Annotated in this window: 49 protein-coding genes, 1 pseudogene and 1 riboswitch (1 of these 51 running past the window's edge); of the genes and pseudogenes, 37 read left to right on the top strand and 13 right to left on the bottom strand. The window is 64.8% G+C overall.

Going from position 1 to position 57,671, the window contains the following annotated elements:
* On the top strand, positions 1-128 hold the final stretch of the coding sequence (locus JGU72_RS25715; RefSeq protein WP_199686957.1) for an alkaline phosphatase D family protein. The gene continues 1,456 nt to the left of window position 1, outside the view; only the last 128 of its 1,584 coding nucleotides appear in the window; its start codon lies beyond the left edge, outside the window; the stop codon is at positions 126-128.
* Here the strand turns inward: JGU72_RS25715 and JGU72_RS25710 are convergent.
* The gene (locus JGU72_RS25710; RefSeq protein ID WP_374101157.1) at positions 121-1,695 is read right to left on the bottom strand and encodes a carboxylesterase/lipase family protein; all 1,575 of its coding nucleotides are present in this window, start codon (positions 1,693-1,695) and stop codon (positions 121-123) included. The genes JGU72_RS25715 and JGU72_RS25710 overlap by 8 nt on opposite strands.
* Before the next feature lie 36 nt (positions 1,696-1,731).
* Positions 1,732-1,826, top strand: a riboswitch (TPP riboswitch).
* Here JGU72_RS25710 and JGU72_RS25705 point away from each other — a divergent pair.
* From JGU72_RS25705 to JGU72_RS25690, 4 genes are all read left to right on the top strand, one after another.
* The gene (locus tag JGU72_RS25705) at positions 1,814-2,494 is read left to right on the top strand and encodes a TenA family protein (RefSeq protein WP_199686956.1); all 681 of its coding nucleotides are present in this window, start codon (positions 1,814-1,816) and stop codon (positions 2,492-2,494) included. It overlaps the preceding riboswitch by 13 nt.
* An 11-nt stretch (positions 2,495-2,505) precedes the next feature.
* A complete protein-coding gene (locus JGU72_RS25700) occupies positions 2,506-3,558 on the top strand; it encodes an ABC transporter substrate-binding protein (RefSeq protein ID WP_199686955.1) in 1,053 nt (350 codons plus the stop codon).
* Positions 3,536-4,366 (top strand): ABC transporter permease, encoded by an 831-nt coding sequence (locus JGU72_RS25695; protein WP_199686954.1) that lies wholly within the window; start codon positions 3,536-3,538, stop codon positions 4,364-4,366. The genes JGU72_RS25700 and JGU72_RS25695 overlap by 23 nt, the downstream gene beginning before the upstream one ends.
* Positions 4,336-5,124: an ABC transporter ATP-binding protein gene (locus JGU72_RS25690; protein ID WP_374101156.1), complete on the top strand. Its 789-nt coding sequence runs from the start codon at positions 4,336-4,338 to the stop codon at positions 5,122-5,124. The genes JGU72_RS25695 and JGU72_RS25690 overlap by 31 nt, the downstream gene beginning before the upstream one ends.
* On the opposite strand, the gene JGU72_RS25685 is transcribed toward JGU72_RS25690, so the two are convergent.
* Genes JGU72_RS25685 through JGU72_RS25675 form a run of 3 tightly spaced genes read right to left on the bottom strand, consistent with a single transcriptional unit; the run spans position 5,108 to position 7,053 of the window.
* Positions 5,108-5,410 carry an Rdx family protein gene (locus JGU72_RS25685; RefSeq protein WP_199686953.1) on the bottom strand — a complete coding sequence of 101 codons (303 nt, stop codon included), beginning with the start codon at positions 5,408-5,410 and terminating at the stop codon, positions 5,108-5,110. The two genes, JGU72_RS25690 and JGU72_RS25685, sit on opposite strands and share 17 nt — an antisense overlap.
* Positions 5,407-6,657: an RNA polymerase sigma factor gene (locus tag JGU72_RS25680; protein ID WP_199686952.1), complete on the bottom strand. Its 1,251-nt coding sequence runs from the start codon at positions 6,655-6,657 to the stop codon at positions 5,407-5,409. Before JGU72_RS25680 ends, JGU72_RS25685 begins: the two co-directional genes overlap by 4 nt.
* A gap of 18 nt (positions 6,658-6,675) precedes the next feature.
* Entirely contained in the window at positions 6,676-7,053 is a 378-nt protein-coding gene (locus tag JGU72_RS25675) for a VOC family protein (protein WP_307828607.1), read from the bottom strand.
* A 164-nt stretch (positions 7,054-7,217) separates the two neighbouring features.
* Between JGU72_RS25675 and JGU72_RS25670 the strand changes: the two genes are divergently transcribed.
* The 3 genes from JGU72_RS25670 (at position 7,218) to JGU72_RS25660 (ending at position 9,133) form a co-directional block, all read left to right on the top strand.
* Positions 7,218-7,568 (top strand): YciI family protein, encoded by a 351-nt coding sequence (locus JGU72_RS25670; RefSeq protein WP_233533052.1) that lies wholly within the window; start codon positions 7,218-7,220, stop codon positions 7,566-7,568.
* A 21-nt stretch (positions 7,569-7,589) separates the two neighbouring features.
* The gene (locus JGU72_RS25665; RefSeq protein ID WP_199686949.1) at positions 7,590-8,732 is read left to right on the top strand and encodes an alkaline phosphatase family protein; all 1,143 of its coding nucleotides are present in this window, start codon (positions 7,590-7,592) and stop codon (positions 8,730-8,732) included.
* A gap of 197 nt (positions 8,733-8,929) precedes the next feature.
* Entirely contained in the window at positions 8,930-9,133 is a 204-nt protein-coding gene (locus JGU72_RS25660; protein ID WP_199686948.1) for a cold-shock protein, read from the top strand.
* Positions 9,134-9,515: 382 nt separating this feature from the next.
* On the opposite strand, the gene JGU72_RS25655 is transcribed toward JGU72_RS25660, so the two are convergent.
* Positions 9,516-9,848: a DUF1330 domain-containing protein gene (locus JGU72_RS25655; RefSeq protein WP_199686947.1), complete on the bottom strand. Its 333-nt coding sequence runs from the start codon at positions 9,846-9,848 to the stop codon at positions 9,516-9,518.
* A 134-nt stretch (positions 9,849-9,982) separates the two neighbouring features.
* Here JGU72_RS25655 and JGU72_RS25650 point away from each other — a divergent pair, with 134 nt between their 5' ends.
* From JGU72_RS25650 to JGU72_RS25595, 12 genes are all read left to right on the top strand, one after another.
* Positions 9,983-11,359 (top strand): hypothetical protein, encoded by a 1,377-nt coding sequence (locus tag JGU72_RS25650; protein WP_199686946.1) that lies wholly within the window; start codon positions 9,983-9,985, stop codon positions 11,357-11,359.
* A 232-nt stretch (positions 11,360-11,591) separates the two neighbouring features.
* Positions 11,592-12,374, top strand: a complete 783-nt coding sequence (locus tag JGU72_RS25645; protein WP_199686945.1) for a GntR family transcriptional regulator — start codon at positions 11,592-11,594, stop codon at positions 12,372-12,374.
* Positions 12,374-12,601, top strand: a complete 228-nt coding sequence (locus JGU72_RS25640) for a 4Fe-4S dicluster domain-containing protein (protein WP_067574315.1) — start codon at positions 12,374-12,376, stop codon at positions 12,599-12,601. Before JGU72_RS25645 ends, JGU72_RS25640 begins: the two co-directional genes overlap by 1 nt.
* A gap of 6 nt (positions 12,602-12,607) precedes the next feature.
* Complete coding sequence (locus tag JGU72_RS25635) at positions 12,608-13,444, top strand: ABC transporter permease (protein ID WP_199686944.1); 837 nt, start codon at positions 12,608-12,610, stop codon at positions 13,442-13,444.
* Positions 13,441-14,229, top strand: a complete 789-nt coding sequence (locus tag JGU72_RS25630; RefSeq protein WP_199686943.1) for an ABC transporter ATP-binding protein — start codon at positions 13,441-13,443, stop codon at positions 14,227-14,229. The genes JGU72_RS25635 and JGU72_RS25630 overlap by 4 nt, the downstream gene beginning before the upstream one ends.
* On the top strand, positions 14,226-15,197 hold the full coding sequence (locus JGU72_RS25625; protein ID WP_199686942.1) for an ABC transporter substrate-binding protein: 972 nt from the start codon (positions 14,226-14,228) through the stop codon (positions 15,195-15,197). Before JGU72_RS25630 ends, JGU72_RS25625 begins: the two co-directional genes overlap by 4 nt.
* On the top strand, positions 15,194-16,147 hold the full coding sequence (locus JGU72_RS25620) for an asparaginase (RefSeq protein WP_199686941.1): 954 nt from the start codon (positions 15,194-15,196) through the stop codon (positions 16,145-16,147). The genes JGU72_RS25625 and JGU72_RS25620 overlap by 4 nt, the downstream gene beginning before the upstream one ends.
* Entirely contained in the window at positions 16,144-17,391 is a 1,248-nt protein-coding gene (locus JGU72_RS25615; RefSeq protein ID WP_199686940.1) for a M20 family metallopeptidase, read from the top strand. Before JGU72_RS25620 ends, JGU72_RS25615 begins: the two co-directional genes overlap by 4 nt.
* Entirely contained in the window at positions 17,388-18,821 is a 1,434-nt protein-coding gene (locus tag JGU72_RS25610) for an ABC transporter substrate-binding protein (RefSeq protein WP_199686939.1), read from the top strand. The genes JGU72_RS25615 and JGU72_RS25610 overlap by 4 nt, the downstream gene beginning before the upstream one ends.
* Positions 18,818-19,717: an ABC transporter permease gene (locus JGU72_RS25605; protein ID WP_199686938.1), complete on the top strand. Its 900-nt coding sequence runs from the start codon at positions 18,818-18,820 to the stop codon at positions 19,715-19,717. Before JGU72_RS25610 ends, JGU72_RS25605 begins: the two co-directional genes overlap by 4 nt.
* A complete protein-coding gene (locus JGU72_RS25600; RefSeq protein WP_199686937.1) occupies positions 19,714-20,478 on the top strand; it encodes an ABC transporter ATP-binding protein in 765 nt (254 codons plus the stop codon). The genes JGU72_RS25605 and JGU72_RS25600 overlap by 4 nt, the downstream gene beginning before the upstream one ends.
* Entirely contained in the window at positions 20,478-23,141 is a 2,664-nt protein-coding gene (locus JGU72_RS25595) for a fumarate reductase/succinate dehydrogenase flavoprotein subunit (RefSeq protein WP_199686936.1), read from the top strand. Before JGU72_RS25600 ends, JGU72_RS25595 begins: the two co-directional genes overlap by 1 nt.
* Before the next feature lie 4 nt (positions 23,142-23,145).
* Here JGU72_RS25595 and JGU72_RS25590 read toward each other — a convergent pair whose 3' ends face one another.
* A complete protein-coding gene (locus tag JGU72_RS25590; RefSeq protein WP_307828612.1) occupies positions 23,146-23,541 on the bottom strand; it encodes a YchJ family protein in 396 nt (131 codons plus the stop codon).
* 119 nt (positions 23,542-23,660) lie between these two features.
* Between JGU72_RS25590 and JGU72_RS25585 the strand changes: the two are divergent.
* Positions 23,661-24,845: pseudogene (locus tag JGU72_RS25585) on the top strand (sulfite reductase subunit alpha); the annotation flags it as partial.
* On the opposite strand, the gene JGU72_RS25580 reads toward JGU72_RS25585, so the two are convergent.
* Positions 24,842-25,126: a putative quinol monooxygenase gene (locus JGU72_RS25580; protein ID WP_199686934.1), complete on the bottom strand. Its 285-nt coding sequence runs from the start codon at positions 25,124-25,126 to the stop codon at positions 24,842-24,844. The pseudogene JGU72_RS25585 and the gene JGU72_RS25580 sit on opposite strands and share 4 nt — an antisense overlap.
* Positions 25,127-25,176: 50 nt before the next feature.
* Here JGU72_RS25580 and JGU72_RS25575 point away from each other — a divergent pair, with 50 nt between their 5' ends.
* Entirely contained in the window at positions 25,177-26,520 is a 1,344-nt protein-coding gene (locus JGU72_RS25575) for a T3SS (YopN, CesT) and YbjN peptide-binding chaperone 1 (protein WP_199686933.1), read from the top strand.
* 74 nt (positions 26,521-26,594) lie between these two features.
* Here the strand turns inward: JGU72_RS25575 and JGU72_RS25570 are convergent, their stop codons facing one another.
* Entirely contained in the window at positions 26,595-27,713 is a 1,119-nt protein-coding gene (locus JGU72_RS25570; RefSeq protein ID WP_199686932.1) for a protein kinase domain-containing protein, read from the bottom strand.
* A 211-nt stretch (positions 27,714-27,924) separates the two neighbouring features.
* Between JGU72_RS25570 and JGU72_RS25565 the strand changes: the two genes are divergently transcribed.
* From JGU72_RS25565 to JGU72_RS25555, 3 genes are all read left to right on the top strand, one after another.
* The gene (locus tag JGU72_RS25565; RefSeq protein WP_199686931.1) at positions 27,925-28,083 is read left to right on the top strand and encodes a hypothetical protein; all 159 of its coding nucleotides are present in this window, start codon (positions 27,925-27,927) and stop codon (positions 28,081-28,083) included.
* Positions 28,084-28,164: 81 nt separating this feature from the next.
* Positions 28,165-29,133 carry an extracellular solute-binding protein gene (locus tag JGU72_RS25560; RefSeq protein ID WP_199686930.1) on the top strand — a complete coding sequence of 323 codons (969 nt, stop codon included), beginning with the start codon at positions 28,165-28,167 and terminating at the stop codon, positions 29,131-29,133.
* 124 nt (positions 29,134-29,257) lie between these two features.
* Positions 29,258-30,271, top strand: a complete 1,014-nt coding sequence (locus JGU72_RS25555) for a hypothetical protein (protein WP_199686929.1) — start codon at positions 29,258-29,260, stop codon at positions 30,269-30,271.
* A gap of 5 nt (positions 30,272-30,276) precedes the next feature.
* Here JGU72_RS25555 and JGU72_RS25550 read toward each other — a convergent pair whose 3' ends face one another.
* Positions 30,277-30,876 (bottom strand): dihydrofolate reductase family protein, encoded by a 600-nt coding sequence (locus JGU72_RS25550; RefSeq protein ID WP_199686928.1) that lies wholly within the window; start codon positions 30,874-30,876, stop codon positions 30,277-30,279.
* A gap of 70 nt (positions 30,877-30,946) precedes the next feature.
* Positions 30,947-31,483: a YceI family protein gene (locus JGU72_RS25545; protein ID WP_199686927.1), complete on the bottom strand. Its 537-nt coding sequence runs from the start codon at positions 31,481-31,483 to the stop codon at positions 30,947-30,949.
* 100 nt (positions 31,484-31,583) lie between these two features.
* Here JGU72_RS25545 and JGU72_RS31335 point away from each other — a divergent pair, with 100 nt between their 5' ends.
* The 4 genes from JGU72_RS31335 (at position 31,584) to JGU72_RS25525 (ending at position 34,726) form a co-directional block, all read left to right on the top strand.
* Complete coding sequence (locus tag JGU72_RS31335) at positions 31,584-32,411, top strand: helix-turn-helix transcriptional regulator (RefSeq protein WP_199686926.1); 828 nt, start codon at positions 31,584-31,586, stop codon at positions 32,409-32,411.
* A gap of 159 nt (positions 32,412-32,570) precedes the next feature.
* Positions 32,571-33,095: a hypothetical protein gene (locus JGU72_RS25535; protein ID WP_233533032.1), complete on the top strand. Its 525-nt coding sequence runs from the start codon at positions 32,571-32,573 to the stop codon at positions 33,093-33,095.
* Positions 33,096-33,120: 25 nt separating this feature from the next.
* Positions 33,121-34,149, top strand: coding sequence for an extracellular solute-binding protein (locus tag JGU72_RS25530; RefSeq protein ID WP_233533031.1), 1,029 nt, complete (start codon positions 33,121-33,123; stop codon positions 34,147-34,149).
* 70 nt (positions 34,150-34,219) lie between these two features.
* Complete coding sequence (locus tag JGU72_RS25525) at positions 34,220-34,726, top strand: acetyltransferase (RefSeq protein WP_307828605.1); 507 nt, start codon at positions 34,220-34,222, stop codon at positions 34,724-34,726.
* Here JGU72_RS25525 and JGU72_RS25520 read toward each other — a convergent pair.
* From JGU72_RS25520 to JGU72_RS25510, 3 genes are read right to left on the bottom strand one after another with little or no spacing between them, the layout of a single operon-like run.
* A complete protein-coding gene (locus JGU72_RS25520; protein ID WP_199686925.1) occupies positions 34,723-35,517 on the bottom strand; it encodes an SDR family NAD(P)-dependent oxidoreductase in 795 nt (264 codons plus the stop codon). The two genes, JGU72_RS25525 and JGU72_RS25520, sit on opposite strands and share 4 nt — an antisense overlap.
* Positions 35,518-35,542: 25 nt before the next feature.
* Positions 35,543-38,764 carry a UvrD-helicase domain-containing protein gene (locus tag JGU72_RS25515; protein ID WP_199686924.1) on the bottom strand — a complete coding sequence of 1,074 codons (3,222 nt, stop codon included), beginning with the start codon at positions 38,762-38,764 and terminating at the stop codon, positions 35,543-35,545.
* Positions 38,761-41,592, bottom strand: a complete 2,832-nt coding sequence (locus JGU72_RS25510) for a PD-(D/E)XK nuclease family protein (RefSeq protein ID WP_307828604.1) — start codon at positions 41,590-41,592, stop codon at positions 38,761-38,763. The genes JGU72_RS25515 and JGU72_RS25510 overlap by 4 nt, the downstream gene beginning before the upstream one ends.
* Before the next feature lie 193 nt (positions 41,593-41,785).
* Between JGU72_RS25510 and JGU72_RS25505 the strand changes: the two genes are divergently transcribed.
* The 8 genes from JGU72_RS25505 to JGU72_RS25470 form a co-directional block, all read left to right on the top strand.
* A complete protein-coding gene (locus JGU72_RS25505) occupies positions 41,786-42,427 on the top strand; it encodes a vWA domain-containing protein (protein ID WP_199686923.1) in 642 nt (213 codons plus the stop codon).
* Between the two features lie 102 nt (positions 42,428-42,529).
* Complete coding sequence (locus tag JGU72_RS25500; RefSeq protein WP_199686922.1) at positions 42,530-45,790, top strand: DEAD/DEAH box helicase; 3,261 nt, start codon at positions 42,530-42,532, stop codon at positions 45,788-45,790.
* A complete protein-coding gene (locus tag JGU72_RS25495) occupies positions 45,787-47,076 on the top strand; it encodes an SWIM zinc finger family protein (RefSeq protein ID WP_233533030.1) in 1,290 nt (429 codons plus the stop codon). The genes JGU72_RS25500 and JGU72_RS25495 overlap by 4 nt, the downstream gene beginning before the upstream one ends.
* Complete coding sequence (locus JGU72_RS25490; RefSeq protein ID WP_199686921.1) at positions 47,073-48,536, top strand: DUF5691 domain-containing protein; 1,464 nt, start codon at positions 47,073-47,075, stop codon at positions 48,534-48,536. Before JGU72_RS25495 ends, JGU72_RS25490 begins: the two co-directional genes overlap by 4 nt.
* Positions 48,533-49,630, top strand: coding sequence for an ATP-binding protein (locus JGU72_RS25485; RefSeq protein ID WP_199686920.1), 1,098 nt, complete (start codon positions 48,533-48,535; stop codon positions 49,628-49,630). Before JGU72_RS25490 ends, JGU72_RS25485 begins: the two co-directional genes overlap by 4 nt.
* Complete coding sequence (locus tag JGU72_RS25480; RefSeq protein WP_199686919.1) at positions 49,609-51,801, top strand: DUF5682 family protein; 2,193 nt, start codon at positions 49,609-49,611, stop codon at positions 51,799-51,801. The genes JGU72_RS25485 and JGU72_RS25480 overlap by 22 nt, the downstream gene beginning before the upstream one ends.
* Positions 51,798-52,976 (top strand): VWA domain-containing protein, encoded by a 1,179-nt coding sequence (locus JGU72_RS25475; RefSeq protein ID WP_199686918.1) that lies wholly within the window; start codon positions 51,798-51,800, stop codon positions 52,974-52,976. The genes JGU72_RS25480 and JGU72_RS25475 overlap by 4 nt, the downstream gene beginning before the upstream one ends.
* Before the next feature lie 441 nt (positions 52,977-53,417).
* Positions 53,418-57,671 (top strand): acetyl/propionyl/methylcrotonyl-CoA carboxylase subunit alpha (locus JGU72_RS25470; protein ID WP_199686917.1); only part of this gene is annotated, 4,254 nt, incomplete at its 3' end.

Genomic DNA, 57,671 nt, shown 5'->3' with positions numbered 1-57,671 from the left:
TCGAACAGGATCTGTGGCGCACGGACTTTCGCGTAGTCCCGTACGTAACGCGCCCCGGCGCACCGATATCGACAAGGGCGAGTTACGTTCTCGAAGATCGCTCCACCGACGGCGTCACGCTCAGCTGAATCCGAGCACCTCGTCGCCCCACGTCTCGCGCAACGATCGATCGGGGTCGGCAACGACGGCGTCAGCGGTGTCGATGAGCAGCGTAAGGCGTTTGGCTTCGTCATAGGGCGGCCAGTGCTTGGACCCGTCTATTGCTGCCGGAACCCCATGCGCCGCAAAGGCGAGCCAACGGCGCTGGATCCGGCCGGAGATCTCGAGGGCGGTTTTCCGGCCGCCGAGCCAGAACGTGGGGTCGACGTTGAGCGTCCCGAAATTACCGAAGACGTAGGGCAATTCGGTTCCATGGCTTGCGCCGACCCGCGCAGCCTTCAGCATCGGCGTCGCGTGATCGAAGCGGTAGAACCAGGTCGGCGAATGCCGGCTGTGCCCCTCGGCAACCCACAGGCTCGGCATGCGGAACCCCGCATCGGTGGAAATTGCCATTGCCCCTTTAGCTTTCGCGACGTCGGGATACGCGGAGATGATCTCGGCGAGCCGTTCGGGGGAAAGGTCCGGGTGGTCCTCGGCGATTCCACGCAGCATGGCGTTGACAGCATCGGGAGTGACCGGCAGCAGCGGCGACTTGATGAAGCGGAACAGCGCCGCCTCTTCTTCGTTGGTTCCGATGATGAACGGAATGCGATGGGACAAACCCTTTTTGAACGCAGCTACCGGATAGCCCGGAACGATGTCGCCGTCGACGACCGGCGCCGCCGCGAGCGTGCCGGGCGCGTTCGCCGACGTCTCGTCCGACAGCGCATCGCTGGCCGCGATCACCTCCATGACAGGCATCTCGTAGAGCCGACCGACGTCCGCGGGCTCGACGCCCGCGATTTCGAGATACCGACGCGCGACGCTTGCCCCGCGTTCGGCGCCGTACACCGAGGTCGCAGGCGAGCTTTGCGCGATCGCACCGTGGAAGAGTCCCGCGGCGCGCGGCGAGGTCATCAACGTCGTCACCGACCCGGCGCCCGACGATTCGCCGAAGACGGTTACGGCGCCCGGATCGCCACCGAATGCCGCGATGTTGTCGCGTACCCATTCGAGCGCAGCGATCTGATCGCGCAGGCCGAGGTTCGTCTCGAAGATGTGGTCGGGTGTGGAGAAGGACGACAGATCGATGAAGCCGAGCGCGCCGAGGCGATAGTTCATCGACACGACAACGACATCACCCAGTTCGCTCAGTAACCGGCCGTCGTAGATCTTCTGCGCGGACGTCCCCAAGCAATAAGCGCCGCCGTGAATCCAGACCATGACCGGCCGGGGCTCGCCGTCCGTCGCCGGGGACCACACGTTGAGCCACAGACAATCCTCGCCCGGTGTCAGGTTCGGATCGATGGGCACTTTCCCGATGGTTTGCGGTGCAATCTGGCCGTACTCGGTGCAATCGCGCGGGTCGTCCCAGGATTCCGGTGCCTGGGGGCTTCGGAAACGCAGGCTGCCGACCGGCGCCGCCGCGTACGGGATGCTCCGCCACATCGATGTCTTGCCCGCGCGGAACCCTCGAACAGGCCCATAGGCGGTCGCAACGATCGGTGAGTCCGGTTCGGCTTCGGCCGCAACTGCCACGCTGGGTTCGAGGTCCACGCGATCCAGCGTAAGCGAACCGCCTGCTACCCTCTCTGGATTGACACGGGGTGCTCCGGACCTGGAGCTGAGATGAGACCCGCGAACCTGATGCAGGTAATGCTGACGAAGGGATGTCATGGGCACCTTTACCGACCGCCTATGGGACGAGACCAAGCAGATTCGTGCTGCGATCGACGAGCTGGACTTTCTCCAGCAGCTCGGTGCCGGCACGCTGCCGCTCGACGTCTTCCGGACGTACATCGAACAAGACGCCCTCTACCTGGAGGGTTACACGCGAGCGTTAGCGCTGCTCGCCGCTCGCTCGCCTGACCCCGGCACGGCCGGGTTTTGGGCGACCGCCTCGGCAACCGCGGCCACTGTCGAGCTTTCGCTGCACAACGAGCTGCTGACCGGCGGTTCGCTACCCCCGGCCACGGGTACGCCGACGCACTCGACTGCATGCCTCGCATACGTGTCGTACCTGATCGCGACGGCGGCCACGGAGTCCTATCCCGTCGCCGTTGCCGCCGCACTCCCCTGCTTCTGGATTTACGCAGAGGTTGGGCGTCGCCTCGCGGCCGAAGCCAAGACCGTCCTGGACGCAGATCCCGCCCACCCGTATGCGAAGTGGGTCACGACCTACGACAGCCAGGAGTTCCAGGACGAGGTGCTCCGTGCGCGTGAGCTGACCGACACGGCTGCGGAAAAGGCCACCGACGCCGAACGCGAGGCGATGGTGGTCGCGTTCGGTATCGCCGCCCGATACGAGCTCATGTTCTGGGACACCGCGCTGTACCCCCAGCCGTGGCCGGCGTGAGAGGGACCGAAATGAAATCGAAGTATTTTCGTCGGCTGGCCGGTTCTGTTGTCGCCACGGTTGCGGTGTTTTCCAGCGCGACCGGCTGCTCGAGCACCGACGACGCAACGAGCAATTGCACGGTTGCCGCGGACGCGCCAACGGTCCGTTTCGCCCTCGACTGGACGCCGAACACGAACCACACCGGATTGTTCGTCGCGCAGCAGAAGTGCTTCTTCGCCGACGCCGGACTGAACGTCGAAATCCTCCCCTACAACGACACCTCACCCGACACGCTGATCGACTCCGGCAACGCTGAGTTCGGTATCAGTTTCCAGAGTTCGGCGACCTTCGCGAAAGCGTCCGGCGCCGATACGGTTTCGGTGCTAGCACCGCTGCAACACTGGGCGACCGCGATCGGTGTCAAGGCAGATCGAACCGATCTGACGAGTCCCAAATCGCTCGACGGCTTGACCTACGCCGGCTTCGGTGACGCGGGTGAGGTGCAAACGCTGCAGCAGGTGATCCGTAACGACGGTGGCACAGGCGATTTCAAGGACGTCACCCTTGTAACCGCGGCGTACGAGGCCGTGTACGCGGGTCAGGCCGACTTCACCGTTCCCTACATCGAGTGGGAAGGTATCGAGGCAGAAGAGCGCGGTACGCCCTTCCGCTACTTCCATTACACCGATTACGGCTTCCCCGACGCCTACGCAATCATCGTCAACGGCAGCCAATCGTGGCTGTCGAGTCACCCCGACGAGGCCCGCAAGTTCGTCGGAGCGCTGCAGAAGGGCTATCAGCTCAGCGCCGACGACCCCGCACAGGCAGCGCAGTTGTTCCTGGACGCGAACCCCGACATGAAGGACGACTCGGAGCGGATCACGCTGAGCCAGCGCAACCTTGCCGAGAAGTACATGCTGGATTCGAGCGGGCAGGTCGGCACGCAGACGCTCGAGCAGTGGACCGGATTCTCGCGCTTCCTTTTCCAGAACGGCGTCTTGGTCGACGAAGCGGGAAACACGCTGACCTCCGAGCCGGATTGGTCGACGTACTTCACCAATGAGTACCTCGGCACTGCGTAGATTGGCGCCGCGTAGATTGGCGCCGCGGGGTTCGGCGCCGCGCACCGTGGCGCTGCGGCGGTTCCTCCCCGCCCTGGTCGCCTTCGCCGTGTTGCTCACGGCGTGGCAGCTCTACGTCGTTGTCAACGACGTTCGCCCGCAATTGCTTCCGTCGCCCGGACGGGTGGCGACGGCGGGCTGGGACCACAGGGATGCGTTGACGACGAACGCGATTGCCACGCTGAAAGTCACACTCGCGGGGTTCGCGGTATCACTCTGCGTCGCGTGGCTGCTCGCAGTCGCCATCGACTTCTCGACGTGGTTGCGCCGCGCGCTCGTCCCGGTCTTCGTCACCTCGCAGACGATTCCGATCATCGTGCTCGCACCGTTGATGATCACCTGGTTCGGGTTCGGCCTCTTCCCGAAGGTTCTGCTCGTTGCGCTCGCGACGTTCTTTCCGCTTGCGATCGGCTTGATCGAGGGCTTTGCGTCCACCGATCGTGATGCAGGAGCGCTGTTACGCAGCATGGGGGCGTCGCGGTGGAAGGAGTTTCGCTACGTGCGGCTGCCGAACGCGCTGCCACGGTTCTTCACGGCGCTACGGATCGGGATCACCTACGCGGTTGTCGGCGCAATCTTCGCCGAATACGCCGGTGCCCAATACGGTTTGGGCGTCTACATGGCACGCCAGAAACAGGTGTTCCGGACCGACCTCGTCTTGGCCGCGATCGCTGTCACCGCGGTGATCAGCATCGCCCTGTTCCTCGCGACCTACGCGGTCGAGCGTGTCGTTGCCCCATGGACACGTCTCGAAAAGCGGTCGAAATGACAGTCCAGGTCGGCGGTCTCGTGAAAGCGTTCGACGCTCGCGCGGTGCTCGACGGGGTGTCGTTCACCGTCGAAGAAGGCGAGTTCGTCGCCGTCATCGGACCGAGCGGTTGTGGCAAGAGCACGATCTTCAACATGCTGGCCGGTCTCGAAACACCGGATTCGGGCAGCATCCTAGTCGGTGGCGATACGCCGACGGCCCGATCGCACTGTGCCTACATGCCGCAGAAGGACCTCCTCTTTCCCTGGCGCACCGTCCTCGATAACACGACGCTGGGCCTAGAGGTCCAGGGTGTGCCGAAGAAGCACGCGCGTGCCCAGGCGCGGAAGTTGTTCGGTACCTTCGGCCTCACGGGCTTCGAGGAGGCTCGGCCATTCCAGCTGTCGGGCGGAATGCGCCAGCGGGCGGCAATGCTGCGCACTGTTGTACAAGGTCGCGACGTACTGCTGCTCGACGAACCGTTCGGTGCGCTCGACGCCCTGACTCGAACGGAAATGCAGACATGGCTGCAACAGGTCTGGCAGGACTATCGCTGGCTGGTGCTCATGATCACCCACGACGTGCGCGAGGCAATCTTCTTGGCCGACCGCGTGATCGTGCTGTCGGCCAGACCCGCGCGGGTCAGACGCGAACTCGTCGTGAATCTACCCAGACCTCGGACACTTTCGACGATGACCGCGCCGGAGTTCGTCGCCATCGAACGCGAGTTGATCGCGATCCTGCACGAGGAGATGCAGCAGGTCAGCGATCCGGCGTGACACGATCGGCATGTCCCAGATCGCGGTCCGGATCGACCCGGTCGCGGACGAGTTGCTTGAGAACGGTGATCTCGGGAAAGCCACCCTGCTCCTTCCGATCCCAGATCAGCTCGTCGCCGACCGTGACGCGGAAGATCCCACCGGTGCCGGGAATCAGCGCGACCTCGCCGAGTTCCTGAGCGAACGTCTGCAACAACTCCTGCGCCATCCACCCCGCACGAAGCAACCACTGACACTGCGTGCAGTACGTGATCGCCACTCGCGTGGCCGGTTGCGTGGAAGTCATGACCGCACGCTACCCAACCGCTCCGCGCGACTCTGGAGATACCGCTGCTCGGGCGTGCTGGTCGTCCGCCTGGCCGCGTCGTTGTAATACTCACGCGCAGTTGCCTCGTCGCCGAGCATTTCGAACAGGTGCGCCCGCACCGCGCTCAGCCGGTGGTGTTCGGCGAGGCGGCTGTCGGAATCGAGTGCGGCCAGCATGTCGAGTCCCGTCTGCGGTCCGTCGACCATCGCAACGGCGACGGCACGGTTGAGCGTGACCATCGGGCCGGGCGAAATCTGTTCCAGCACACCGTAGAGTTGCGCGATCTGCGCCCAGTCGGTCTCCTCCGACGACGGCGCTTCGTCGTGTACCGCGGCGATCGCGGCCTGAATTTGATACGGCCCAACCGGTTTGTCGGCGAGCGCTGCAGTCACGATCGCGATGCCTTCGTCTATCGAAGCGCCGTCCCAGACCGAACGGTCCTGTTCGGCGAGCGGTACGAGCGAACCGTCGGAGGTCGTACGCGCAGGCCGTCGCGCATCGGTCAGCAGCATGAGCGCGAGCAGGCCCGCACTTTCGCCGTCGTCGGGCAGCAGCGCAAACACGATGCGCGCCAACCTGATCGCTTCTCCGGTGAGATCCGGTCGCTGCAGATCGTCTCCGGCCGTCGCCGTGTAACCCTCGTTGAAGATCAGATACAGGACATGCTGGACGACCTCGAGCCGCTGTTGCCACTCGTCCTGTGTCGGCATCCGAAACTGCGCGCCCGCCTTCTTGACGCTCGACTTCGCGCGGCTGATGCGTTGTGCCATAGTCGTTTCCGGAACGAGGAAGGCCTTCGCGATCTGGTCGGTCGTCAGTCCGCCGACCGCCCGCAGGGTCAAGGCCACCTGTGACAAGCCCGTCAACGCCGGGTGGCAGCAGAGAAACAGCAACTTGAGCGTGTCGTCCTCGCCCAGCGGAGGCTCGTCTGCAGGCGGTGCGTACAGATCCTCGGGGCGCTCCAGCGCGATGATGTTGTTTTCCCTGCCCCGTCGAGCTTCGTCGCTACGGAACTGATCGGTAAGCCGCCGCGAGGCCACGGTGATGAGCCACGCTCGCGGGTTCGCCGGCAGACCGTCCTTCGGCCACTGGGTCGACGCTGCGAGGAGTGCCTCCTGCACCGCGTCCTCTGCGGCGTCGAAATGTCCGTACCGCCGGACGAGCGCGCCGAGCACGTGCGGCGCCAGCTCGCGAAGTCGATCCTGGAACTCGCGGCCGGCGCTCACGCACCCATTCTGCCTCGCTTACCCGTGCAGGATGGACAGGACGTTCCCGGCTGGATCGGTGAACCAGGCGATGTCGGGTCCCTGTCCGGTTTGTGTGCCGCGTGCGATGCCCTTGGCGTCCTGTCCCATTCCTTCGTACTTCGCGAACGTCACGCCACGCTCGGCTAGGAGGTCCGCCGCCTTGTCGATGTCGTCGACCTCGAAGTTCAGGATCGTGAACGTTGCCGGAACGTGGTCGGGTTTGGGATACACGATGACCTTCGAACCCCCACCGACGCGCAGCGCGATTATGCCCATACCTTCGTCGGTCACCTGCAGTTCGAGCGTTTCGCCGTAGAACTTGCGTGCGACCTCGACGTCGTCGACCGAGAAGCCACTGAATGCGTTGTCGAACACTGTCGTCTCCTTCGTCTGTTCTTGCCATTGGAGTGTTGTTGCCTTGCAGCTGGGACGTCGGACCCGGCGCTGGATCCTCGACATCGGTCGTGATGTCGAGGATGCTCGGTCTGCGCCGACGTTCCCTGCGACACCGACGACAAGGGGTGATGGACGTGAAGTACATGCTGCTGATCTACAGCAACTCGGAAAGCTGGAACTCGCTGACACACGACGAGCGAATAGCGCTCGGCGGCTCGCACGCGGACCTGAACAAGAGGCTGCAGGCTTCGGGTAAGCATGTCGTGAGCGCCGGCCTGTCCGACAAGGTCAACACCAAGACGGTCCGTGTGCGCGACGGCGTTGTGCAGACGACCGACGGCCCGTATGTGGAATCGAAAGAGCACCTGGCGGGGTTCTACGTCGTCGATTGCGCAGATATGGACGAGGCTGTGGCGATCTGCGCACAGATCCCCGATGCCTCCTACAACTTCTGCGAGGTGCGCCCAGTCGAGGATCCGCCGGTTCTGACGTAGTCGGTCGCTACCCTTGGCCGCATGCTGGTTACGCCGCGCTACGGCCGCTCCTCGCTGGCGGATCTGATTCCGTCCGTGCTCGCGACGCTGGGAGTTGCAGGCGAGGTCGATCGGCTCGAACTGGGCCTGCACGGCGTCAACCGCGTCTGCGTGCTGCTGGTCGACGGACTCGGCGCGAACCTACTCGCAACACGCGCGGACGCAGCACCGTTTCTCACGAGCGCGCGGCCCGCGACTCTGACGGTCGGGTTCCCCAGTACGACGGCGACAAGCCTGAGTTCGCTCGGTTCCGGTCGGCCGCCCGGTGAGCACGGCGTCGTCGGATATCTCCTGTCGGTACCCGGTCACGAACGCCTGATGAACCCGCTCAAATGGCGATTGCACGGTCCGGGTGACAAGATCGACCTCCTCAAAGAGCTTGTACCCGAAGAATTTCAGCCGCAGGAAACGGCATTCGAACGGGCCGCTGCCGCAGGAATTTCGGTCGGGCGGGTCGGCCCGATGTACCAAGCCGCATCGGGGCTGTCGCGAGCGTCTTTGCGCGGTGGCGACTTTCGGCCCAACTTCTCGATGGGCGACCTCGCAGACGGTGCGATTATCGCGCTACAGGCCGGAACGCGATCCCTCGTGTACGCCTACCACGGGGAACTCGACCTCACCGGCCACGTCCGCGGACCACATTCGGACGCCTGGGCCCTCGAACTACAGCAGGTGGACCTGCTCGCGAAGTCGATCGCCGACCGGTTGCCACCGGACGCGGCGCTACTCGTCACGGGCGATCACGGCATGGTCCACGTCGAAGCGCCGGTCGACTTCGACACCACCCCCGCCCTGCAGGCCGGGGTTCGCCAACTCGGTGGCGAACCGCGCGCCCGCCACGTCTACACCCGGCCCGGGGCGGCGACCGATGTCGCGATGTCGTGGAAATCGTGCCTGGGACCCGAATACCTCGTCGTGCAACGCGCTGAAGCGATATCGAACGGCTGGTTCGGCCCGGTGGTGACCCACTCCGCGGCACGGCGGATAGGCGACGTCATCACGGTCGCGGTCGGGTCCGGCGCGGTGATCCGGTCGGCGATCGAACCGCTGCAATCGATGCTCGTCGGACACCACGGCTCGTTGACCGAAGCCGAAATGCTCGTCCCCCTGTTGATCTTTCGTTAGGTTTGCTAGGCTTACAGCGGTCGTTGTTTCGGTGTTCGTTGTAGTGACGTGCTCAGGATCATGTTGCGGTCGACTGGCAGTCCCAACGGAACGCCTCGAATTCATTCGAGAAATTCCTCGGTTCCCAGTCAATGCAACCGGCCCGACGGATAGAAATCCATCCGTCGTACCTGGTAAGAGAAAGAAAATAAAAACGCATGACACAGGGCACTGTTAAGTGGTTCAACGCGGAAAAGGGCTTCGGCTTCATCGCCCCCGCAGATGGTTCCGCTGACGTATTCGTCCACTACTCCGAGATCCAGAGCAACGGTTTCCGTACTCTGGAGGAGAACCAGAAGGTCGAGTTCGAGGTCGGTCAGGGCGCCAAGGGCCCCCAGGCCACCGGCGTTCGCCCCCTCTGAACTTCGGTCTAACCGAACTTCTCCCACTGTCCCCCAGCGCCTTTCGGCACTGGGGGACAGCGCTGTTTCGGGGTAGCTTCTCCTCGCGCCTGGGCCCCCCGCGATGATCACGACCGAATGGCCACGACACGCCGGACCCACCCAACCCTTTACTCGGTCTCACCCACCCCCGCGCCGATCAGATCCACCCTCGCGGTGATCACGACCGAATGGTCACGACACGCCGGACCCGCCCAACCCTTTACTCGGTCTCACCCACCCCCGCGCCGACCACGAAAACGGTCCGAGTACACCTCGGCCAGCCCCACCCCCGCGGTGATCACGACCGAATGGTTACGACACGCCGGACCCGCCCAACCCTTTATTCGGTCTCACCCGCGAGTCAGGCAACCGCCTGCCCGAGGACGTCTGTCGCCTTGTGGTCGGCACCGACACCCTCGACCAGCATGGCGACACCGTCGGAGTTGTCGGTCCGCAGATGCAGGATCTCCTGGTAGGCAGTTGACTCATACCAGCCCCGAACGTGCTCACGATCGGCGAATTCGATCACGATGAGGGTTCCCGGCCACTCCCCCTCGATGACTTCGTGCGGCGCGCCGTGGACGATGAACTTTCCGCCGAACGGCGCCAATGTCGCATCGATCTTGGTCAGATATTCGACGATCGCGTCGCCGAACACCACGTTCTCGAGGTTCGCCACAGCATAAGCAGTCATTTCCGGTCTCCCGTTCTCTTCGTGTCATCGACCCCCAAATGGTCTCGCCGACCGGTAAAACGGTCGATTACCTGCGAGGTAAGAGATTGTCGGACCCCCTCGCTACTCTTTCGGCACCAACGAGAGGGGAACGTATGTTCGAGTCGCTTGCCCGCGAATCTCTGCACAGCGATGTGTTCTGGGAGGTGCAGTTCGTCTTCGATCCGGACGCGCTGACGGACAACTTCGCATACACCGTCGGACTTGCTCAGCGCGGGTATCCCGAGCTTCATCTGCGCGCCGCGCCCAGTCAGGAGGTCAGTGAATCGCCGTGGGTACTCAGCGCGAAAGACTGTGGAATGCAGCTCAATTCGTTCGCTCGTAAGTTGATCGAGGGCACTCTCGAAGTGGGGAAGCCGTTCACATCCACTTACGACGGGGGCGCCACAACCATCATCTGGACCCCGGGCGAGCCAACCGACCGGCGCGACGTCGATGCGCACCGGGTGGACGCCGCGAGTCTCGTCATCCCGATGCACTCGGAGCTGGTTTCGACGCCGATCATGCCCCTTGCCGATCTGTCCGATCGCGAGGAGGCACGGTGGCGGTTCGAACTCGAGCAGATCGTCGGCAACGTCACGCCGAATCGACGCGGACTTCGCGGGTTTCGAGCGCCTCGACCGGACGCCTCCTACTCCTGCCACCAGGACTTCGGTCCATTGACACCGTTGGTCGAGGCGCGGGCATACGCGCTGGCGCAAGCTACGCCGGAAATGCTTGCCGACCTCGTCGAACGCTGCCTCGACACCGACCGCTGCTTCGGGTCCGGGGCTGTTCTCGGCACGGCGCACACCCATGCACGGCTGGTCAGCAGACAGTCCGCGGCGTGGAATGCCGGCGATTTGGCGACAACTCTCGTCCACTCGTTCCGCGGGCCGGAAGGCGGCGCGCCCATGTGGCGGGCACTGCTCGCGCTCACGGGCGTCGCTCATGACGGCGGCAACCCGCACAGTGGTCTGTCGGGTGTGCTGACCACAGCCTTCGCCGCAATTCTCGTCGCGACGACGGTCACAGATCGGCTCGACGAGGAGACTCGATCAGCGGCGTTCGGGCCGTGGAGCTCGGCGCGGACGGCCTCGTCGATGTCGCCCGATCCAGCCTGGTGGGCCCCGGACCACGTACTCGATCGGATCAGCGCAGAACTCGACGACCTCGATTGGCAAGGAGTCGACGCTCTTGCCGTCGCGTGGCAGCAACTCAGCGAGGATCCCTTCGTCATGCTGCTTCGCGGGTTGGCGGTTACCGGTCCCCGCGGGTGCCCGTCGGCGAGCGAGCTTCTCGGGGGCAGCTTGGGCGGAGTCCGGGCAGCATTCACACCGGACCTCGAATGGACGCTCACCGAATTTCTGTGCTGTGCGACCGCCCTCCTCGCCGAACGGGCGAAATTCGACGCCGCCCATGTCCACAGGTTCTGCTTGCCGTTCGCGTCGGTCCTGCCGAATCTGGAGACCGCGATGAACTCACCGCTCTAGCCGATCCGCGCCGACGAGGCCCGGTTCTGATCAGCGTGATCAGAACCGAGTAGGCCTGGACGCTGGTGGCGTAAATGCCCGGACCTGCCACCTTTCCGCAGGTCCGGGTGGGTCCAGCCCTGGCGGATTCACTTCACCACAGCCATCGTCGGATTCCGACGGTAATTTGCCGTCACAGCGCACCGCTAGCGTGACTATCCGACCTGGTCAGAGACGTGAAAGGGGTACTTCGATGGGAGCCGAACCAGCGCCGCTGCGTGAAGTCCCGCGGCGTGTCGCCCGCCCGCGTGCCGATCAGGCGCGCCAGGTCGCGGATGTTTTGCGCCAGCAGATCAACGCGGGGACTTATGCGAAGGCCCTGCCGACGGAGCAAGACCTCACGACCGAGTTCGCGGTCTCGCGAAACACGGTCCGGGACGCGCTGGCGCTCCTCAAAGAAGAAGGCCTGATCGATCGGGCGCCGAAGGTCGGCACTCAGGTCGCCCAAAGAAAGTACGACCACGGCCTCGACGCCCTACTCGGACTGAAAGAAACGCTGCGCGGCCACGGCGAGGTCCACAACGAAGTCCGCGCGGCGCTGCTCGTGACGCCGCCGCCCGCGGTCGCGCGCAGGCTGCACTTGAATCCGGGCGAGCAGGCGGTCTACATCGAACGGCTCCGGTACCTCGGCGATCTGCCGCTGAGCCTGGACCTGACCTACCTCGTGCCCGACATCGGCGAAGAACTCCTGACCCGGGACCTCGTCAGCAACGACCTTTTCGCACTGATCGAGCAGATCAGCGGCGGACCGCTCGGCTCGGCAGACCTCGCCCTGGAGGCGATCACCGCCGACCCGCACTCCGCCGCAACGCTGCAAATGCCCGAAGGCGCAGCGCTCCTCCTGCTCGAACGCCTCACCAAGCTCGACGACGGCCGACCGGTCGACCTCGAGTACATCCGCATGCGAGGTGACCGAATCACCATGCGCGGCAGCCTTATTCGACAGCCTGACCCGAACAGCTGGGAGCTCACCTGATGGCACTGGTCAATCAGCGCGCCGACGTACCCGTGACGATCGACGAATCGCTCTGCATCCAGGGCTGCACCCTCTGCGTCGAGATCTGCCCACTCGATTCACTGGCTATAAACCCCGAGAACGGCAAGGCCTTCATGCATGTCGACGAATGCTGGTACTGCGGCCCGTGCGCGGCCCGCTGCCCAACGGGCGCAGTGACCGTCAACATGCCCTATCTCCTGCGGTAGCACGCGATGACCACTCTCGATTCCCGGAGCACCGCTCATGAAACCGAGGCGGTCCGGGCGGCCAAAGAGTCGACAGGTCGCGTGCGGCGATACTTCGTCGCGGTCCTTCCCGTACTGAGTCTCGTCGCTGTCGTTGCCGGTTGGGACATTCTGGTCCGGCTCGAGTATTTTTCGCCTGCGCTGTTGCCGTCGCCTGGCGCGGTTGTCGACGCGGCGCGCGAGATGTTTGCACAGGGGACGCTGGTCGCCGACGCGGAGGCGAGCTTCCGCCGGGCTCTGAGCGGATTCGTCGTCGGGTCGACCATCGCGGTCATCGTCGGCACCTTGACCGGCCGCAGCAAGATCGCACGAGCATTGCTGGAACCGACGATTCAGGTGATCCGCCCGATCCCAGCGATCGCACTCGTTCCGCTCGCGATCCTCTGGTTCGGACTCGGCGAGGAGTCGAAGCTCTTCCTCACGAGCCTGGGCGTTTTCTTCCCCGTGTGGGTGAACACCCACGCGGGAATTTCGGCGACCCGCGACGACTATCTCCGCGTCGCCGCATGCCTCGGCGCACCGCGCCGCCAGGTGTTCGCGCACGTGGTGTTACCCGCGTCTTTGCCGTTCGTTCTCACGGGACTCCGCCAGGGCATCGCGATGTCTCTCATCCTCATCGTTGCCTCCGAGCAGGCCGGCGTCACAGCGGGCTTGGGATTCCGGCTGGACCAGGCCCGGCTGTTCAGTCAGCCGGATCGATTGTTCGCGTGCCTCGCAGCGCTGGGCATCGTCGGTGCCCTCGCCGACCAAATCTTCCACCGCGGCACGCGCGGTCTTGTGCGCTGGGCGAAGGAGCAAGGATGATCGGCGCCGGTATTCAGATCGCTGACGCGACGCTCGCCTACGGCGGAAAAGCCGTGATCGAGAAGCTCGACCTGACGATCGAAGCGGGAACTTTCCTGGCACTGCTGGGCCCATCGGGCTGCGGCAAATCCACGCTGCTCAATTCGATTGCAGGGTTTGTCCGCCCGACCGGCGGCACGGTGTCGTTCAACGGCGCGTTGGTGACGGGGCCGAGCCGCGAGCGTGGTGTCGTCTTCCAGCGCGATGTGCTGTTTCCCTGGGCGACCGTCGCAGGCAACATCACCTTTGCACTGCGTGCGGCCGGAGTTCCCCGAGCCGAACGCCGCGCCCGAATTGCCGCACTGCTCGAGGCGGTCGACCTTTCCACCGAGGTCTCGAAGAAGTTGCCGCACGAACTGTCAGGCGGGATGCGGCAACGAGTCGGGATCGCGCGGGCCCTCGCCAACAGCCCGCAGGTCCTGTTGATGGACGAACCCTTCGGTGCACTTGACGCGCAAACACGTTCGCAGATGCAGGATCTCGTGACCGACCTCTGGGAACGGACCGGGACGACCATCGTCTTCGTCACCCACGACGTGGACGAGGCGATTCGAATTGCTTCCTCGATCGTCGTCATGACCGCGGACGGCTGCATCGCCGATCGCATCGTCAATCCCCTGCCGCGTCCGCGTCCCGCGAGCCGAATCGCCGAATTTGCCGAGTTCGCCCCGCTACGCAGAGACCTGCACGAGCTCCTACGCCCAGCCCCTCGTTCGCTCGAAAGATCCTCCGGAGACCGAAAATGAAGATCAGATCATTCACTTCCGCTGTGGTGGCAGCGGCATCGCTTGCACTGGCATTGACCGTCTCGGGTTGTGGCGGGGATGCATCGAGCGCCGCGGGCACGCTCAAAGTCGGCTGGGTCGTCGATCCTTGCTGGTCGCAGGTCCCGGTCGCCGCCGATCTCGGCTACTTCGACGAAACCGGGGTCAAGGTCGATATCGTTCCTTTCCCGACCGGCGCGGCTGCGCTGGAGGCACTCGCCGGCGGCGGCGTCGACGTCGCAACCGGTGGCGACGTCCCGACAGCTGCTGCAGCCCTGAAGAATCCACGTGTCCGGGTGATTGCAGACGGCGCACGCTGGGCCGAGGGAAGATTCATCGCGCGGCGCTCGGCTGGCATCGACTCCATCGACGACCTGGCGGGACGGCGAATCGCAGTCCCGCTCGGCAGCAGCGCCCACTACTTCGCGACGAAGTTCCTTGCCGAAGCGAACGTCCAAGCCGAGCTTGTCCAGACCGGGCCGGCCGAGATCGTGACCGCGGTGACGAACGGTGACGTCGATGCGGTTGCGGTTTTCCAACCGGCGCTGGCGAAGGTCGTCGCCGCTCTCGGTAGTGACGCAGTTCAGTTGCAGGGCAAGGAGAAGTACAGCCAGCACAGCCTGTACCTCACCAACGCCGACACTCTGTCGGCCAAGCAGGACGAGTTGGCCGACTTCGTCAGCGCATTGCAGAAGGCCGATCAGCCACTGCAGGACCGCGATCCGGCCGCCCTTGCAGCCGTAGCGAAAGCTACGGGGCTCGACCAGGAACTGATCGCCGGAGTCGCCGAGGAGTTCACTTTCAAGACGGAGTTGGGCCCCGAACTCGCCGCGGACCTCGCCGACCGGGCGCGGTGGGCCCAGAGCATCGGCCGCGTGCCCCAGGACGCCCAGATTCCTGACTACAACACAGTTATCGTCGACTCCGTCCTCGCCGGCGGCAACCAATGAGCGATGTAGTTCTGCTCGGCCTCGGCGGCACGATCTCGATGCACGAGACACCGCTCGGTTCGGTGCCGTCCGCTGCCGCGGCAACGGTTGCGCAGCGCCTCGACGGGTTCGGCAGCGCCGAGGATCTGGCGCTCGTCGGCGGATCCGAAGTCGATTTCGAACTGCTGGAGCGGCTCGTCGCCCGGATCTGCGAACACGTCGACTCGGGAGTCGGTGGCGTTGTCGTCACCACGGGAACGGACTCGATCGAAGAAGTGGCCGCTTGGCTGTCCTACCGCGAAAGCTGGTCGGTGCCAGTCGTTGTCACCGGGTCGATGATTACGGGCGCACGACCGGACAGTGACGGCGCCGCCAACTTGGGCGACGCTCTCGCCGTCGCATCGTCGGGCGCAGATATCGACCCGGTCGTCGTCTTCGGCGGCAAGGTATTCGGCGGTCGCGAGGTTCTGAAGGTGTCCGGGGTCGCGCGCGAAGGCTTCGACGCCCCCGGCCGCGGGCATCTGGGCATCGTCGTCGGAGGCGAGGTCCTCTGGCATCGGACGCAAGCACGGCGAGCATCGCACGGCGCACCGCACGGTCTCCTCGATCCGGTTTCGATCGTCGTTGCCGCCCTCGGCGACGACGGTGCTGTGCTTACGTACGCGGCGACCGGCAAGCCCGCGATCGTGGTCGCGGCAAACGGCGCCGGAAATCTGCCGCCCGGCCAAGCCGATGCGGCAACTCGACTGATCGACGAAGGAGTCCTGGTCGTTGTCACGACGCGCGCGCCGGATGCACGCGTCGCGCCGATCTACGGCTACCCCGGCGGCGTCGCCACACTCGCCGCCCGTGGTGCCGTTCTGGCTCCCGGTTTGTCGCCGCACCGCGCACGGGTTCTGCTGACGCTGGGAATTTCGCAGGGTCTCGACGCCGCCGGACTGCGCTCGCTCGTCGAGAGGGAGACGTCGTGACGACAGCGGTCGGTTCCGGTGTCGACCGGCGAGCCCTCACCGACCTTGTCACGTCGCTCGTCGCAACTGGTCAGCCGTGGTGTGAGAACAGCCTGGACGGACCCACCCGACCGCCGGAGGAGACTCGGATCGCACATCCGGTTGCGACCATCCTGCGACGGTGGGGATTCGACGTCGAGCTTGTAGGCAGGCAGCCCACTCGCTTGAATGTGGTTGCTAGCAAACGATTCGGCCCGGGTCCGACGCTCATGCTCAACGACCACCTCGACACCTATCCATCCGGTCCGCCGAGCCGGTGGACGGTGTGCAGCGACGATCCCTACCGGGCGGTGGAACTCGACGGCCGCATCTACGCGCGGGGGACGTCCGATACGCGGGCCAACTTGGCCGCCCTCTTGACGGCCGCGCAACGAGTGGTCGCGGACCCGCCTGCGACGGGCACCCTGCTGGTCGTACTGACGGTCGACGAGGAGCGCAACGGAGTCGAAGGGTCGCAGTACCTGGTCGAGCAACACGGCCTGCGACCCGACGCATCGATCACCGTCGAGCCGACCGCCTGGACCGAATCCGCCGCGCGCGGAATCGCACTCGCAACGGCGCAGACCGGACACGCATTGCTCGACATAGCCGCACGCGGGATATCGAGTCACATCTGGCGGCCGGATACGGGTGTCAATCCCGCGCAGTTTCTTGCCGATGCGCTTGCCGATATCGGCGATCGACCGGTCCAGAACTGGCCCATCTCGATCGTAGGCCTCAACGCGGGCGAAGCCGGGATGGCCCAGTTCACGCCGCTCGAGGCAACTGCACGAATCGCTGCAGTGAACATCGGTCCCGAGGTGTCGGCCGGTGAGTTGCTTGTGGCGTTCCAGCAGCGGTTGGCCGCCCGAGCACCCGAATCGATCGACGTAGCAGTGACATTCGCGCCAGGCCCGACGTTCGTCGCCGGAACGGTGCCGCTGTCGCCGACGGATCCGCTCGTCGAAGCGATCGGCGCAGCCTACGTCGAAGTGACCGGCGAACCCGTCCGGCACTACACCAAGCCCGCTTTCAACGACACGATCCGGTTTCGCCACGTCGGCATTCCCGCCGTCACCTTCGGCCCAGGCGACGACGGCTGGGCCGTGTACGACGAAAGCATTTCCGTCGACACCCTCGTCACTGCCACCGAGGTTCTCGAAAACTCCGTCCGTCGCTATTTTTCAGCCCACCCCGCCAGTGCCCGACAAGGAAACGAACAATGAAGTCCCGCATAGCAATAACTGCCATCGCCGCCGCACTCTCCCTTGTCGCGGCGGGGTGCTCGCTGGATCCGTCGAACGATGTCGCCGACGGCACCGTGAAGGTCGTGATCGGTTACCAGTCGAAGACGATCAACACCGTCACGGCGGGCACGCTGCTCAAGGCCCAGGGATACTTCGAACAGCGGTTGCAGAAGATCACCGACAACGGTGGCGCGAAGTATCAGGTGGAGTGGCAGGACTACGACACCGGTGCACCGATCACTGCGCAGATGGTCGCAGAGAAGATCGATATCGGATCTATGGGTGACTACCCGTTGCTCATCAACGGTTCTCGTACGCAGGCCAACGAGCGCTCGAAGACAGAACTTCTCTCCATCACGGGCTACAACCCCAAGGGCGCGCTCAACATGGTTGTCGTAGCGCCGGATTCGACGGCGACGAAGCTCACCGACCTAACCGGTCAGAAGATCTCGGCGAGCGTCGGCTCCGCAGGTCACGGCACCCTCGTGCAGGCTCTCAGCCGTGCGGGTATCGACCCCGGTTCGGGGGTCGAAGTGCTCAATCAACAACCGCAGGTCGGCGCCTCGGCTCTGGAGTCCGATCAGGTGAGTGCCCTGTCGCAGTTCGTCGCATGGCCCGGCCTGCTGGTCTTCCAGGACAAGGCCAAGCTCCTCTACGACGGCGCCGAGCTCGGTGTTCCGACCTTCCACGGAGTCGTTGCCCGCCAGGCATATTCGAAGGAACACCCTGAGGTGGTCGATGCGTTCCTGCAGGCACAGCTCGACGCCACCGACTTCATTACCGAGAAGCCGCTCGAGGCTGCGCAGATCGTCGCAGACGGTTCCGGATTGCCGGCCGAAGTCGTCTATCTCTACAACGGCCCTGGCGGAACGTCGTTCGACACAACCCTGAAGCCCAAGTTGATCGATGCCTTCAAAGGCGATGTGCAGTATCTGAAGTCGATCGGCGACTTCGCCGACCTCGACATCGATCAGTTCGTCAACGACGAGCCGATCCGTAAGGCCTTCGCGGAGGTCGGCGGCGAAAGCTACGACGCCGCACTCGCCAACGAGAACAATCCTTCGGTGGTCAGCGGCACCGATCCGGTCTGCAACGTGGCCGTGGACAACCCTGCGCTCGGCGGTGACGTTTGGGTCGAGGGAACGACATCCACTCAGCCGTCGGCCAATCCGACCTGCCTCCTGCGCGCGGTGAAAGCAGCTCGGGCGCAGGGCAAGACGGTGCGTGCCGCCTACGTCCCCGACGCCGAACTCGGCACGCGCTGGTTCGCCGACAAAGCAGTATGGGTTCGCGACGGCGAGACCTACCTACCTTTCACCACGTCGGCTGCAGCAGGGCGCTACCTGACACAGCACCCGGGTGCGTCCGAAGTCGCCTATGAGCAGGCGATCTCGGAGATCCGGCAATGACGACCACGGCGCAGCGAGCAACTGGGCCGAGAACAACGGATCCGAGTAAAGTGTTGCCACAGGAGACGCTGATTGCCGCAAAACCTGCTGCAGCGCAGCGGGTTTCCAGCGGCACTCGTAATATCTGGCGATCTCGCCTGGTCCGGCTCGCGTCGGTCGCGGTAGCGATCTATGCGTGGCAGCTCCTCACCACGCACAACGTCCGCGCATGGTTGCGTTTCGACACGTTGCCGACGGTCACCGAGATCGTCGCCGACTTTCGCAAGCAACTCGGCACAGAGACATACTGGCTCGACCTCACGCAGTCGCTGATCCGGATTCTCAGCGGATTCGGGCTCGCCGCCTTCGTTGGCGTGACCGTCGGCATCGCACTGGGCAGATCACGCTGGTTCGCCGACATCCTCGGTCCACTGACCGAACTTGCACGGCCGATCCCCGCGATCGCGCTCGTCCCGGTCGCAATCCTGCTCTTTCCGAGCGACGAGTCCGGCATCGTGTTCATCACGTTTGCTGCCGCCTTCTTCCCGATCATGGTCAGCACGCGGCACGCGGTGCGTGCCCTTCCGACGATCTGGGAGGACGCCGTCCGGACGCTCGGGGGTTCACGCTGGGATTCCCTCACCCGAGTCGTTCTGCCCGGCATCCTGCCGGGAGTGTTCAGCGGCCTCTCGGTGGGCATCGGAGTCGCATGGATCTGCGTGATCTCCGCGGAGATGATCTCGGGCCGGCTCGGCGTGGGTTACCGCACGTGGCAGGCCTACACGATCGTGGATTACCCAGGCGTGTTCGTCGGCATGCTCACGATCGGCATTCTCGGCTTTCTCACTTCCGGCGCCGTCGAATTGCTGGGCCGACGCGCGACGCGCTGGCTCCCACGGGAAGGACTGTCGAAATGACCTCCGCACAAGCAGTTTCGACTCAGGGCATGGCGCTGCAGCTCGACGGCGTCCAGATCGGTTACGGCGGGACGACTGTCATATCCGGCTTCGACCTCGAAGTCGCAGCCGGTGAGATCCTCGTTCTGACAGGGCCGTCCGGCTGCGGAAAGTCGACGCTCCTGCGCGCTTTGGCCGGTCTGCTCAGACCCAGCTCGGGCCGCATATCCGCAGACGGCGACCGCGTCGTGAGCACGTCCGCAGACCGCGCGCTCGTGTTCCAGGACGACGCGTTGTTGCCGTGGCGCAACGTCCGCTCCAACATCGAACTCGCGCTCGCGCTCCGCGGGATACCGCGCGGCAGGCGCCGTGCGACCGCCGAGCGATGGATCGACGAGGTCGGGCTCACCGGCTTTGCGAACTACCTGCCGCGCGATCTCTCCGGCGGCATGCGGCAACGTGTGCAACTGGCACGTAGCCTTGCGGGTTCACCCAGGGCTGTTTTGATGGACGAGCCTTTCGGTGCGCTCGACACCCAAACCCGGGCCACGATGCAGCGCTTACTCGTCGACACCTGGCGAACCCATCCGACGACGATCGTCTTCGTCACCCACGATGTCGACGAAGCAGTCTTTCTCGGCGACAGGGTCGCGGTTCTCGGCCGTGCCGGAGCGGGCCTGCGGACCATTGTCGACGTTCCACATCCCCGCGATCGCGATGCCGCGAACGCCACCGAAACCCTCTCTGCGCGAGCGGAAATCATCACCGGACTGGATGCCTGATGCAGATACCCGATCTTGCCGACACCGTGCGCATGGACTGCGATGTTCTCGTCATCGGTGGCGGGACCGCGGGCACCATGGCCGCGTTGACCGCCGCAGAGAACGGTGCCAACGTCCTGCTGCTCGAGAAGGCACACGTTCGCCATTCCGGTGCGTTGGCCATGGGAATGGACGGCGTCAACAACGCCGTCATCCCGGGTAAGGCGGTTCCCGAGGACTACGTCGCCGAGATCACCCGCGCGAACGACGGAATCGTGAACCAGCGCACCGTCTATCAGACCGCGACGCGTGGCTTCGCGATGGTCCAGCGCCTGGAGCGCTACGGCGTCAAGTTCGAGAAGGACGAGTACGGCGAGTACGCGGTGCGCCGAGTTCACCGGTCAGGCTCGTACGTTCTGCCGATGCCCGAGGGCAAGGACGTTAAGAAGGCCCTGTATCGCGTTCTGCGCCAACGAAAGATGCGCGAACGCATTCGAATCGAAAATCGTCTGATGCCGGTCCGTGTGCTCGTCGAGGACGGACGAGCGGTCGGTGCCGCCGCATTGCACACGCGGACAGGCGAATTCGTGGCGGTGGGCGCCAAGGCGGTCATTCTGGCAACGGGTCCGTGCGGTCGCCTCGGCCTGCCCGCGTCCGGATACCTGTACGGAACGTACGAAAACCCGACCAACGCGGGCGACGGCTATTCGATGGCCTACCACGCGGGCGCGGAGCTCAGCGGAATCGAATGCTTCCAGATCAACCCGCTGATCAAGGATTACAACGGACCCGCCTGTGCATACGTGGCGAATCCATTCGGTGGGTATCAGGTCAATGCCCAAGGTGAGCGGTTCGTCGATTCCGACTACTGGTCGGGTCAGATGATGTCCGAGGTCAAGGAGGAGATCGAGTCCGCGCGCGGCCCGATCTATCTGAAGGTCTCGCACCTGCCGGAGGAAACGCTCGACGCCCTCGAAGGAATCCTTCATACGACAGAGCGGCCGACCCGTGGCACCTTCCACGCAAATCGCGGTCACGACTACCGCACTCACGACATCGAGATGCATATATCCGAAATAGGTTTGTGTAGTGGGCATTCCGCGAGCGGTGTGTGGGTCGACGAGAACGCGCGAACGACGGTGCCCGGGCTCTACGCTGCCGGCGACCTCGCCTGCGTGCCGCACAACTACATGATCGGCGCGTTCGTCTACGGCGACCTCGCGGGCGGACACGCCGCGAGCACGCTGCCGGACGTGGCGGCTCCGGCCGACTTGCCGGTCGATCAGCTCGCCGAAGCGCACGAGCTGATCTACCGCCCATTGCGCAATCCCGACGGCCCACCGCAACCGCAGGTCGAGTACAAGCTGCGCCGTTTCGTCAACGACTATGTCGCGCCGCCGAAAACTGCCACGAAGCTCTCGATCGCGGTCGAGACGTTCGACCGGATGACCGACGAAATCGCCGAGATGGGCGCGCAGACACCGCACGAACTGATGCGCTGCGCCGAGGTGTCGTTCATCCGCGACTGCGCGGAGATGGCGTCGCGCTCGTCGCTCACCCGCACCGAATCGCGGTGGGGCCTCTATCACGAACGCTCCGATATCCCCCAGCGCGACGACGTCGAGTGGCGGTATCACCTCAATCTGCGACGCAATGCCGATGGCGACATGGAGTTCTTGAAGCGGCCGGTCGCGCCGTACTTCGTTCCGGTGCCGGGCCTGGACGGCGTGCCGTCCGAGGATCGAACCGTCCTCCCTGTGGAACAACCACCCCTGGTGGGCGGTCGCGCACCGGCCGAGTCGCCCCTGCGGATCAAGACGAGCAAACCGCAAATCTCCTCGCCCCGCATCGTCGAGGTTCTCGGTCTCGATTCACCGACTGTCGAGGAACTCGGGCCGTTCCTCGCGGACCCCGATCCGCAAGTACGTGCGACCGCCCTGTCGGTCCTGACCGAGGGCACGCCGGCCGACTTCGAGACGGTTCTCGTTGCCGCGCTCGGGGATGCCGATGCCGCCGTCCGTCGAGTGGCCACTCAGGGATTGCGGGAGTTGGTCGAGGTCTTGGCATCCGGCGCGGGCCTCGACGGGTTCCTCGACTCGTCCGATGCGACCGTGCGAGCCTGTGTCGTAGATCTGCTGCGGGCGTTGAAGGCGGGCAGTCGCGCGCAGTTCGCGACCGCTCTGAGCGACGCCGATCATCGGGTGCGGATCGAAGCGGTCCGCGGCTTGGTGTCGCTCGACGACTGGGCGAGCGTCGCGACGGGTTCGTCCGACAGCAGCCGTGAAGTTCGAGTCGCTGTCGCGCAAGGTCTGGCGACGATCGGTGCCGGCGGGATCGAGGCGGTACGGGCACTCGTCGACGACCGTGATCCGCTGGTTCGTGCCGCTGCCCTGACGGCGTTCGCTGCGCTGCACGGCGACGACGCCGATGCGCATATTCTCGCCGTCGCGCTGAAGGAGTCGGCGTGGCAGGTCCGGCAGGGTGCGGCGCGCGGCCTAGCCGGCACTGACCCCGACACCGCGATACCGACCCTTGCGGTGGCGCTCGAAGATCCTCATCTCGATGTCCGAAAAGCGGCCGTTCTATCCCTGAGCACGTGGCCTGCCGCGCGTGAGGTTCTGCACATCGCGCTCGACGATCCCGATGCCGACGTTCGCGCCTACGCGCGCCGGGCCGTCGGCTGAACGCTCAGCGAGCAGACACGTATAGCCAGCTGCCGTTCTCGCGTACGAAACGACTGGTCTCGTGGAGTGAGTGCCGCTCGCCGAAATGGCGATAGTGCGCACGGAACTCCACGATTCCGTCGTTCTCCAGAAGGCCGCCACGCTCGGTTCGGAGCACTTCGAGGAGGTACCACTGCTGGTCAGGATCCAATTCGAGGTGATCCGCCCGAGTCCGCGGATGCCAGGAACGCAGGAGGTAGTCCTCGTCGCCGATGGCGAAGGCCGTGTAGCGGGAACGCATGAGCTGGACGGCGGTCACCGCCTTGCGTCTCCCTCCGATCACCGCGCCACAACACTCTGCGAACGGTTCACCATGGCGGCACGGACAGGCTTCGATTGCTGCGCTCACGAACGCTAGTATCGGCCACTGCCGCAGCGTGACATGCGTCACGGCCACACTGAGGTAACCCTAATTCTTTGTAGAATTTCGATGCTCGACGGGGACGACCGAACGACGACGGGAGCTATATGAACACCGCCGCCGCTGCGACGCGCGAACACGCCGCGACCAGGCCGGCCAAGGCTCGACCCACGCGGTCGCCTTGGAATCGCAAGAATCCCTATCCTGCCACCCTGATCGAGAACAATCTTCTTTCGCATCCGCACTCGGACAAAGAGGTGCGGCACTTCGCCTTCGCGTTGGCCGACAGTGGTCTGACCTACGAAGCGGGCGACGGCCTGAACGTCCGACCGGTCAACGACCCGTCGCTGGTCGCCGCTCTCCTGGAACGCTTGGGACTTCCGGCTGACGCACCGATCACGGCCCGTGACGGTTCGACCATGTCGCTGGAACATGTGCTGACCTACAACTACGAGATTTCGACGCCCTCGCGCGACCTGATCGACGAGGTCGCCATCCGGACCGCGGACCCCGAGATCGGCCACGTGCTGGCCACGGGCGAGCGCGCCGCGGTCGAAGCGTGGTTGTGGGGCAAGGACGTCCTCGACGTTCTGGCCATCGATCCGACGCTCGAACTTGCCGCCGACGAATTCGTCGGCCTGCTCACCCCCCTTCAGCACCGGACGTATTCGATTTCTTCGAGCCCACTCGTCCATGAGGGAGTCGTACACACCACCGTCGCGAGCGTCCGGTACCGGCACGCAGAACGCACTCGCGGCGGCTGCTGCTCGACCTACCTCGCGGACCGCGTCGGCGAAGGCACCACGGCCGGTGTGTTCATCGCCAAGAACAACGGCTTCCGGCTGCCGGCAGACGACTCCGCACCGATCGTCATGATCGGCCCGGGCACCGGCATCGCACCGTTCCGCGCCTTCCTCCACGAGCGCCAGGCGCGCGGCGCCGCTGGTCGAAATTGGCTGTTCTTCGGCGATCGGCGCCGTGCCACGGACTTCATCTACGAGGACGACCTGAACTCGCTTGCCGCCGACGGCGTTCTGACGCGCCTCGACCTGGCGTTCTCGCGCGACCAGGCCGAGAAGATCTACGTCCAGCACCGCATGCGCGAGAACGGCAGAGACCTCTTTGCCTGGCTGCAAGAGGGCGCCTACGTATATGTCTGCGGCGACGCGCTGCGGATGGCCAAGGATGTCGACCAGACCCTGCGGGAGATCGTCGCCGAACACGGCGGGCTCTCCCCCGATGCGGCCGACGAGTACGTCGCGAGCCTGCGCGCCGAGAAGCGTTACCTGAAGGACGTCTACTAGAGCTTTCGCTCCGACTCGTAGTCGAACTCGCGCACGTCTGCGCCGAGGATCATGGCACCGAGGTCCTCGCCGGATCCTTCGCCGCGGAAGTCGTGCAGCGTGTCTGCCGACTGCCAGCGCTCGAAGATGTTTATTCGACCGGCATCGACGAGGTCCGGCGACAACGCGAAATCGAGGCAGCCCGCCGCCGCACGCGCGAGTGTGACAACTTCTCGGCACGATTCCAGGTAATTGTCACGATCGGTCGGTTCGACGCGGATATGTCCGGCAACGATGATCATCGTTCTCCTGATTCGATTTACTTGTCGGTACTCCCCGCTACGTTATCGGCATGTCAGACATCGACGCCGGAAAGTTCGACCGCGAGGTTCACGCCGCCTGGGCGGCGTTCCGCAACCGAATCGCGGACGCGGTCGCTGACATGACGGACGACCAGTTGTTGGTCGTCGAATCCAGATTCGACGACACGAACGAGACCGGTATCCCGCCGTGCGTGCAGTTCCTCGGTTGGGGTGGCGGCTGGATTCGGTGCGAGGTGTCGTCGAATCCCTTTCTGGGACATGCACGCCAACTGCGGGCGAGCGATATCGAACGACTGCATGAACTCGGCTTCGGTGAGCCGGTGTCGGGTCCCGACGGCTCACCCGCGTATTTCCTCGATGCCGAACCTGCTCAGGCCGACCGGATTGCCGCCATCGCCGTCGCCGCACTGCGTGAGGTCTGGCACTTTGCGCACCCGTCCTTCCTCCGAGTCATCGTGGATGCCGAGGACCGTTCGCGCGAGTTCGGGGTCGCGTGCACGGTCTCCGAATTGCCACCGCTGCACATACTTTCGGCCAATATCGCCGAAAATCGCGAACACATGCGCAACCTGATCGACCGCAGCTTCGCCCTCATGGGCCACTACCCTTTCAAGGACGAAGACGGCGATGTCGTTGTTCCTGCCGGCCGGGTCGTCATGTTCATCGAGGCGGACGCACGTTTGCCCGAGATTCAATTGTGGTCACCACTGGTGTGCAACGTCGCCGACCGCACCCGGGCCGCAGAGCATCTCGCCGATATCAGCCGGAGCTGGCGGCACATTCGATTCGTCTTGACCGGGGGGCGCATTCAAGCGGTTGTCGACGTTCCCGCGTACCCGTTTGTGCCGCAGCATTTTCTGGAGCTGGTCGAACACTTCAGGGACTTTCTGCTCGGTTTCGACGACGCCTTCGCAGCGCGCCTGGGCGGCACGATCGACTCGGGCGAGAAAGAGACGATCGAATCATTCGACGACGACGACGACCTGCCACCAGCACTCACCGCAATCATCGATGTCGATCCCGACGGCCGTGGCCTGGATCCAGAGGTCCTGCTCCTCGCGTGTGGACGCGACGCCGAAACCATTCGAAAGTTCATCCAAATCAGCACATCTCAGGTCGATCAATGGCGGGCGGCGGCGCTGGACGCGCGTACGAGGTCCGACTATTTCGACGCTCAGCGCATCGACGACGAAGCCGATGCGTGGTCCAACACCGCGCAGTCGCTCACCGCCGCTCTGCGGTTACTGACCGCACCGGCAAGTCGGGAACGTATCGAACGCATTCGCAAGCCGCGGCAGCTCGAGTTGTTTCCGGACCCAGCTGAGCACACGCTGTTCACCGACACCGCGCTGAGTGACGACGAGCACTGCTGACGCGGGCACACGCTGATCAAGCTGCTACAACAAGGGTCCCGACCGGCAGCAGTTCTTCACGGAGTCGGCCCGACCTACCGACTCGCCTTGATCCGAAGCAGGCGTTCGAGTTGCCGACCACTGATGACTTTGATGGGTTGACCTAGCCGCAATCTCTCGCGAACGGCAAAGAGCTTGCGACCCTCGAACTCGCTCAGCGCGTTGCGAACCGGGCCGCGGACGACGAGGGTCGTGGTGTCGGAGACCGAACTTTGCACCTGCGCACCGGCATTGGTCACCAGTCGGACTGCATCTGCTCGGGTCAAGTTCTCCAGTTTGCCGGTGAAGACGACGCGCTGCCCGGCGATCGACGCGGGTGCCCGACCGGGTTGCAGGCTGAAGTGCCGCAAGGTCGTCAACGCGTCTTTCGCGTCGGTTGCGTCGAGATACTTCTTCGCATTTGCGGCCGTCGCATGCCAGATCCAGCATTTCAGATCCTCCGAAACATCCAGCTGGCGAATCGTATTCACCTGTTCGGCCTGCCAGACCTGTCCGGACAGCAAGGTGCATGCGAGCAGACCGAGCTGGAAGACGTCCTCGGCCGGACCCCAGCGATGGCTCGCCCACACCACCTTCGGCGTGTACGCCGGTGTGAACGCGGTGACTTCCGCCCGCCTCGGGTCCAGGGTCATCCGAGTGATCCCGAAATCACCCAGGACGAGATGACCACCGCGCAGGAAGACATTCGCGGGTGTGAGATCGCGGTGAGTGATGCCGACGTTGTGCATCCGCGACAGCAACTCGAGGACGCCGCCGATCTCTTTGCGAACTCGCGTCTCGTCCCAGGGTGGTCGCTCGGCTTTCACAGCGTCGTAGACGGTCCCCTCCGTCATGTACTCGAACACGAGTACGTGACGGCGCACCTGTAACCGTCCGCGACCCGTCGACGCTACGAACGAATCGAGCATCTGGACGGCGCGGTCGTAGCCGCGGACCACTTTGCCGAAGAAGGCCTCACCGTGCCAGTCGTCGGCACTTCCGCACACCTTGAGGCACACCTGTGCAACCGGCCTGCTTCCGTCTGCAGACAGGCGAAAAGCCGAATATGCCTGCCCGAAGCCACCTTCGCCGATCACCGCGCCGACTTCGTAACCGATTCCGTCGTCGTTGTAGAGCACCTGACCCGCACGCAGTGGCTTCGCTCTGTCGCCCATGCTTCGACGATAAGCCGAGTCGCCGGTCGCGAGTTGCCGTTTGGACCGACGACTACACGGCGCGTGTCCCCCGATCGGTGGACAGCGATTTCATCTCCCGGTTGGACCGGTTGGCGGACAGACGTGCGGGCCGGGCGGCGGGATAGTTGTTGCACACCGGGAAACGACCGGCCCAGAACCTCGAAGGCCCTCTCAGACAAGGACTTACACCATGAATACCACCGCCACCGAGAAGCCGGAAGCCGCCACCGAGACCGAGACCGAGACCGATCGCAAAGCGGCCCGCAAGCGCCGGATCGCGCAGATCTGCGCCTTTCCGATCGCAGCACTCACCGGAGTCGCAGTCGCATTCGGCGCGGTAGATCACTGACCCGCGGTAGATCACTGACCCGCCGTACTGACCCGCCACCCCATGACCAGATATCCACGACAACGAAACCAGGAAATCGAAATGTCCACACTCACTCGTGCCCGCACCGTCCAGCAGTCGACAACGTCCCACCTGCGCGCGACGACCGTTCTGCGCCTCTACACGTCGGAACCGCGGTACAAGATCGACGAAGTGATCGAAGCATTCACCGCACTGAATCCGGATATCGACGTCGATGTGTTCCGCGCACCGACGGGCGAACTGAAGTCCAGGATCGAGGTTTCTTCGGCTACGGGAGGGATCAGCGCCGACGTGCTGATGGCTGCGGATGCCGAGACGTTCGAGGATTACAAGGCCCGGGATCTGCTGCTTCGCTACACACCCGCCGACGTCGCGGCGCTACACGGCAACCTCGTCGATCCGGACGGGTACTACGTCGGAACTCGCATCATCCCGAGCGTCATCGCCTACAACACGGGCGCCTACATCACGCCGCCGCGATCCTGGAAGGTCCTGTCGGAAAGGAGATTCAGCGGTCAGGTCGCAATCGTGAATCCGCTCATCTCCGGAGCCGGCATGCACAACGCGAAGGTTTGGAGCGAAACCCCGAGTCTCGGCCGCTCGTGGCTGCGCGATTTCAGCGCGAACCGCCCCCGCATGGTGCACAGCAACGTGTGGGTCGGCGAGCTCGTCGCGGCCGGCGCGCAGCCGCTGGGAATCGTCGCCGACTACGTCGCTCGTGATTTGGCCGCACGCGGACTGCCGATCGCATTCGAATACCCGACCGACGGTGCCCCGTATGTGACCCAACCGGTCGGCATTTTCAAGGACACCCCGAACGCCCAGGCGGCCAAGCGTTTCGTCGACTTCCTCGTCAGCTTCGAGGGCCAGGAAATTGCCTCGGCGCAGCATTACATCCCGGTCCGCCGAGACGTCCTGCCGCCCGCGGGTTTCCCCCGCCCGGTTGGCATCCGGCTTCTTGCACCGAAGCCGACGACAACCACTCGCACGAAAGGAGCTCTTGCCAGGACCCACGCATCCGTCGCCTGAAACCGAGGGGGGTGCTTGACATCGAGAGCAGGACCGTCCCCCACGACACGCCCGTGGGGGACGGTATGCAACGCCACACCGCGATCGCGAGACATGAAGGCCATGGCGCAATAGGTTGGTAGTTGTGGCGCACGCAGCTTCGACGGTCGACGGATTCGATGAGTGGGCAGTATCCGTCGAAAAGATTGTCGGCGCCCCTCTCGCCGATCTGGTTCTTCGCCGAAACGCCGGATCCCGCGTTCCGGTTATCGACGCCGGCGAGCACGATCGGATTCGCAACTGGCTGCAGAGGCAGCAGCGATCGCTTACCGCAGATCCTCGCCCAGCTCTCGAAATCAGGATGGGCGTCGCCCGCCTCTACCTCGTCCTACTCGCGGCAGGTCTGTGGCAGGGCGACGAAGGATGGCGAGACGACCTCAAAGAGGTTGCGTGCGAACTCGTCCCATCCGACGAAGAGGACCGCACTCACGCGGCAGAAGTAGTGACTTCAGCGTGCACGCTGATCGCCGAGTGCCTGGCACTGCTGCGCCGGGATGCCCGCCTGCACGGCAGCACGGCGGCAGATCGCACCTTCAAACATGCGTGGGAGCGCACGAAAGAGCTGGCGATCTTTGCAGATCTGGACCTCCTGGACGGTGAACTCCTCGACGCAGATCAGCCGTTCGCAGTGGCGGCCTCCGAGACCGACATCGTCGCGATCACCGAGCTCGCGGCCGATGCCGACGACGATCCCCACGCCGACATGCTCGACGCTTTCCAGTCCGATGGCCTTCCTGTGACCTACGAAGACGGTGTGTGGCTCGTCGACGGCGAGTTCCGCAGCCCGCGAGCGAAAGCCGCATACGTCGCGACCAAGGTCGGCGCACCCTGCGCCGTGCTCGCCCGGAACTCTCGAAAGGCAGCTGTCGTGCTTTTCCACGACGGTGTGCTCGCCTTCGCCGAGTCGCCGATCCAGCAGTGGCGGCTGCACAAGCTGCCCCCGATCGCGACGCCTTCTTCCGTGCTCGGCGACGACATGTCCGCGTTCCGTGAGCGCTACCCGCTGCTGCCGATCCCCGACCGTGTCCGCGATCTGGCAGCCGCGTCCGACGCGAACCCGCAGATGCTTGCTATCGCCATCAAGATGAGCGGTAGCTGACGGCGTCAGCGATTTCGTTCGTAGTAGAGCGTCAACGCGCCACTTCCGCTCGTGCCGGTCAGTGCCAGCGTCCATGACGACGCCGGAGTGCCGTCGTCGAAAAGCCGTGCACCCGCGCCCACCAACTCGGGGCACAGCGTGATGCTCAATCGGTCGACCTCGTCTGCAGCGAGCAACGCCTTGATCACGCTGCTGCTTGCGAGAACGACAATGTCGCCACCCTCCTGCTCGCGCAGTTGCTTCACCACCGCGACGGGATCCGCGTCGACGAATCGCGTGTTCTCCCACTCCGTGTCGGTCAGCGTGGATGAGAAGACGACCTTTTCCGTCGTGTTGAGCCAGTGTGAGAAGGCACGATCACGCGGATCCGCGTTGTCGTCGGCGGCGACGCTCGGCCAGAAGCCGCCGAATCCTTGAAAGTTCTTCCGGCCGAGCAACGCGGTCGACGCAGTACTGACGACACGGGCCATATGGTCGCGGGCGCCGTCGGTGACGGCGTGCGGAACGATCCAGCCCATGTCGTGATCGCCGGCCGGTCCGACGGTCCGGCCGTCGAGCGACAGTGCGATGTTGGCAACGACCGTGCGAGAGCCTGTGGCGCTCATGTCGCTCCTCGAAGGTGGGTGATTTGCTGACGCGATCTTTCGTCCGGAAAGACCGGTCGCAATTATCGGCCTACCGCGGTTCGATGAGCTGAATTTCGAGCTCGACTTGAACTGTGTCGCTGAGCATTCCAGCGACCTGCGGACCGACGCCGAAGTCGCTACGCTTGATTCGCCCGACCGCCGAGAAGCCGGCGTGGCGGTCGCCGGTCGCGCTGAACTCCTGCACGCCACCCCATTCCACTTCGAGGGCAATCGGTGCGGTCGCGGTGCCGATGGACACGTCACCCGTGACGACGAAGTTCGGTGCGATTCGTACGGGCTCCGTGGCCCGAAACGTCATCGTCGGACGACGTTCGACATCGAGGAAGTCCGCGTTCCGAACGTGTGCGTCGCGTTGCTCGTTGCCGGTGTCGAACGAATCCAGCGCTACGACGGCGCCGATCTCGGCCGCGCCGCTCTCATCGACGACGAAGGTGGTGTCGAACTTCGTGAATCGGCCACGCACCTTGGCGATACCGAGGTGCCGCACGGTGAATCCCACCGATGAGTGCGCGGAATCGAGGACCCAGGAGCCGGCTGCGAGTGTGGTGTCTGTGGAAAGAGTCATGACTCGACTGTCGCGAGAATCGAGCGCGGCAACCAGACCGTGCTGATCCTGGCACTGCCAGGGCGAGGCTAGACAGCGCCGCTCGAGGCACCATGGACGTGTGTCGAAGTCCGAGTTCGGGCAGTTTCTCATCTCACGACGCGCTCGGTTGCGTCCGAGCGACGTCGGGTTGCCGGATTCCGGTCGACGACGGACTCCGGGCCTGCGCCGCGAGGAGGTCGCGGCCCTTGCCGGCGTAAGCGTCGACTACCTCGCGCGCCTCGAACAGGGGCGCGACACCAATCCGTCGATCTCGATTCTCGCCGCGCTGTCGCAGGCCCTGCAGTTGGACGAGACAGAACGCACGCACTTCGGTTGGCTCGCGCTCACAGCCGACAATTCCGGTTGCGCTCCCGCGCCCCCCGCACGCGAACAGTTGTCCCCGACTCTGCAGGCACTCCTGGAATCGGTGACCGCACCCGCATTCGTGCTCGGCCGGGAGCTGAAGATCCTCAGCTGGAACGCCCGCTGGGAGGAGTTCGCCACTCCGCTCGGCGTCCTCGAACCCGAGTCACGCCAGAACTTCGGATGGTACGTCTTCGCGAATCCGTCGGCACCGAAGATGCTGCGCAACTGGGACGAGGTTGCCGATTCCTACAGCGCGCGCCTGCGTGCCGCCGCCGTGCGGTGGCCGAACGACGACTCTTCCGCCCACACGATCGGCGGGCTCCACAAGTTCCCCGAGTTCGCGCGCCGCTGGGAAGAACACCGCGTCGAGAACCGCGGACCCGGGATTCTTCGAATTGCGCATCCGCGCAAGGGAAACGTCGAGTTCGAGTACGAGACACTTGAAATGGACGACATCTCGCTCGTTGTGTGGCTGACCGATCGCAGCATCGCCCAGACCCCCGGTCTACGGCTGGTCGAGCACAAAGCAGTGAACGACTGACGTTGTCGGCCCTTGTCCCCCGATCGGGGGACACTGAATTCATCTCCCGGTGGGTCCAGCCGGCGGACAGACTGCAGCTCGGTAGCGCGAGATAGTTATTGCACACCGGAAAACACCGGAAGCGAATCTCGAACCGCCACTGAGACAGGAACTTTCGCCATGAAGAAGACCACCGACACGCAGCCGATCGACCTCCTTGCCGAACTCGACCGGCGGCGGACGCGACGCGACCGAGTCGTCCGCTACACCGTCTTCTCTGTCGCAGCGCTCGCAGGTGTCGGGCTGGCCTTCGGTGCCGCCGGTATCGCCAATGCCGGCACGATGCCGATGACCGGAAACAGCATCGCCATGACAATCCGCAACGACACCGGCCAAGACATGGTCCTGCAGGGATCCGACAACCCATACGGCCAGTGGATTCACGCGCCCAATGCCACCCTGCGCCCCGGACAGTCCGAGATCGTCACTGCCAGCAACAACGACCCCAGCGGCCTCGGCGTCGACGTCACATATTCGCTGCCGGGCAACGCGCAAGCCGTCTTCATGGCCAACGACTACCCGGGCGGCACCGACACCAGCGGCACGCGCATGACGGGCCCTGACGGCCGCTTCTACACCGTCCGCTCGACCGTCGACACCGGATTCCCGACCATGAACGCCGCCTACAGCCTCGTCATGAACTAACCCTCGCAACCACCAGGACAAGACAATGACCACGCTCACTCACACACGAACAGGATTCACGCTCAGCTCCGCCCTGGTGGCCGCATTGACCGATCGCAAACGCTCACACCGAGCACCGAGCATGGGAGGAGCACAACGAGAGACCGAGCTACTGACCCTGTACACATCCGAACCACAGCACAAGATCGATGCACTGACAGCAGCTTTTACGGAGGACAACCCAGACATCAAGATCGACGTTCTACGCGCTCCGACCCGTGAACTGACGGCGCGCATCGAGGCAGAGCAACTCGCCGGCACGATCGGTGCCGACGTGTTGCTTGCCGCCGACTCGGCGACATTCGAGTCCTACAAGAACCGCGACCTATTGCTCGAATACCTCCCGCGAGACGTGTTCTCACTGCACGCCAACGTGATCGACCCCGACGGCTTCTATGTCGGCACCCGGATCATCCCAACGGTGATCTGCTACAACACCGAGTTCGACGTCGTCGCGCCGCGATCATGGAAGCAACTGGCAGAAAACAGGTTCTACGGCCGGCTGGCACTGCCGAATCCGCAGGTGTCGGGAGCCGCCGCACACAACCTGGCCGTCTGGCGCGAAACACTCACCCTCGGACCGCGCTGGATCGAAACGATCGCGTCGCACCGGCCGAACGTCGCGCACAGCAACTCATGGGTCGGTGAACTCGTGGCAGCCGGAGTGCAGCACGTCGGCATCGTGACCGACCACGTTGCCCGGGAACTCGCAGCGAAAGGGCTCCCGATAGCCATCCAGTATCCGACCGACGGCGCCCCGTATGTCACGCAACCGGTAGCGATCTTCCGGCACACGGCACACCCCGACGCAGCGAAACGGTTCCTAGATTTCCTGGTCAGCAAGCAGGGCCAAGAACTCGCGGTCACGCAGCACTACCTGCCGGTGCGCCGGGACGTCCAACCGCCCAACGGCTTTCCCCGGCGATCCGGTGTCCGACTGCTCGCACCGGCGCCGATCGAAACAACCGCGACCAGAACAGGAACGCTCGACAACTTCACCGCCCTCACACACTGACTCCCCGCGAGAGCCGCTCCCCGGATGACCAATCCCGGGGGGCGGTTTGCGTGCGCGCTAGGCTCGAACCGTGAGCCCGCTCTTCAAGTGGCGTCAAGCGGTCAGCAAGCTGAACGGCCCGCCCCAGACCACGGCACCGATCATCCGCAAGCCGTACAACGACGCCGAACTACGTTCGCTGGCCGCTATCTGGAAGCGAGCCGTCGAAGCCACCCACCATTTCCTGACGCCGTCGGACATCGCAGGCTACGAGCCGCGTGTGCGCAACGACTACCTACCGCGGGTCGAGGTATGGGTCGCGGTAGACGAGACGGACATTCCCGTCGGATTCATCGGCTTGGCCGGCAGCAAGATCGAGATGCTGTTCGTCGACCCCATCGCGCATGGCGGCGGGTTCGGCAGTGCACTCGTGGACGCCGTCGCCGCTCACCACGACACATTGACGGTCGACGTCAACGAACAGAATCCGGACGCGCACGAGTGGTATCTGCGGCGCGGGTTCGAGCAGACTGGCCGGTCTACGGAGGACAGCGACGGCAGGCCGTTCCCGCTCCTCCATCTGCGCCGGACGAACTAGGGCAGGATCGAGTCGACGTATCCGCCGTCGACACGTAGCGCTCCGCCGGTTGTCGCCGACGCAAACTTCGATGCCAGGTACACCACCATGTTCGCGATTTCCTCGGGCTCGATGAGCCGCTGCAGTAGCGACTGCGGACGATGAACACGCATGAATTCCCGTTGGGCGGCATCCCATTCCAGGGACTTGTCCACAAGCTCGTAGACGAAGTCTTCCACTCCCCCGGTGTGCGTCGGTCCTGCGATCACCGAGTTCACGGTCACGCCCGTGCCGGCAGCTGCTTTTGCGAATCCCCGCGAGACCCCGAGAAGAGCGGTCTTCGATACGCCGTAATGAATCATCTCCGTGGGTGTGACGATCGCGGAATCGCTCGCGATGTACTGCACGCGGCCCCAGCCGCGATCTGTCATCCCCGGTAAATAGAGCCGCGTGAGGCGCACTGCAGCAAGGACATTCACTTCGAAGTAGCGCCGCCACTCGTCGTCCGAAATCGCCAGCGGATCGGCCGAACCGAAGATCCCGAGGTTGTTGACGAGAATGTCCGCATCGGGAAGCAATTCGACAGCGCGAGCGGCGCCCTCCGCGGTCGACACGTCGGCGTCCACCACCACTACGTCAGCGCCAGAGACTTCCGCGCGCAGTTGGGCAGCGGCATCCTCGACGCGTTCTGCCGTCCGGCCGTTGAGTCCCACACGTGCTCCGCTGGCTGCGAGGCCCTTCGCGATCGCGTACCCGATGCCTTGCGTCGAGCCGGTGACCAGCGCTGTCTTACCACTGAGATCGATCTGCACGTTCGCTCCTATTGCCGATTGTCGTTCAGCCGATGCGTCGCTCCAGCACTTGCGCCTGCTTGGGGCGGCAGAAAATGAGGATCAGTGCAGACACGCGCTCGCCCGTTGCCTGCCGCAGCAGATCGGCGTAGACGGCCAACTGCGTCCAGTACTCGTCCAGCGTGTGCGGCGAGACGCCCACATCGGTCTTGTAGTCGACGATGACCAGGTCGCCGTCATCGTCTCTGAAGACGAGGTCGGCAACCCCTTCGACAACAGTCGTTCCGTCTGGGGATATTCCCGCGAGCTGCAACTCACGCCAATGTTCGGTTACCGCAGCACGTCTCACCGGCTCCGATTCGGCCGCGGACCGGGCGAGCGACACGAATCGTTCGACGTCCGCCAACCCCATCCGGACCGCCGCACTACGGGCGACCTCGTCGAAGCCCTCCAGCCGCAGGTCGGTCTCGTCGAGCACTGCATGCAGCGCTGTACCCAACTCCGCACCGCTCTCGGTCGCCCCCGCCGCGCCCTGTACGACTTCGATCCATTCTGCTTGCGTCAGCGCCCCCGAACGCTGGTACTCCTCGAGAACCGCGATCGCCCGCACCGTGTCTGCGTGCGCGACATGGGTTGCCGACACCGCCGTCGGTACGGCCGATGTCTGCCGCACGATCGCCGTTTCGGCGAGCCATTCGTCGAACGTCGGGAGCGCCGAACCCGAGCGCGACGCGCCGTCCTCGCGTCGGACCGCTTCGAGGAGTTCGGGCGCAGTACATTCCAGCCCCTGGACACCCTCGGCGACCAATCGGCCCCAGCCTTCACCCTTCGGCTGATAGCCGGACACAGCGAGAAAGCTTTCGGCCCGAGTGCACGCGACGTAAAGCAACCGCACCCGCTCGGCCGCTGCGTGCGCACGCTCGACGGTCGCAACCGCGTCGAAACCCGCCGACCGCGCGGTGCGTGAAAGGTTGACATGCAGTCCGCCGCGCTCGTCCCAGAGGACCGGATCCATCGAATTTCGGTAGCCCGCACTCATCCCCGTGACGATGACCATCGGAAACTGCAGACCCTTCGCGGCGTGAATCGTCATGATCCGCACCGCGTTCACACCTATCTCGGGCAGCACGGCCTCTGCCACACGTGCGTTCTCTTCCTCCTGGGTCGACGCCCAATCGAGGTAGTCACGCAGGTCGCCACGATCCTCGCTGTACCAGGCATGTGCCTGATCGATGACGAACCTGAGCCTGCGCCACACGTCTCGGTGCCGCGGCGAATCCATCGACACTTCGAACACTCTGCGATCGGTCGCGAGCCGGCTGAGCAGCGCTCCCGGACTCAACCGATGTAGATCGAACCACACCGACTTCAAATACCCGATCGCGTCGTGCACGGGCGATTGCTCCAGACCCTCGGGTGGATCTGCGAACAGCGACCATCGCCCACGGGCAGCCGACCAGCGCAACAGATCGTCGTCGCCGCAAGCGAACAGCGGCGTGCGCAACGCGGCGACGAGTGCAGCGGCATCCGCAACATTCGCAAGCGCGCGGCAGGTCACCAAAAGGTCGTGCACCTCCTGGGTCGAGTACACCAACGATGATGCTTCCGAACGGAATTCGATCCCTGCCGCATCGAGCGCCTTCTCCAGAAACGGCAGGACGGCACGCGACGGAATCAGAATGCAGATGTCGCGCAGGTTCATCGGTACGTGGGAATACGAACCGTGCGATCCCGATTCCTTCTGCCAGCCCTGGCCGAGGGCTGTTGCGATCACCCTTGCCACATCGCGTGATTCGCGGGCGCGCGCAACCGCGGCCGGCGCCAGCGATTCTTCGCCGCTCACCGGTTCGTCGTTATCACCGAACACGAATGGCGCTGGACCCCAGCCTGATTCGTGCCAGTCCGGTCGGCCGGGGGCAGGATCGAGCGGCACATAGGCTGCCTGCATATGATGCTGCGCGACAACGAGTCGGCCGAAAACCGTATTCACCCAATCGAGTACGGGCTTCGTCGATCGAAAGTTGGTCGTCAGCGCCACGATGTCGGCGTGACCGGCATTGTCTCGGGCTGCCATGTAGGAGGCGATGTCTGCACGCCGGAACCGGTAGATCGATTGTTTCGGATCGCCCACCGTGAACAACCTGCCGCGCACACCCGCAACGATTCGCAGCGCCATCTCCAACTGCAGCGGATCGGTGTCCTGGAACTCGTCGAGCAGGATCCGCTGGTAGGAATCACCCACCGCCGCAGCGACATCAGGATCGTCGAGGACGTCGCGGGCGTACACCAGCAGATCGTGAAACTCGAGTTCGCCACGGCGCCGGCGCTGCGTCGCCTCCTCTCGTATGACACGCGACATGTGGTGCACGACAATTGCGAGCGCTGCAGCGACGTACTCGTGGCGCACGCGTTCGGCGAACGAACGCAAGTCCTTCAGCGACTGCTTGATTTCCTTGACCCGGCCCGCACCGCCGGACCAACTGGCTCCGCGCCCACCGCTGCCCGGACCTGGGCACGTATCGATCACACTGAGCCAGGCGTCCGAGTTGCGAGCCTCGAACATGTCGTCGCGCCAGAGGCGCACATCGCCCAGCACTACGGCGAGCTTGTCGTCATAATCGCGGCAGTCACGCATCGCCTCGAGCACCGCGTCGGCGGCAACGAGCACAGAGCCGACGTCGGGCGCGCGCATGGCCGGCGCAACATCGTCGACCTCGAGTCGATCCCAGTGCCGATCGAGCGAATCCGCCAGCGCGCGAACCTGATCGAGCGAGGCTCCGGCACTGACCACGATTTTCATCGCGTCCGCCAACCCGGGAGGCGAGGCCTGCGCATCCGCGAAGAGGTCGGCGCGCATCCGGCGCCAGCGCCGCTCGAAGGACAGCTGCGAACCCATCGCATCGACCACCGAAATACGCGGCGGTACACCGGCTTCGAGTGGATGTTCGCCAACGATTCGGGCAGCGAACGCGTGCAGAGTGCCGATCGCCGCAGTGTCGATCTGGGTCAGCGCGACTTCTCGCGCCTGCGACGGTTCGGCGCGCGCAAGTTCGACCCGAACGCGTTCGCGCAGTTCGGCCGCCGCCTTTTCGGTGAAGGTGATGGCGGCGATCCGGTCGAGTTCGACGCCGTCGTGCAGCACGAGATGACAGATCCGCTGCACCAGCGAATGCGTCTTCCCGCTGCCTGCACCGGCTTCGACGAACAGCGTCGATGCTGTGTCGGTCTCGATCCGGACGCGGCCTGCGCGGTCGATGAGTTCGCTCACGACGGGCCCCCGGACGCGTCACCATTGTGGATCGCAATGAACTCGGCCAACTCCGGGGTGCTCTCGAGTGCAACCCAGGCGCGCTCCATTCCGGGCTCACCGATCAGGTCCAGCAGCTGGTCCTCCCAATGAGTGTGTGGCGGCATGGGCGGAAAGTAGCCGGCGGAAATTGCGCGATGAACCACGCCGACACCGTCGCGCAGCGCATCGATCACGGAATCCGTTACCGTATAGCCGATTTCGGCAAACTTACCCTTCGAACTGACGAACCAATACCGCGCGACAACGGGTTCGGCAACGAGCGACCGCGCGTAGAGTCCGTAGACCGGCAGCTGAAATCGCCTGCCCCCCACCGTCGGCGTATCCGCCGTCTGCTGACCGTACGAGTCGGCCTTCCCCGTCTTGTAATCGGTAACCCGCAGCCGGCCGTCACTGTGCCGGTCGATGCGATCGACCGTGCCGGAGAAGCGAATCGAGCCGTCGGCGAGGTCCAGCACCACCTCGTCCGGTGGCGGACCGAAGTCCTGCTCGGCAGCGGTCGGCGTCCACCCCTCCGACAGTTCCCTGTTGTCGCGTGCGAACCATTCCATGAGATCGCGCCGGATGACCGAACTATCTTTCTCCCACAGCTGCGGAAGCCAGCCAGGCGAACCGAAACGGGCCTCGGCGAGAACGTCTTCGCCGATGTCGAGCAGCCTGTCGAGCGAGCGGGGCGCGCCCGCAATACATTCGCGGATGTAGATCTCGAGAACCAGGTGCACCAGATTGCCGCGGGTCAGCGGATCGATAGCTGCGGCATTGTCGGGATCGGGAAGATCGTCGACTTTGAGAATGCGCCGGACAAAGAACAGATAAGGACTGGTCACCCACTCTTCGAGGCGGGTCGGCGGAACCGGGTCGGCGAAGTAGGTGACCAGGTCGCGAACATCCGCAACGTTGCCGTTGAACCGCGTGAACCGACCGTTCAGGCGGTCGCTGCGCATCTGCATCCCGGCCCGAACGACAGCGTCGTCCAAAAGTGTCTGCCGTCCGGATGCGGGCACGCCCGCCAGCGCACGCAGCCGCCACTCGGTGTCTGTCGCGGGACTCGCCCCGATCCGGGCATCCGCGTATTGGGTTGCGGCGTCGAATGATTCGACCGTCACAATCGCAGTTGCGTCCGCCGTGTCGGTCTGCCACGAGGTCACGCCGACGGGTCCACCGGCGAGCGCCTCGAGCGAAGGCAGCAACCATCGCGACGGGACTTTCTCGGCACCGCCGCGCAGGCTCCCGCGCGGGAACGTGACCACCCGATCACCCGTGCCCGCGGCAAGGGTGAGCTGCAACTGACGGCGCTGATGCTCGATCTCGGCTGCTGGCGTCGTCTCCACGAGCCGACTCGGCAGCATCGGATCCTCACGCCGGGCGGCGGGGACGATGCCTTCGGCGGCCCCTACGACGACGACTACGTCGAGGTCGCGGCCGACCCCGGCTGCGATCGGCCCGACGCTCACCCCGGCCCCGAACGTGCCCACCGTCTCGGGCAGAGTTCCGATGCGGACAGCCATTGCCTCCGCGACGCCACGCGTGGTCGACGGGGGCGCGACGCCGTCCATGTCGCCCAGCCCAGCCGCCATCGCACGGACAGTCGCGAAGTCGGGTCCGCCGACGAAGAAGCGGTCGAGCAGCGCGACAAGTTGGTCCGAGCAGTCGGCCCACGTCGACGCCGACGAGAGGGACCGCAGGTCACGCTGCAGGGCGGTCACGAAGTCGGAGAGCGTCGCAGCAGTCTCCGAGTAGTACGAGTCGGCGGGTACCTCACTGAGCCGGTCCCAGTCAGGACCGCCGACGATCGGTGCGGCGACGCGCGTCAGTTGCTCGATACGGACCTGATTCAGGCGCTGCCCATCGACGTCCAGCCACCGGACGGCACGCTCCGCCAGAATCGCAAGCAATTCACGGCGCGGCATGACCTCCGTGTCCAGTTCGAGCAGGCGCAGCAACGAGCGCGCGACCGGACGATCCAGCAGCGAGTGGCATTGCGGCCCAGCGAATTCCACATCGGCGCGCGCGAAATGCTCATGAATCAACTGCAGGTACGGATCGGCAGTTCCGTAAAAGACACCGACCCGCGACCCCGGCACACCGGCAGCGAGCCGCGACCGGACCAGCCTCGCTACCGACCGGACCTCGTCGTCGGCATCCGAGGCGTGGACGACCATCGTCGCGAGTACCTCGGCGCAGTCGTCGACCGTTTCACCCACGCGTTGCAATCGGCCCAGGAAAGCGGATTCCGCGGGATCGCCACCGGACGGCAGGAAGACAACGACCGACCCGAGCTCGGCGATCCGTGCCGTCGCGGCTGTATAGGCCTCGTGCTGCAAAAAGTACTTCGCAGAGTGCGCGCCAACCGCGACACGATGCACACGCAACATGTCTGCGACGAGCGCTGAGGCGTTCGCCGAATCCGCCCCGGCAAATCTGGCGAGCCGCCACGACGCTCCTGCGATCGCCTGCGCGGTGATCGCCTGGTCGGCAACCGGCGCGAACACCCCCGGCTCGTCGGCGAGAACCCGCGCAACGGCGGCCTCCAGGAGCGGATACGGCAACGCCAACCGCGGACTCAACGCCGGTGCGGCGAGGCGGTCGACGACCTGCGCAACTGTCAGCACGCGGGTATTCGCGACACCGCCGTGCGAGCCGAGGTATTGCAATGCGTCTCGACCAGCACCGAAGCTGGGCACGACGACCGTGACCGCGGCCAGCGGCGAGCCTGCCTTCGCCCGCAGAACGGCGGCGGACAGCCTTTCGTACGCATCGTGCGACACACTCACTCCCGCCCTGCTCACCCCGGCATCATGTCTTATGCCTCCGACAATCGAGAATCGCCCGACACCCTTCATACCCGTCCACACCGATTTGTTGTGGCGCAGCCGCCGCGACGCAGGCACTGTGGAGGCATGAGCCTGCACCGGTCGAGCTGACTGCTTTCGACACGCCCTGCCGTGGGCAGGCTGTCGATTACGCACACGGGAGCAGCACATGACCAACGCAGATCTGACACTCATCGCGGTCCTTCTGGACCGCTCCGGCTCGATGTTCTCCATCAAGTCGGACACCGAAGGCGGCTTCGACGCCTACATCGCCAAACAACGCGAGCAGCCGGGGGGCGTGCACGTCACCCTTGCCCAGTTCGACGACGTCTACGAGCGGGTCTACTCGAACGTTCCGATCGAGAACGTTGCGCCACTCGTCCTGGAGCCGCGGGGAGTCACGGCGCTCTACGACGGAATCGGCCGTCTTACAACCGAGATCGGTCAGGAGCTCGCCGCGCGGCCCGAACACGAGCGGCCGGGGAAAGTAATCGTCGTCGTGTTGACCGACGGCCACGAGAATGCCAGCAAGGAGTGGACTCACTCCGCGGTGCGAGAAGTGATCACTCGGCAGGAACGCGACTATGCCTGGGACTACCTCTTCCTCGGCGCGAACATCGACGCCGTCGCCATCGGCGAGCAACTCGGATTCAAGGGCGGCAAGTCGCTGACCTACGCACCGTCCGCCGCAGGCGTGTCGGCCGCATTTGCCGCTGCCGCGAACTACACGAGTCGCAAACGAGCGGCAGCACCCGGCGCGGCCGTCGAAGAATTCACAGACGCGGACCGCTCGAGTTCCATGCAGACCTGAGCGCGCGCACCTTTCGCCACACGGCTCGCAGCTGTACCAGATTCGGGACGGAGGCAGCGCGGCACGGGCAACTTGTCGGACCGCACCGATACGTTTCCCTGCATGGCGCGCAACCGATTCACCTACGAGGACGTCGCCGACCTCCGCGATTGTGTGGGGTCGGCAGTGTTCGCTCGCGGACTCACGCATGCACGTGAGTTCGCGATCGGGCAACTCGCCTGGTATCCAGACGAACTCGCCCTCGAAGGTGACGTCGAAGGCAGTAGCGGCGTCCGCTACGACGCAGTGGCCTACTTCGCCGACAACGAAGGCCGGCTCGGGCTCGCGTCGAGCGACTGCACCTGCCCTTTCGATGGGGTGTGCAAGCACGTCGTCGCTCTCGTCCTCACAGCGATGCACGCGATCGCACCCGCTCGGCCGGCGCCTCCCGCAGTCGCGGTGGTGCCTGCACCACCCGCGACACCCGCGTGGGAGCGTTCCCTACGGCCACTCCTGCCGCCCGAGCCCGGCGACCACGAATGGCACACGGGCGCGAACCCGCTTGCGATCGAGCTGACGCTGGTCACTGCGACAGGTGCCGACACCCGCCCGAGCGTCCTCGCGAAACCTGTGAAACGGGGCAGAACCGGCTGGATCAGCGGCGGGTTGACGTGGACGTCGGTGACCGCGCTCCACGCGTCGTCCGGCCATCCGGCAGAACACGTCCGGTTGCTCAAAGAGTTCTACGCGGTCTACTCGTCAGGCCGGCATCGCCATTCCTACTATCACTTCGGCGACGAGAAGACGATCGACCTCGCGACCTTCGACAGTCGCCAACTCTGGCCGCTTCTCGACGAACTCACCGCAGCCGGAGTGCAATTGGTCTACGCGCGCAAAGACACGCGCACCGTACGGCACTCTGCGACGGCCGAGTTCTGCTTGGATTTTCGAGCGACCGAGTTCGGCCTGACGATCACGCCGATCGTTCGCGTCGACGGCACCGCGGCGAGCCCACTCGCGGTCGGGTTCATCGGAACGACGGGACACGGCGTCGTCCACGCAGAACAGTCGAACCGCTTCCAGTTGGCGCGATTCCCGTCGCCGGTTCCCCCGCGTCTGCAGCAAATGGTCATCGACGGCCAGCAGATCGACATCCCCGCGGCGGAGCAGTCCCGGTTCGTCATCGAGTACTTTCCTACTCTCACGAGGTCAGCCACGATTACGTCGTCGGACGAATCCTTCACGCCGCCGACTGTTTCCGATCCACGCCTTGCGCTGCGCGCTACGTATGCCGACGAACACTCGCTCACCGTCGACTGGGAGTGGGCCTATCGAATCGGCGAACACGAAGTCCGCGCCCCGCTGGACCCAAGGGGAGGCGGCACGTCGTTTCGCGATCCGGCACGCGAACGTCAATTGCTCGAAGGGCTGGACCTTCCGCCGGACTCGTCGGCTGCACTCGCCGCGCACTCTCAACTCGCCGGCATCGATACGATGAGATTCACCACCGAGCTGCTGCCGTTGCTCGCCTCCGACGACGATGTTCAGGTCGAGGTAGTCGGCACTCCACCCGACTACCGCGAGGCCGGCGACTCACTGCGAATCGGGCTGAGTACCACGGCATCCGCCGCGAATTCTGACTGGTTCGACCTCGGTCTGTCGATCTCGGTCGAAGGTCAGGAGGTACCGTTCGCCGACGTCTTCACCGCGCTGGCGCGCCAACTGACCCACTTACTCCTACCCAGCGGCGCCTACTTCTCGTTGGAGAAGCCCGAGCTGCAAACGTTGAAACGCCTCATCGAAGAGGCGCGCGAACTGCAGGACACCCCCGGTGGCGGTCTGCGCATCAGCAGATTTCAAGCGGGCCTGTGGGACGAATTCAGTCAACTCGGCATCATCGAAAGCCAAGCCGCCGAATGGCAGAATCAAGTCGAAGGCCTGCTCACTCTCGATTCGATCGAATCGGCACCATCACCGCGCGGACTGAAGGCCCAGCTGCGGCCCTACCAGGTCGATGGTTTCCGCTGGCTGACATTCCTGTGGACGCACAACCTGGGCGGAATTCTCGCCGACGACATGGGGCTGGGTAAGACCGTGCAATCGTTGGCGCTGATCTGCCACGCGCGCGAGCAGAAACCCGCCGACGCACCGTTCCTGATCGTGGCGCCTACGAGTGTCGTGCCGAACTGGGCCGCCGAATGTGCCCGGTTCGCACCGCATCTCGACATCGTCGCAATCGACGAAAGCCTCGCCAAGCTCCCCAACCGTGATCGCGTCCTCGGTGGTGCCGATGTGGTCGTGACGTCGTACGCACGGTTTCGGATCGACTACGAGAAGTACGCCGAATTGCCCTGGTCTGCTTTGATTCTCGACGAGGCACAGTTCGTGAAAAACAACCAGTCCAAGGCCTACGTGGCAGTGCGCGCACTGCCGGTTCCCTTCAAGCTCGCGATCACCGGAACACCCATGGAGAACAACCTCGGCGAGCTCTGGTCGCTCCTGTCCATCACCGCGCCGGGTCTTTTCCCGAGCCTCAAGAAGTTCGGCGAGTACTACCGCAAGCCGATCGAAAAGCAAGGTGACCGGGAGCTTCTCGCGCAGCTGCGCCGCCGGATCAGGCCACTTGTGTTGCGGCGCAACAAGGAACAGGTTGCCGCCGACCTGCCCGCGAAGCAGGAGCAGGTACTCGAACTCGACCTCCATCCCCGGCATCAGAAGCTCTATCAAACGCACCTGCAGCGCGAGCGCCAGAAGATACTCGGGCTGATCGACGACATGGACCGCAATCGCTTCACGATCTTCCGGTCGCTGACACTGCTGCGTCAGTTGAGTCTCGACGCTTCGCTCGTTGACGACACCGTCAGCCCCGGCAGCATGCCCTCGGCAAAGGTCGACGCGCTGGCCGACCAACTCCACGACGTGGTCGACGGCGGCCACCGCGCCCTGGTCTTCAGCCAGTTCACCGGCTTCCTCGCGACGGTGCGGAAACGGCTGGAGGCGGAGGGAGTGCGCTACTGCTACCTCGACGGCTCGACCCGTGATCGTGCGGCCGTCGTCGAAGAATTCAAGAGTGGCAGTGCACCGGTCTTTCTCATCAGCCTGAAGGCCGGCGGATTCGGCCTCAACCTCACCGAAGCCGACTACGTCTTCCTCATGGATCCGTGGTGGAACCCCGCGACAGAGGCGCAAGCAGTCGACCGCACACATCGGATCGGGCAGACTCGGAATGTCATGGTCTATCGACTGATTTCCAGAAACACGATCGAGGAAAAAGTCATGGCGCTCAAGGCGAAGAAGGCCTCGCTCTTCTCCAGCGTGCTGGACGCGGACAGCATGCTGAGCGCAAGCCTCACAGCCGACGACATTCGCGGGCTGTTCGAATGATCGGTCGGAGCGCAGGGGACATCGCTGCTCTCGCTCCCGATGCTGCGTCGCTCGCCACCGCCCGACGCCTCGGACCGCAGTTTTCTGCAACCGGCCACCACGGCTCGACGCTGTGGGGTTTGTGCGCGGGTAGCGCCGCGAAACCGTACGAAGTTGTCGCCGATCTCGGCGGGCCGGCATTCACCTGCTCGTGCCCAAGCCGGCGGAACCCGTGCAAGCACGCCCTCGGGCTACTGATCGCGTGGTCGGAGGACGCCGTTCCAGCGCAGGATGCAGTGGCACCCTTCGCTGTCGCGTGGCTCGAATCGCGTACCGGACAGCCATCGACGCAGGGTTCACCGAAACCGCGATCGAGCAACCCGGCGACAGTGCAACAGCGAGCAGATCGGGTGAGCGCAGGACTCGAGGACCTCGAGACGTGGCTGGTGGATCAGATCCGCACCGGGCTGGCGCAGGCAGATCGGTCGTTTCGGACGTTCGAATCGATTGCCGCCCGAATGACCGACGCGCAGGCACCAGGCGTCGCATCCACGTTGCGCCGCATTCCGTATACCGTTGCTACACGCGAAGATTGGCCAGCCCGCCTGCTCGCCGATTACGCACAGCTCCATCTACTCGTCGCGGCCCATCGCCGGATCGAGGAGCTTCCCGAGCCGCTCGCGGCATCGGTGCGGTCACATATCGGCTACCCGATCAAGGCCGAGGCCGTGCTCGAACGCCCTGCGGATTCCGATCACTGGATGATCCTCGGCAGCCGGGTCACCGAGGAGAATCAGCTCTTCGCACGGAAACTCTGGCTACGCGGACGTGACTCCCGGAAGTGGGCCGTTCTCCTGGACTTCTCGTTCGGCTCGCCGAACTTTCCGAGCGAAGTACCCGGACCCGGTTTCGTCATCGACCTCGACATCCACTTCTATCCGGGTGCCGCTCCGCTGCGCGGGAAAGTCGGCAAACGGCACAGTCGCCCCGAGCCCTTCACGACACTCGCCGGGTCGACCATCGACGATTCGCTCGCCGACTACGCGCACGCGCTGGGAGCAGATCCCTGGTTGCGGTCGTGGCCGATGCTGCTCAGCGACGTTGTGCCGACGGCGACGAGCGGACAGTGGCGCGTCGTCGGTGCCGACGGCGCCGCGCTTCCACTCACCCACCCCTTCGACGAGCCGCCACCCTGGAAGCTGCTCGGAATATCCGGTGGTCACCCGATCACAGTCATCGGCGAATGGACGGGAACGGGGCTGCAGCCGGTCTCGGTATTCACGGCGGGCCAGGTGGTCCAACTGTGAACGAAGAACTGGTTTCCGCCGCGCTCCTCGGAACGGCGCGCAAGCAGCCGGACTTCCGCTACATCGATGTCGGAATCGACTCCGAACGGCTCTCGGGTGATCCGGCGACCGTTCTGTTGAACGCAGCCGCACTGGAATTCGCCTACGAACGCGGTGCGCTCGCAGCTACCCCGGCGACGATTCCCGAAGCGGCCGAAGACGACCCGCGATACCTGCTACCCAGCGACGCCGTCGGACGGGTTCTCGAACTACTGGCAACGCGATCACCGGTGCTAGGCGAATGGTTCGCCGAAGCACAACGGCGCGACTACCGCGCACCGGACGAAAGCATGGCTGCCCTGCTGGCCTTTGCGGCGTCGAGCGCCGAACATCGCCGCAGTATCCTGCGCCTCGCTGGAACACGTGGCCAGTGGCTTGCGAAACAGAACTCCGAATGGGCGGACTTGGTTGCTTTCCGCCCGGGGGACGTCGACATCTGGACGCACGGCGCGACAAGAGACCGGCGCCGCTGGCTCGCGGAACTGCGGGACGCCGATCCCGCGGCGGCGCGCTCCCACCTGGCCGCGACGTGGTCGAGCGAAACCGGCACCGATCGCGCCGCTTTCCTAGCCCAACTCGAGGTCGGTTTGAACAACTCCGACGAAGACCTCCTCGAGTCCGCGCTCGACGACGGACGCAGAGAAGTGCGAGAAACAGCCGCGCGCCTACTGCGTCGGCTTCCGCACTCACGCTACGGCGAACGCATGGCGGCCCGCGCACGGTCCTGGTTGCACGTCGAGGGCGGAGATCACGTCACCGTCAGCGTGCCGACCTCGATCGATACCACCGGACGTCGAGATGGTATCTCCGACAACGATTTTCGGGCCACGAACAAGCGTGCGGCATGGCTGCTACAGGTCGTCGGCGCAACACCACTCAGCACGTGGGCGGACCTGTTCGATTCGCCCGCTCGGGCGGTCACCAGCGGTATCGACGCGGACTGGCACATGTGTGTCGTCCGCGGCTGGGCGCAAGCCGCTGTCGCGCAGGCCGATTCGGAGTGGGCAGACGCACTGATCGACGAATCGCATGCCGACATCGCTTCACTTCTGACCCAGGCGAGCGAAGCCGCCCGGGAGCGCTACATCCTCGGCTCGACCCCAGCGTTGCTGACGGCGCCGGCGCCGAATCCACTGAGCACCCTGCGACATCCCTGGTCGCGGGAAGTGTGCCTGCACGTCTTGAAATTGATTCTCGAGCGGTCCGACGGCGCAGTCAAAGAGCTCCGGCGAACGCGCACCAACTCGCCTGCCGGCGCGGACACCGCGCTGCGCTTGGCTCGCGCGAACTTTCCGATCGAGGCCTTTCCGGCGGTTCGCGCAGCCGCCGACCGCTGCGCAGACCCCGGGTGGGCCCAGTCGTTGAACGCCATCGCGCACACACTCATCCAACGCAAGACAATGCTCGAGGAGCTGCAGTGACCGAAGCGATCGATCGATCCCTACTGCGCCCGCATGCCGAACAAGCTTATGCGAGCGAACTTTCCGCGCTCGCACGAACGGACGATCGCCCACGGCCACCCTCGTGGCGACTTTCGCCGTGGGCAGTCGTGACCTATTTGCTCGGCGGCGTTCTCACTGACGGCACGACGATCACGCCGAAGTACGTCGGCCCGCGCCGACTGGTCGAGGTCGCTGTGGCGACCCTCGCCACGGACCGGGCGTTGTTACTGCTCGGCGTTCCAGGCACAGCCAAAACATGGGTCTCGGAACATCTTTCGGCAGCCATTTCCGGTGCGTCGACTCTGCTCGTCCAGGGCACATCAGGCACACCCGAGGAAGCGATCCGCTACGGCTGGAACTACGCGCGTCTGCTTGCCGAAGGGCCGACCGACGGCGCGCTCGTACCGTCGCCGGTGCTGACGGCGATGCGCGAGGGTCGTATCGCACGAATCGAAGAGCTCACCCGCATCCCCGCCGACGTACAGGATGCGCTCATCACGATACTGTCCGAGAAGACGCTGCCGATCCCCGAACTGGCCACAGAAGTGCAGGCCACCAAGGGATTCAACGTGATCGCCACTGCCAACGATCGCGACCGGGGCGTCAACGAACTCTCGTCCGCCCTCAGACGGAGATTCAACACCGTGGTGTTGCCGCTGCCCGCGACCGAGGAAGAGGAGGTCGCGATCGTCACGCGCCGCGTCGAGCAACTCGGTTCGGCCCTGGAGTTGCCACCGGTTCCCGCTGTCGCAGAAGAGATTCGCCGCGTTGTCAGCGTGTTTCGCGAACTCCGATCCGGCGCAACCACAGACGGCCGAACGAAGTTGAAGTCACCATCGGGCACACTCTCGACAGCCGAAGCAATTTCGGTTATCACCAGCGGACTCGCCCTGTCTGCCCATTTCGGCGATGGAGTCTTGCGCGCCGCCGATATCGCGGCGGGCATCGTGGGCTCGGTCATCAAGGATCCGGTCGCCGATTCGGTCGTTTGGAACGAGTACCTCGAAGCTGTCGTTCGCGAGCGTGCGGATTGGGCCGACTTCTACAGAGCATGCCGAGAGGTCAGCGGGTGACCGAGCAACTCACACGCGTCTTCGGAATCAGGCATCACGGGCCCGGTTCCGCGCGCTCATTGCGCGCAGCGCTCGACGAATTCGAGCCGGATGCGATTCTTATCGAAGGACCCGGGGACGCTGATTCGCTTGTGGCGCTGGCAAGTTCGGGCGACATGCGCCCGCCCGTCGCGCTACTCGCTTATGCCACCACCGAACCGGCCAAGGCCGCGTTCTGGCCGTTCGCTGTCTTCTCACCCGAATGGCAGGCGTTGCAATGGGCTGCCCGCCACGACATTCCGGCGCAGTTCTGCGATCTGTCGGCCGCACACGCACTCGCTTCGGCGGACCGCACGAGAGGTGGTGGCGATCCGTTGGAACGGCTGGCGGCCGCTGCGGGATACGACGACGCCGAACGCTGGTGGGACGCGGTCGTCGAATCCAGCTCCGACTCCGCATCGTTCGAAGCGATCACCGAGGCGATGACGCAGCTTCGCGAAACGTCGACGATCGACCAACCCACGCTGGTTCGTGAAGCACAGATGCGCCAGGTCATGCGCCGCGTGCTCAAGGCCGGAGCGACCCGGCTGGCCGTTGTCTGCGGCGCCTGGCATGCGCCGGCGCTCAACGGCGCACTCGGTCCGGCAGCACCGGATGCCCGGCTGCTCAAAGGATTACCCAAAGTCAAGACATCGCTCACGTGGGTGCCCTGGACTCATTCGAGGTTGTCCGCGGCTTCCGGTTACGGTGCAGGGATCACCTCGCCGGGCTGGTATCACCACCTGTTCACACAGACCGACAAGCCGATCGACCGGTGGCTCACAAAGGTGGCCAGAGTACTTCGAACCCAAGATCTACCTGTTTCCAGCGCGCACGTCATCGAATCGGTCCGGCTCACGGAAACGCTGGCCGCCATGCGATCTCGGCCACTTGCAGGCCTCGCCGAAGTCACCGACGCCACGCGTGCGGTCTTGTGCGACGGCGACGAAGTCGTACTCGAGTTCGTGACCGAGCGGATGGTCGTCGGCGAGGAGCTCGGCAGAGTGCCCGACGAAACACCGACCGTGCCGTTGGACGCCGACCTGCGGTCGAAGATTCGATCGCTGCGCCTCAAGCAAGAAACCTCGGCTAAGAAACTGGACCTCGACCTCCGGAGGAACAACGATCTCGCCAAATCCCGCCTCCTGCACCGACTGTCGCTCATCGGTATCGGCTGGGGCACTGTGATCGACAGCGAGGTTCGCAACATGGGCACCTTCCGCGAGACCTGGTCGTTGCGGTGGCAGCCCGATTACGCGGTCTCCATAGTCGAAGCATCGATGTGGGGCACCACTGTCGAGGCCGCGGCCGAAGCGAAGGTGCTCCACGCTGCCGGAGAATCTGCGGTCACCCTGGGCGAACTAACAGCGCTGCTCGAGAAAACGCTCGTCGCCGACCTCGCCGGCGCGCTGCCCGAGTTGCTCGCCCGCGTCGAGACCGCGGCCGCCCTCGACCAGGACGTGGTCCACCTTCTCGCCGCAGTGCCGCCACTGACCCGCACGATGCGCTACGGCGACGTCCGCGGCACGGACACAACGGCATTGACCCACGTCAGCGACAGCATGCTTATTCGGATAGCCGCCGGGATGGCAACGGCAGTCACCAACCTCGACGATGACAGCGCAACCGAACTGCGCACTCTCGTCGATGATGCCCACGCCGCGATCATGACGCGTGACGACACCGTCGCTTCCGAGCGATGGATGAGCACGCTCGAATCGATAAGCAACCGCGACGACGTCCACGGCGTGCTGGTCGGCAGATTTGTCCGATTGCTTCGCGACGCCGGCCGCATCTCCGAACCCAGCTCCGCGACCAGGCTCTCCCGTGCGTTGTCGATCGGCTCGAAGCCTGCCGCCAAGGCGGCGTGGGTCGAAGGATTCCTCGGCGGTAGCGGTCTGTTGCTCGTGCACGACCGGGAGTTGCTCCGCTTACTCGACGAGTGGGTCGGCAACCTGGTCGAACAGGACTTCACCGACATACTCCCCCTGCTGCGTCGCACCTTCGGCTCATTCGACACCGGCGAGCGGCACGCGGTGGGGCAAGCCGTACGAAGTCCCGGCGAAACTCGTCGTGCGCGCGCGGTCGACCGCGATCCCGAGCGCGGCCGGATCGCCATTCGCACTGTCGCAGAGATCCTGGGTGTGTCATGACGACGGACGCGGACCGCCTGCGCAGATGGCGCCTGGTGCTCGGGCAGGCAGCAGAGGAGGGCACAGGCCACCTGACTTCCCGGGACGACCTCGCAATGGACGGCGCATTGGGCGCGCTGTACGACGCAGAAAAGCCGGGACCAGGCGAAACAGGCCGGCGCGCGGGTGGGCTGGAAGGTTCGGCGCCGCGGGTTGCGCGCTGGTTGGGCGACATCAGGACCTACTTTCCGAGCAGCGTCGTTCAGGTGATGCAGAAGGACGCCATCGAGCGACTCGACTTGGCCACCCTGCTGCTCGAGCCCGAACTTCTGGATGCGGTCGAGCCGGATGTGCACCTGGTCGGGACCTTGCTGAGCCTGAATCGGGTGATGCCCGAGACGACGAAGGCGACGGCCAGGAGCGTGGTCGAGAAGGTCGTCAGGGAGATCGAGAGCCGCATCTCCGGGCGCACTGCGGCTGCCGTCACGGGCGCACTGAACCGCGCCGCTCGCACCTCGCGTCCGCGCCATTCCGATATCGACTGGAATCGTACGATTCGCAGGAATCTCTCGCGATATCTGCCCGAGTTCAAAACCGTTGTACCCGAACAGATCGTCGGGTACGGACGCAAAGCCCGGGCAGTGCAACGAGACGTCGTGCTCGCAATCGACCAGTCGGGATCGATGGCGGCAAGCGTGGTCTACGCATCGATTTTCGGAGCCGTACTCGCCTCGATGCGGTCGCTGAAGACATCGCTCGTCGTGTTCGACACCGCGGTCGTCGATCTCACCGACAAACTCGCCGATCCCGTCGACGTGCTGTTCGGTACCCAACTCGGCGGCGGAACCGACATCAACCGTGCGGTCGCGTATTGCCAGGGACTGGTCACCCGGCCGACGGACACCCTGCTGATCCTGATCACCGACCTGTACGAGGGTGGCGCACGCGATCAGATGCTGCGCCGGATCGCCACCATGACCGCCGCGGGCGTACAAATCGTCGTCCTGCTCGCCCTGTCCGACGACGGCGCGCCGTCGTTCGATCACGACAATGCGGCGGCCCTCGCTGCGCTCGGCGTACCGGCATTCGCATGCACACCCGACCAGTTCCCGGACCTCCTCGCGATCGCCCTCGATCGCGGCGACGTCACGCGCTGGGCGCGTGTTCAGACAGCTGACCGGCAAATGACGCGCTAACCCCAGGAGACGAGGTGACCGCACGACCCGAACGCACTGGGATTCGCAGCGCGCAACACACCCGAACGAGATGCTACCGATGAGTAACAAGAATGAAGCCGAGAATCGTTACGCCGCAACGTTACTCACGAGTAAGGGCGCACCGGCCCCGATGCGGGAAAAGTCACTGCTCAACCCGCCGCGAACCAATGCCCTTGCGCCCGAAAGGTATTCGCGAGATGTTTGCCGGAAGCAACGATCTGCACCCGTGTCGAGTTTGGACACCGCCGCTGCGATGCTGCACGCTAGACGACGTAAAGCGACCGGTAGACCGGCAGCGGATGCGATTCGGCACGCCGAGCGCATCAGCTGAGGCATGCTGCTAGATGACCTAACGTCAAATCATCGCCGACAACGGCGGTGAGCAGAAACGCCTACACGAACAACGGACGATAGAGAGATATGTTCACTCGGATTGCGGTTGTAAACAGAGGTGAGGCAGCAGTACGCCTGATCAGGGCGGTGCGCGAGCTCAACGCAGAGCACAACTACGGCATTCGCACGATTGCGCTGCACACCGAGGCCGAGCGCCGGGCGATGTTCGTGCGCCAGGCCGACGAATCCGTCACGCTGCGCGCCACCGGCACCGGCAGCCCCTACCTCGACCACAAAGAGCTCGAGCGGGCGCTGCTGGCCGCCAACGCCGACGCCGTGTGGGTCGGCTGGGGCTTCGTCGCCGAGGATCCTGCATTCGCCGAACTCTGCGCCAAACTGAACATCACCTTCATCGGACCGTCAGCCGAAGCGATGCACCTGCTCGGCGACAAGGTCGAAGCCAAGATCCTCGCCGAAAAGGTCGGCGTCCCGGTCGCACCCTGGTCCGGCGGTCCCGTCGAAACCCGCGCCGACGCCCGTCGCCACGCCCAAGCCATCGGCTACCCCCTCATCATCAAGGCCCGCTCCGGCGGCGGTGGCCGCGGCATTCGCAAGGTCTACGCCGAAGACGAGCTCGAACTAGCCCTCGAACGCACCCAGGGCGAAGCCGAACGGTCCTTCGGCGACCCCGTCGTCTTCCTCGAGCGTCTTGTCACCGATGCCCGCCACGTCGAGGTGCAGGTCATCGCCGACAACTACGGCAACGTCTGGGCCCCCGGCGTCCGCGACTGCTCGATCCAGCGCAAGAACCAGAAGGTCATCGAGGAATCCAGTTCCCCTGTTCTTACAAAGGAACAGGCGGATCACCTCCGGTTCGCGTCGGCAGAACTGGTCCACGCGGCCGGATACCGCGGCGCAGGCACAGTCGAGTACCTGTACCAACCCGACCAGCAACTGTTCACCTTCCTCGAGGTCAACACCCGCCTGCAGGTCGAGCACCCGATCACCGAAGCCACCACCGGCCTGGACCTGGTCAAGCTGCAGATCCACGTCGCTTCCGGCGGCCGCTTGGAAGGCGAATGCCCGCCCGAGTTCGGCCACGCGGTCGAGGCCCGGCTCAACGCCGAAGACGCCGACAACGGCTTCGCCCCGGCGCCAGGCACCGTTCAGCTACTGAAGTTCCCGCTCGGTTCCGGTCTGCGCGTGGACACCGGCATCGCCCAGGGCGACGTCATTCCGCCCGACTACGACTCCATGGTCGCGAAGGTCATCGCCTGGGGCCGTGACCGCTCCGAGGCGCTGGCCCGGCTGCGGACCGCGCTGCGCGAAACCACCGTCGTGCTGCACGGCGGCACCACCACCAAGTCGTTCCTGCTCGATCTGCTCGACCGCCCCGAACTGATCTCCGGCGAGGCCGACACCGGGTGGCTCGACCGCACCGGCGCCGGGACCAGCGACGGACCGACCAGGGTTGCCGATATCGCGCTCCTCGCCACTGCGATCGACACCTACGACGCCGAGGAAGCGCACGAGCGCGCTGCATTCCTGTCGTCGGCGCGTGGCGGGCGTCCGCGCGCAAGTCACGCCATCGGCCGTGCCGTCGAACTCTCCTATCAAGGCCAGGCCTACCAACTGACTGTCGGCCAGATCGGCGCGCACCGCTACCGCGTCGACACCGAGAGCGGCGAATACGAGGTCGGCGTGGACCGGCTCGGTGAATTCGAGAGCCGAATCGTCGTGGGCAACAAACGTTTCCATGTCGTATCCATCGCGGGTCCGGCGCACTACCTCGTCGAGGTCGACGGCGTGAGCCATCAGATCAGCCAGGACGAAGCCGGCGTGGTCCGCGCGCCGGCACCCGCCGTCGTCGTCGCTGTACCCGTCGCGGCAGGCGACGAAGTCCAGGCCGGAGCGACGCTCGTCGTGCTCGAAGCCATGAAGATGGAGACAGCGGTCCGCGCGCCGTTTGCCGGCCGCGTCCGCGAAGTACTCGCAGCCGTCAACTCGCAGATCGACGCCGGCGCCCCGCTGCTGCGCGTCGATCCTGTCGACGACGGCGCACCGACGACCCTTGCGCCCCGCGTGGAGTTCGCGAAACCCGCGTCGACGCACAATGCCGACGCACTCACCGAGGCGAAGACCCGGCTCGACGCGCTGCGTGCGGTGATCACCGGCTTCGACGTCGGCGGCGCGCGCGCACGGGAACTCTTCGCCGAGTACGGCACGCTGCGCAACTCGCTGCCGGTCACGCAGACCGGCATGGTGCAGGCCGAACTCGACCTGCTCACGACGTTCGCCGACATCTGCGAACTCTCCCGCAACCGACCCAGCACCTTCGAAGAAGAAGACGCTCACGAGCAGGCCCACAGCCCGCGTGAACACTTCCACGCCTACCTGCTCTCACTCGACGTGGATGTACAGGGACTGCCGGAATCCTTCCGCGACAGGCTTTCCCGCGCGCTCAGCCACTACGACGTCATCGATCTCGAGCGCGGACCGCTGCTGGAAGAAGCCGTTTACCGTCTCTTCCTCGCCCTGCAGCGCATCGAGAATCAGGTGCCGGTCGTGATCGGCCTGCTCGAGCGCTGGCTGACCGACGACGTCGCTGCGCCCGAGGCGAACTCCGAGTTCGCCGAGGTGCTCGACCGACTGATCGATGCCACGCAGGTCCGGTATCCGCTGGTCGGCGACGTCGCGCGAAACTTGCGCTTCCGATTCTTCGACGAGCCCGCGATCAAGGAAATCCGGAACCGCGCGTACGACAACGTCCGCGGCAATCTGCAGTACCTGTCGGAGCGGCCCGACGCGCCCGACTACCAGCAGCGCGTGAAAACGCTCGCAGCCACACCGGAACCGCTGATCGGCCTACTGGCCCAACGCATTTCCAAGCCGGGTGCGTTGCTCGAGGTGATCACACGCCAGTACTACCTGATTCACACGCTCGACGAGGTCAAAGCATTCGAGCAGGACGGTCGGCAGATCGTCACCGGAACGTTCGATCAAGCAGGTGAGCGCGTTCATCTGATCTCGATGTCGACGTCGTACGACGAACTGCGCGAATCGCTTTCAGTGATCGACGGCCTTGCCGGCGCAACACCGGAGGACCTCGCAGTCGACCTGTACCTAGCGTGGAACGACGCGCCGATCGACGGCGACGTACTATCCGCGGCGGTGCAGGAGGTCGTCGCTGCACATCCGGCATCGGCAACGTGGCGCCGCGTTACGCTCACCGTGTTCGCGGCCAACAACTCGATTCAGCAGATCACGTTGCGTGGCACCGGAACCGGCCTTACCGAAGACCGGATCATTCGCGATATGCACCCGTTGACCGGTCAGCGATTCGACTTCTGGCGACTGAAGCACTTCGACGGCACTCGACTCCCTTCGGCCGCCGATACGCACCTGTATCAGCTTGTCGCCAAGGAGAATCCGGCCGACCAGCGCCTCATCGCATTCGCCGAGATCCGTGAGGAGACCATCCAGCGCGATCACGCCGGCAACATCGTCGCGGTCCCTGCGATCGAACGTGCGCTGTCCGCGTGCATGGACGGCATTCGGCGCGAGCAGGCCAAGCGCGGCGAACGCCGCCTCGACAACAATCGCGTCGCCCTCTACGTGTGGCCGATCATCGAAGAGCCGATGGAACAACTCCATGCCATCGGGCAGTACATAGCGCCGCTGACGGCTGGTGCGGGGCTCGAAGAAGTGACGCTCCTGGCGCGGCTGCAGGAGCGCGCGGGCGCTACACCACACGAAGTGGCGCTGCGGTTCTCGTATCGGTCGGGTGCGGGTGTGGTCGTGAAAGCGACCGAGGCACCCACCGAACCACTCAAACCACTCGACGAATACACCCAGAAGGTGCAACGCTCCCGCGCCCGCGGCACCGTCTACCCCTACGAGCTGATCCCGCTGCTGACCGGCGAAGACGGCCACTTCACCGAATACGACCTCGACGAAACCGGGCGCCTGGCCCCGATCCAACGCCCCTACGGTGCCAACAAGGCCGGCATCATCGTCGGCCTGGTCACCACCCCCACCCTGCGCTACCCCGAAGGCATGACCCGCGTCGCCCTCTTCGGCGACCCGACCAAAGCCCTCGGCACCGTCGCAGAAGCCGAATGCTCCCGCATCGTGGCAGCCATCGACCTGGCCGAAGAACTCGACGTCCCCGTCGAATGGTTCACCCTGTCCTCCGGCGCCACCATCTCCATGGAATCCGGCACCGAAAACATGGACTGGGTCTCGCGCGCCCTCCGCCGGATCATCACCTTCACCCAAGGCGGCGGCGAAATCAACGTCATCGTCGCCGGCATCAACGTCGGCGCCCAGCCCTACTGGAAC

Origin of the sequence: Antrihabitans auranticaus (assembly GCF_016481275.1) — a bacterium.
Lineage (GTDB): Bacteria > Actinomycetota > Actinomycetes > Mycobacteriales > Mycobacteriaceae > Antrihabitans.
This window is presented reverse-complemented; position numbering and strand designations above follow the sequence as displayed.

Excerpts from the sequence above, each read along its gene's own strand:
- JGU72_RS25530 (WP_233533031.1), top strand. The coding sequence starts at position 33,121 with ATGACCACGCTCACTCACACACGAACAGGATTCACGCTCAGCTCCGCC.
- JGU72_RS25500 (WP_199686922.1), top strand. The coding sequence starts at position 42,530 with ATGGCGCGCAACCGATTCACCTACGAGGACGTCGCCGACCTCCGCGAT.
- JGU72_RS25595 (WP_199686936.1), top strand. The coding sequence starts at position 20,478 with ATGCAGATACCCGATCTTGCCGACACCGTGCGCATGGACTGCGATGTT.
- JGU72_RS25600 (WP_199686937.1), top strand. The coding sequence starts at position 19,714 with ATGACCTCCGCACAAGCAGTTTCGACTCAGGGCATGGCGCTGCAGCTC.
- JGU72_RS25695 (WP_199686954.1), top strand. The coding sequence starts at position 3,536 with ATGAGTACCTCGGCACTGCGTAGATTGGCGCCGCGTAGATTGGCGCCG.
- JGU72_RS25495 (WP_233533030.1), top strand. The coding sequence starts at position 45,787 with ATGATCGGTCGGAGCGCAGGGGACATCGCTGCTCTCGCTCCCGATGCT.
- JGU72_RS25670 (WP_233533052.1), top strand. The coding sequence starts at position 7,218 with ATGCTGCTGATCTACAGCAACTCGGAAAGCTGGAACTCGCTGACACAC.
- JGU72_RS25705 (WP_199686956.1), top strand. The coding sequence starts at position 1,814 with ATGGGCACCTTTACCGACCGCCTATGGGACGAGACCAAGCAGATTCGT.
- JGU72_RS25665 (WP_199686949.1), top strand. The coding sequence starts at position 7,590 with ATGCTGGTTACGCCGCGCTACGGCCGCTCCTCGCTGGCGGATCTGATT.
- JGU72_RS25545 (WP_199686927.1), bottom strand. The coding sequence starts at position 31,483 with ATGACTCTTTCCACAGACACCACACTCGCAGCCGGCTCCTGGGTCCTC.
- JGU72_RS25505 (WP_199686923.1), top strand. The coding sequence starts at position 41,786 with ATGACCAACGCAGATCTGACACTCATCGCGGTCCTTCTGGACCGCTCC.
- JGU72_RS25685 (WP_199686953.1), bottom strand. The coding sequence starts at position 5,410 with ATGACTTCCACGCAACCGGCCACGCGAGTGGCGATCACGTACTGCACG.
- JGU72_RS25635 (WP_199686944.1), top strand. The coding sequence starts at position 12,608 with ATGACCACTCTCGATTCCCGGAGCACCGCTCATGAAACCGAGGCGGTC.
- JGU72_RS25535 (WP_233533032.1), top strand. The coding sequence starts at position 32,571 with ATGAAGAAGACCACCGACACGCAGCCGATCGACCTCCTTGCCGAACTC.
- JGU72_RS25475 (WP_199686918.1), top strand. The coding sequence starts at position 51,798 with ATGACGACGGACGCGGACCGCCTGCGCAGATGGCGCCTGGTGCTCGGG.
- JGU72_RS25560 (WP_199686930.1), top strand. The coding sequence starts at position 28,165 with ATGTCCACACTCACTCGTGCCCGCACCGTCCAGCAGTCGACAACGTCC.
- JGU72_RS25610 (WP_199686939.1), top strand. The coding sequence starts at position 17,388 with ATGAAGTCCCGCATAGCAATAACTGCCATCGCCGCCGCACTCTCCCTT.
- JGU72_RS25630 (WP_199686943.1), top strand. The coding sequence starts at position 13,441 with ATGATCGGCGCCGGTATTCAGATCGCTGACGCGACGCTCGCCTACGGC.
- JGU72_RS25480 (WP_199686919.1), top strand. The coding sequence starts at position 49,609 with ATGCCGAGAGGTCAGCGGGTGACCGAGCAACTCACACGCGTCTTCGGA.
- JGU72_RS25605 (WP_199686938.1), top strand. The coding sequence starts at position 18,818 with ATGACGACCACGGCGCAGCGAGCAACTGGGCCGAGAACAACGGATCCG.
- JGU72_RS25580 (WP_199686934.1), bottom strand. The coding sequence starts at position 25,126 with ATGATCATCGTTGCCGGACATATCCGCGTCGAACCGACCGATCGTGAC.
- JGU72_RS25650 (WP_199686946.1), top strand. The coding sequence starts at position 9,983 with ATGTTCGAGTCGCTTGCCCGCGAATCTCTGCACAGCGATGTGTTCTGG.
- JGU72_RS25620 (WP_199686941.1), top strand. The coding sequence starts at position 15,194 with ATGAGCGATGTAGTTCTGCTCGGCCTCGGCGGCACGATCTCGATGCAC.
- JGU72_RS25550 (WP_199686928.1), bottom strand. The coding sequence starts at position 30,876 with ATGAGCGCCACAGGCTCTCGCACGGTCGTTGCCAACATCGCACTGTCG.
- JGU72_RS25565 (WP_199686931.1), top strand. The coding sequence starts at position 27,925 with ATGAATACCACCGCCACCGAGAAGCCGGAAGCCGCCACCGAGACCGAG.
- JGU72_RS25640 (WP_067574315.1), top strand. The coding sequence starts at position 12,374 with ATGGCACTGGTCAATCAGCGCGCCGACGTACCCGTGACGATCGACGAA.
- JGU72_RS25655 (WP_199686947.1), bottom strand. The coding sequence starts at position 9,848 with ATGACTGCTTATGCTGTGGCGAACCTCGAGAACGTGGTGTTCGGCGAC.
- JGU72_RS25700 (WP_199686955.1), top strand. The coding sequence starts at position 2,506 with ATGAAATCGAAGTATTTTCGTCGGCTGGCCGGTTCTGTTGTCGCCACG.
- JGU72_RS25660 (WP_199686948.1), top strand. The coding sequence starts at position 8,930 with ATGACACAGGGCACTGTTAAGTGGTTCAACGCGGAAAAGGGCTTCGGC.
- JGU72_RS25625 (WP_199686942.1), top strand. The coding sequence starts at position 14,226 with ATGAAGATCAGATCATTCACTTCCGCTGTGGTGGCAGCGGCATCGCTT.
- JGU72_RS25570 (WP_199686932.1), bottom strand. The coding sequence starts at position 27,713 with ATGGGCGACAGAGCGAAGCCACTGCGTGCGGGTCAGGTGCTCTACAAC.
- JGU72_RS25690 (WP_374101156.1), top strand. The coding sequence starts at position 4,336 with ATGGACACGTCTCGAAAAGCGGTCGAAATGACAGTCCAGGTCGGCGGT.
- JGU72_RS25645 (WP_199686945.1), top strand. The coding sequence starts at position 11,592 with ATGGGAGCCGAACCAGCGCCGCTGCGTGAAGTCCCGCGGCGTGTCGCC.
- JGU72_RS25575 (WP_199686933.1), top strand. The coding sequence starts at position 25,177 with ATGTCAGACATCGACGCCGGAAAGTTCGACCGCGAGGTTCACGCCGCC.